The sequence below is a fragment of the Limnohabitans sp. 2KL-3 genome, assembly GCF_001269405.1.
Lineage (GTDB): Bacteria > Pseudomonadota > Gammaproteobacteria > Burkholderiales > Burkholderiaceae_C > Limnohabitans_A.
This window is the reverse complement of record NZ_CXON01000008.1, coordinates 1-57671: the sequence shown is the minus strand read 5'-3', so window position 1 is coordinate 57671 and position 57671 is coordinate 1. Positions and strand designations below refer to the sequence as shown.

General features: G+C 54.8%; 51 protein-coding genes and 1 pseudogene (1 of these 52 running past the window's edge). 39 read left to right on the top strand and 13 right to left on the bottom strand.

What is annotated here, in order from left to right:
* From AMM41_RS11895 to greA, 4 genes are all read left to right on the top strand, one after another.
* On the top strand, positions 1–24 hold the 3' end of the coding sequence (locus AMM41_RS11895; RefSeq protein ID WP_089958227.1) for a TrmH family RNA methyltransferase. Its footprint begins 750 nt before the window's first position; only the last 24 of its 774 coding nucleotides appear in the window; its start codon lies beyond the left edge, outside the window; it ends in the stop codon at positions 22–24.
* A 198-nt stretch (positions 25–222) separates the two neighbouring features.
* Positions 223–1386 (top strand): glutamine-hydrolyzing carbamoyl-phosphate synthase small subunit, encoded by a 1164-nt coding sequence (carA, locus tag AMM41_RS11890; RefSeq protein WP_194944762.1) that lies wholly within the window; start codon positions 223–225, stop codon positions 1384–1386.
* Positions 1386–4646: a carbamoyl-phosphate synthase large subunit gene (gene carB, locus AMM41_RS11885; protein ID WP_089958223.1), complete on the top strand. Its 3261-nt coding sequence runs from the start codon at positions 1386–1388 to the stop codon at positions 4644–4646. Before carA ends, carB begins: the two co-directional genes overlap by 1 nt.
* A 102-nt stretch (positions 4647–4748) precedes the next feature.
* A complete protein-coding gene (gene greA, locus AMM41_RS11880) occupies positions 4749–5225 on the top strand; it encodes a transcription elongation factor GreA (RefSeq protein WP_089958219.1) in 477 nt (158 codons plus the stop codon).
* A gap of 70 nt (positions 5226–5295) precedes the next feature.
* On the opposite strand, the gene AMM41_RS11875 is transcribed toward greA, so the two are convergent.
* The gene (locus AMM41_RS11875; protein ID WP_089958215.1) at positions 5296–5769 is read right to left on the bottom strand and encodes a YhbY family RNA-binding protein; all 474 of its coding nucleotides are present in this window, start codon (positions 5767–5769) and stop codon (positions 5296–5298) included.
* A gap of 31 nt (positions 5770–5800) precedes the next feature.
* On the opposite strand from AMM41_RS11875, the gene AMM41_RS11870 reads away from it, so the two are divergent.
* From AMM41_RS11870 to glmM, 4 genes are all read left to right on the top strand, one after another.
* Positions 5801–6463, top strand: coding sequence for an RlmE family RNA methyltransferase (locus AMM41_RS11870; RefSeq protein ID WP_089958211.1), 663 nt, complete (start codon positions 5801–5803; stop codon positions 6461–6463).
* Positions 6464–6568: 105 nt separating this feature from the next.
* Positions 6569–8485: an ATP-dependent zinc metalloprotease FtsH gene (gene ftsH / locus AMM41_RS11865; RefSeq protein ID WP_089958207.1), complete on the top strand. Its 1917-nt coding sequence runs from the start codon at positions 6569–6571 to the stop codon at positions 8483–8485.
* A 62-nt stretch (positions 8486–8547) separates the two neighbouring features.
* Entirely contained in the window at positions 8548–9435 is an 888-nt protein-coding gene (folP, locus tag AMM41_RS11860) for a dihydropteroate synthase (RefSeq protein WP_089958202.1), read from the top strand.
* Positions 9436–9526: 91 nt separating this feature from the next.
* On the top strand, positions 9527–10855 hold the full coding sequence (glmM, locus tag AMM41_RS11855; protein ID WP_089958197.1) for a phosphoglucosamine mutase: 1329 nt from the start codon (positions 9527–9529) through the stop codon (positions 10853–10855).
* A gap of 69 nt (positions 10856–10924) precedes the next feature.
* On the opposite strand, the gene AMM41_RS11850 is transcribed toward glmM, so the two are convergent.
* Positions 10925–11746, bottom strand: coding sequence for a posphoenolpyruvate synthetase regulatory kinase/phosphorylase PpsR (locus tag AMM41_RS11850; RefSeq protein ID WP_089958193.1), 822 nt, complete (start codon positions 11744–11746; stop codon positions 10925–10927).
* A 146-nt stretch (positions 11747–11892) separates the two neighbouring features.
* Here AMM41_RS11850 and ppsA point away from each other — a divergent pair, with 146 nt between their 5' ends.
* The 7 genes from ppsA to dnaB all read left to right on the top strand — a co-directional run bounded on the left by ppsA (position 11893) and on the right by dnaB (position 19571).
* A complete protein-coding gene (ppsA, locus tag AMM41_RS11845; protein WP_089958188.1) occupies positions 11893–14283 on the top strand; it encodes a phosphoenolpyruvate synthase in 2391 nt (796 codons plus the stop codon).
* 34 nt (positions 14284–14317) lie between these two features.
* Positions 14318–16444 carry a VC_2705 family sodium/solute symporter gene (locus AMM41_RS11840; RefSeq protein ID WP_089958184.1) on the top strand — a complete coding sequence of 709 codons (2127 nt, stop codon included), beginning with the start codon at positions 14318–14320 and terminating at the stop codon, positions 16442–16444.
* Between the two features lie 95 nt (positions 16445–16539).
* A complete protein-coding gene (gene rpsF / locus AMM41_RS11835; protein WP_089958179.1) occupies positions 16540–16905 on the top strand; it encodes a 30S ribosomal protein S6 in 366 nt (121 codons plus the stop codon).
* 17 nt (positions 16906–16922) lie between these two features.
* Positions 16923–17210, top strand: a complete 288-nt coding sequence (gene priB / locus AMM41_RS11830) for a primosomal replication protein N (protein ID WP_089958176.1) — start codon at positions 16923–16925, stop codon at positions 17208–17210.
* Between the two features lie 14 nt (positions 17211–17224).
* A complete protein-coding gene (gene rpsR / locus AMM41_RS11825; RefSeq protein WP_019427495.1) occupies positions 17225–17506 on the top strand; it encodes a 30S ribosomal protein S18 in 282 nt (93 codons plus the stop codon).
* Between the two features lie 11 nt (positions 17507–17517).
* On the top strand, positions 17518–17970 hold the full coding sequence (gene rplI, locus AMM41_RS11820) for a 50S ribosomal protein L9 (RefSeq protein WP_089958172.1): 453 nt from the start codon (positions 17518–17520) through the stop codon (positions 17968–17970).
* Positions 17971–18152: 182 nt separating this feature from the next.
* On the top strand, positions 18153–19571 hold the full coding sequence (gene dnaB / locus AMM41_RS11815; protein ID WP_089958169.1) for a replicative DNA helicase: 1419 nt from the start codon (positions 18153–18155) through the stop codon (positions 19569–19571).
* Positions 19572–19600: 29 nt separating this feature from the next.
* Here dnaB and AMM41_RS11810 read toward each other — a convergent pair whose 3' ends face one another.
* The 3 genes from AMM41_RS11810 to AMM41_RS11800 form a co-directional block, all read right to left on the bottom strand.
* Positions 19601–21343, bottom strand: a complete 1743-nt coding sequence (locus tag AMM41_RS11810; RefSeq protein ID WP_089958582.1) for a PhoH family protein — start codon at positions 21341–21343, stop codon at positions 19601–19603.
* A gap of 149 nt (positions 21344–21492) precedes the next feature.
* Entirely contained in the window at positions 21493–21978 is a 486-nt protein-coding gene (locus AMM41_RS11805; RefSeq protein ID WP_089958165.1) for a peroxiredoxin, read from the bottom strand.
* A gap of 159 nt (positions 21979–22137) precedes the next feature.
* Positions 22138–22515, bottom strand: a complete 378-nt coding sequence (locus AMM41_RS11800; RefSeq protein WP_089958162.1) for an Mth938-like domain-containing protein — start codon at positions 22513–22515, stop codon at positions 22138–22140.
* A 135-nt stretch (positions 22516–22650) separates the two neighbouring features.
* On the opposite strand from AMM41_RS11800, the gene AMM41_RS11795 reads away from it, so the two are divergent.
* Genes AMM41_RS11795 through AMM41_RS11770 form a run of 6 tightly spaced genes read left to right on the top strand, consistent with a single transcriptional unit; the run spans position 22651 to position 28720 of the window.
* Entirely contained in the window at positions 22651–23892 is a 1242-nt protein-coding gene (locus tag AMM41_RS11795) for a pyridoxal phosphate-dependent aminotransferase (protein ID WP_089958158.1), read from the top strand.
* Between the two features lie 51 nt (positions 23893–23943).
* Positions 23944–25266 carry a homoserine dehydrogenase gene (locus tag AMM41_RS11790; protein WP_089958154.1) on the top strand — a complete coding sequence of 441 codons (1323 nt, stop codon included), beginning with the start codon at positions 23944–23946 and terminating at the stop codon, positions 25264–25266.
* Positions 25266–26711, top strand: coding sequence for a threonine synthase (gene thrC, locus AMM41_RS11785; protein ID WP_089958151.1), 1446 nt, complete (start codon positions 25266–25268; stop codon positions 26709–26711). Before AMM41_RS11790 ends, thrC begins: the two co-directional genes overlap by 1 nt.
* Before the next feature lie 5 nt (positions 26712–26716).
* The gene (gene glp / locus AMM41_RS11780; protein WP_089958147.1) at positions 26717–27976 is read left to right on the top strand and encodes a molybdopterin molybdotransferase MoeA; all 1260 of its coding nucleotides are present in this window, start codon (positions 26717–26719) and stop codon (positions 27974–27976) included.
* Positions 27973–28224: a molybdopterin converting factor subunit 1 gene (gene moaD, locus AMM41_RS11775; protein WP_089958143.1), complete on the top strand. Its 252-nt coding sequence runs from the start codon at positions 27973–27975 to the stop codon at positions 28222–28224. The genes glp and moaD overlap by 4 nt, the downstream gene beginning before the upstream one ends.
* Before the next feature lie 4 nt (positions 28225–28228).
* Positions 28229–28720, top strand: coding sequence for a molybdenum cofactor biosynthesis protein MoaE (locus AMM41_RS11770; protein ID WP_089958139.1), 492 nt, complete (start codon positions 28229–28231; stop codon positions 28718–28720).
* Positions 28721–28730: 10 nt separating this feature from the next.
* Here the strand turns inward: AMM41_RS11770 and AMM41_RS11765 are convergent, their stop codons facing one another.
* Complete coding sequence (locus tag AMM41_RS11765) at positions 28731–29279, bottom strand: hypothetical protein (RefSeq protein ID WP_089958135.1); 549 nt, start codon at positions 29277–29279, stop codon at positions 28731–28733.
* 87 nt (positions 29280–29366) lie between these two features.
* On the opposite strand from AMM41_RS11765, the gene clpB reads away from it, so the two are divergent.
* The 3 genes from clpB (at position 29367) to AMM41_RS11750 (ending at position 35114) form a co-directional block, all read left to right on the top strand.
* Positions 29367–31979 (top strand): ATP-dependent chaperone ClpB, encoded by a 2613-nt coding sequence (gene clpB / locus AMM41_RS11760; protein WP_089958130.1) that lies wholly within the window; start codon positions 29367–29369, stop codon positions 31977–31979.
* A 143-nt stretch (positions 31980–32122) separates the two neighbouring features.
* A complete protein-coding gene (locus AMM41_RS11755; RefSeq protein WP_228769250.1) occupies positions 32123–33361 on the top strand; it encodes an MFS transporter in 1239 nt (412 codons plus the stop codon).
* A 52-nt stretch (positions 33362–33413) separates the two neighbouring features.
* On the top strand, positions 33414–35114 hold the full coding sequence (locus AMM41_RS11750; RefSeq protein WP_089958126.1) for a thiamine pyrophosphate-binding protein: 1701 nt from the start codon (positions 33414–33416) through the stop codon (positions 35112–35114).
* A gap of 88 nt (positions 35115–35202) precedes the next feature.
* Here the strand turns inward: AMM41_RS11750 and AMM41_RS11745 are convergent, their stop codons facing one another.
* Positions 35203–35622, bottom strand: a complete 420-nt coding sequence (locus tag AMM41_RS11745) for an SWIB/MDM2 domain-containing protein (protein ID WP_089958121.1) — start codon at positions 35620–35622, stop codon at positions 35203–35205.
* Between the two features lie 520 nt (positions 35623–36142).
* Here AMM41_RS11745 and aceA point away from each other — a divergent pair.
* From aceA to AMM41_RS11730, 3 genes are all read left to right on the top strand, one after another.
* Positions 36143–37474, top strand: coding sequence for an isocitrate lyase (gene aceA, locus AMM41_RS11740; RefSeq protein WP_089958116.1), 1332 nt, complete (start codon positions 36143–36145; stop codon positions 37472–37474).
* Between the two features lie 170 nt (positions 37475–37644).
* Positions 37645–38409: a hypothetical protein gene (locus AMM41_RS11735; RefSeq protein WP_089958113.1), complete on the top strand. Its 765-nt coding sequence runs from the start codon at positions 37645–37647 to the stop codon at positions 38407–38409.
* 3 nt (positions 38410–38412) lie between these two features.
* Positions 38413–38907: a hypothetical protein gene (locus tag AMM41_RS11730; RefSeq protein ID WP_089958104.1), complete on the top strand. Its 495-nt coding sequence runs from the start codon at positions 38413–38415 to the stop codon at positions 38905–38907.
* A gap of 6 nt (positions 38908–38913) precedes the next feature.
* Here AMM41_RS11730 and AMM41_RS11725 read toward each other — a convergent pair whose 3' ends face one another.
* On the bottom strand, positions 38914–39249 hold the full coding sequence (locus AMM41_RS11725) for a helix-turn-helix domain-containing protein (protein ID WP_089958099.1): 336 nt from the start codon (positions 39247–39249) through the stop codon (positions 38914–38916).
* A 110-nt stretch (positions 39250–39359) separates the two neighbouring features.
* On the opposite strand from AMM41_RS11725, the gene AMM41_RS11720 reads away from it, so the two are divergent.
* The 11 genes and pseudogenes from AMM41_RS11720 to AMM41_RS11675 all read left to right on the top strand — a co-directional run bounded on the left by AMM41_RS11720 (position 39360) and on the right by AMM41_RS11675 (position 48696).
* Positions 39360–39830: a hypothetical protein gene (locus tag AMM41_RS11720; RefSeq protein WP_089958096.1), complete on the top strand. Its 471-nt coding sequence runs from the start codon at positions 39360–39362 to the stop codon at positions 39828–39830.
* On the top strand, positions 39821–40276 hold the full coding sequence (locus AMM41_RS11715; RefSeq protein ID WP_089958091.1) for a zinc ribbon domain-containing protein: 456 nt from the start codon (positions 39821–39823) through the stop codon (positions 40274–40276). The genes AMM41_RS11720 and AMM41_RS11715 overlap by 10 nt, the downstream gene beginning before the upstream one ends.
* A gap of 49 nt (positions 40277–40325) precedes the next feature.
* Positions 40326–40889 carry a hypothetical protein gene (locus AMM41_RS11710; RefSeq protein WP_194944761.1) on the top strand — a complete coding sequence of 188 codons (564 nt, stop codon included), beginning with the start codon at positions 40326–40328 and terminating at the stop codon, positions 40887–40889.
* Positions 40890–40966: 77 nt separating this feature from the next.
* Complete coding sequence (locus AMM41_RS11705; protein ID WP_194944760.1) at positions 40967–41416, top strand: hypothetical protein; 450 nt, start codon at positions 40967–40969, stop codon at positions 41414–41416.
* 137 nt (positions 41417–41553) lie between these two features.
* A complete protein-coding gene (locus AMM41_RS21920; RefSeq protein WP_228769249.1) occupies positions 41554–41940 on the top strand; it encodes a hypothetical protein in 387 nt (128 codons plus the stop codon).
* 187 nt (positions 41941–42127) lie between these two features.
* Positions 42128–42280, top strand: coding sequence for a hypothetical protein (locus AMM41_RS21915; protein ID WP_194944758.1), 153 nt, complete (start codon positions 42128–42130; stop codon positions 42278–42280).
* Between the two features lie 237 nt (positions 42281–42517).
* Positions 42518–42943 carry an antirestriction protein gene (locus tag AMM41_RS11695; RefSeq protein ID WP_089958076.1) on the top strand — a complete coding sequence of 142 codons (426 nt, stop codon included), beginning with the start codon at positions 42518–42520 and terminating at the stop codon, positions 42941–42943.
* A 712-nt stretch (positions 42944–43655) separates the two neighbouring features.
* On the top strand, positions 43656–45653 hold the full coding sequence (locus AMM41_RS11690; RefSeq protein ID WP_194944757.1) for a hypothetical protein: 1998 nt from the start codon (positions 43656–43658) through the stop codon (positions 45651–45653).
* A gap of 347 nt (positions 45654–46000) precedes the next feature.
* Positions 46001–47188 (top strand): tyrosine-type recombinase/integrase, encoded by a 1188-nt coding sequence (locus AMM41_RS11685; protein ID WP_089958068.1) that lies wholly within the window; start codon positions 46001–46003, stop codon positions 47186–47188.
* A 230-nt stretch (positions 47189–47418) separates the two neighbouring features.
* Positions 47419–47649 (top strand): annotated as a pseudogene (locus AMM41_RS11680) (isocitrate lyase); the annotation flags it as partial.
* A 93-nt stretch (positions 47650–47742) separates the two neighbouring features.
* On the top strand, positions 47743–48696 hold the full coding sequence (locus AMM41_RS11675) for a delta-class carbonic anhydrase (protein WP_228769248.1): 954 nt from the start codon (positions 47743–47745) through the stop codon (positions 48694–48696).
* Positions 48697–48951: 255 nt separating this feature from the next.
* Here AMM41_RS11675 and AMM41_RS11670 read toward each other — a convergent pair whose 3' ends face one another.
* Positions 48952–49911: a helix-turn-helix domain-containing protein gene (locus AMM41_RS11670; protein ID WP_146186246.1), complete on the bottom strand. Its 960-nt coding sequence runs from the start codon at positions 49909–49911 to the stop codon at positions 48952–48954.
* Positions 49912–50563: 652 nt separating this feature from the next.
* On the opposite strand from AMM41_RS11670, the gene AMM41_RS11665 reads away from it, so the two are divergent.
* The gene (locus AMM41_RS11665) at positions 50564–51163 is read left to right on the top strand and encodes a TetR/AcrR family transcriptional regulator (protein WP_089958059.1); all 600 of its coding nucleotides are present in this window, start codon (positions 50564–50566) and stop codon (positions 51161–51163) included.
* A 225-nt stretch (positions 51164–51388) separates the two neighbouring features.
* On the opposite strand, the gene AMM41_RS11660 is transcribed toward AMM41_RS11665, so the two are convergent.
* From AMM41_RS11660 to AMM41_RS11645, 4 genes are all read right to left on the bottom strand, one after another.
* Entirely contained in the window at positions 51389–53428 is a 2040-nt protein-coding gene (locus AMM41_RS11660) for a M3 family metallopeptidase (RefSeq protein ID WP_089958053.1), read from the bottom strand.
* Between the two features lie 36 nt (positions 53429–53464).
* A complete protein-coding gene (gene folD / locus AMM41_RS11655; RefSeq protein ID WP_089958050.1) occupies positions 53465–54316 on the bottom strand; it encodes a bifunctional methylenetetrahydrofolate dehydrogenase/methenyltetrahydrofolate cyclohydrolase FolD in 852 nt (283 codons plus the stop codon).
* A 90-nt stretch (positions 54317–54406) separates the two neighbouring features.
* Complete coding sequence (locus AMM41_RS11650; protein WP_089958046.1) at positions 54407–55033, bottom strand: response regulator transcription factor; 627 nt, start codon at positions 55031–55033, stop codon at positions 54407–54409.
* A 37-nt stretch (positions 55034–55070) separates the two neighbouring features.
* A complete protein-coding gene (locus AMM41_RS11645; RefSeq protein WP_089958043.1) occupies positions 55071–57560 on the bottom strand; it encodes a PAS domain-containing sensor histidine kinase in 2490 nt (829 codons plus the stop codon).
* Positions 57561–57671 lie beyond the last annotated feature (111 nt).

Below are 57671 nucleotides of genomic sequence, written 5' to 3'. Positions count from 1 at the left end.
GCCAGCGCAAGTGTTGCGCTGTAAGTCGGAGGCCAACAGGAAGACACTTGTGGTGAGTAATTTGTCAGGGTTTACTAGCGGTCCTCAGCTATAATGAGAGGCTTTCCCGCATCAACCTGTACGCCACAGTCCATCCCAGGCCCATTCCTCGAACAAGCAGCCAAAAAGAGATCCCATCTCTGGTGAGTGCTGAGGCGTACCCGAACTATTCCGGAGAACCCAGTGCTTTTGTCTCTTCAGGGAACCTTCCCGCCCGCCATCTTGGCGCTCGCAGACGGCACGGTCTTTATCGGCAACTCGATTGGAGCCACCGGCTCCACAGTCGGCGAAGTGGTGTTCAACACCTCGCTCACCGGCTACCAGGAAATCCTCACTGACCCCAGCTACTGCCAGCAGATCGTCACCTTGACGTACCCGCACATCGGTAACTACGGGGTCAACGAGGAAGACATCGAAGCTGACCAAGTCCATGCTGCTGGCCTGATCATCAAGGACTTGCCTTTGGTGGCGAGCAACTTCCGCTCTAACCAAACCCTTTCCGCTTATCTGATCGATGCGGGTACGGTCGCGATTGCCAACATCGACACCCGCCAACTGACCCGTCTCTTGCGCACCAAGGGTGCCCAAAACGGTGCCATTGTGGGTTTGGCCAATGGCCAAGAAGTCACCCAAGCCCTGATCGACCAAGCCGTGGCTGCGGCCAAGGGCGCGCCCAATATGGCTGGCCTCGATTTGGCTCAAAAAGTGACGGTGTCCAATTCGTATGAATGGACCCAAACCGAGTGGACATTGGGCGAAGGCTACGGCCATTTGACCGCCCCCAAGTTCCATGTGGTGGCGTACGACTTCGGTGTGAAGAAAAACATCTTGCGCATGTTGGCCGAGCGCGGTTGCAAAGTGACCGTCGTGCCTGCGAAGACACCCGCTGCCGAAGTGCTCAAGCACAAGCCGGATGGCATCTTCCTGTCCAACGGCCCTGGTGATCCACAGCCTTGTGACTACGCCATTGCAGCGGCGGCCGAGTTGATTGAAACCGGCATTCCCACATTCGGCATTTGCCTGGGCCACCAGATCATGGCTTTGGCCAGCGGTGCAAAAACTTTCAAGATGAAGTTTGGCCACCACGGCGCGAACCATCCTGTGAAAGACCTCGACTCGGGTCGCGTGTCCATCACCAGCCAAAACCACGGTTTTGCGGTGGATGAAAAATCTTTGCCCGCCAACCTGCGTGCCACGCACGTTTCTTTGTTTGACGGCACCTTGCAGGGCCTTGCCCGCACCGACAAGCCCGCGTTCTGCTTCCAGGGTCACCCCGAAGCCTCGCCCGGCCCACACGACATTGCTTACCTCTTTGACCGCTTCATCAACCTGATGGAGACAAAATAATGCCTAAGCGCACCGACCTCAAAAGTATCCTCATCATTGGCGCGGGCCCGATCATCATTGGTCAGGCCTGTGAGTTCGATTACTCCGGCGTGCAGGCCTGCAAAGCTTTGCGCGAAGAGGGCTACAAAGTCATTCTGATCAACAGCAATCCTGCCACGATCATGACCGACCCGGCCACGGCCGACGTGACCTACATCGAGCCCATCACCTGGCAGACCGTCGAGAAGATCATTGCCAAAGAGCGGCCTGACGCCATCTTGCCCACCATGGGTGGCCAGACTGCCCTCAACTGTGCTTTGGACTTGTGGCACCACGGCGTGCTCGAAAAGTACAAGGTTGAGCTGATTGGCGCAACGCCTGAAGCCATCGATAAAGCCGAAGACCGTCTGAAGTTCAAGGACGCCATGACCAAAATTGGTCTGGGTTCCGCGCGTTCCGGCATCGCCCACAGCATGGAAGAAGCCTGGGACGTGCAAAAGACTCTTGGCTTCCCCACCGTCATTCGCCCCAGCTTCACGCTGGGCGGCACGGGCGGCGGCATTGCTTACAACCCCGAAGAGTTCGAAGTCATTTGCAAGCGTGGCCTTGAGGCTTCGCCTACCACCGAGCTGTTGATTGAAGAGTCCTTGCTCGGCTGGAAAGAGTACGAGATGGAAGTGGTTCGCGACAAGGCGGACAACTGCATCATCGTTTGCTCGATCGAAAACCTGGACCCTATGGGTGTGCACACGGGCGACTCCATCACCGTGGCCCCAGCCCAGACGCTGACCGACAAGGAATACCAGATTTTGCGCAACGCCTCTTTGGCCGTGCTGCGAGAAATCGGTGTGGACACGGGCGGCTCGAACGTGCAGTTCTCGATCAACCCCAAAGACGGCCGCATGGTCGTGATCGAGATGAACCCCCGCGTGTCGCGTTCCTCGGCTTTGGCGTCCAAAGCTACGGGTTTCCCGATTGCGAAAGTCGCAGCCAAGCTCGCAGTGGGTTACACCCTCGACGAGTTGCGCAACGACATCACCGGTGGTGCCACGCCTGCGTCGTTCGAGCCATCAATCGACTACGTGGTCACCAAGATCCCGCGTTTTGCGTTCGAGAAGTTTCCAACGGCCGACAGCCGTTTGACCACCCAAATGAAATCGGTGGGCGAGGTGATGGCCATGGGCCGCACCTTCCAGGAGTCCTTCCAGAAAGCCCTGCGCGGTCTGGAAGTCGGCGTGGACGGCATGAACGAGAAAACCCAAGACCGCGAAGTGCTCGAGAAAGAACTGGGCGAGCCCGGTCCTGAGCGCATTTGGTATGTGGGTGATGCGTTTGCCATGGGCTTGAGCGTGGACGAGGTGTTTGCCTTGACCAAGATCGACCCTTGGTTCTTGGTGCAGATCGAAGAGATCGTCAAGATCGAATTGGAATTGGAAACCACCACGCTCGAAGCTGTCACGGCTGATGAGTTGCGTACGCTCAAGAAGAAGGGCTTCTCCGACCGCCGTTTGGCCAAATTGCTCAAAACCACCGAGCATGTGGTGCGTGCCCGTCGGCACGCGCTGAACATCCGTCCCGTTTACAAGCGCGTGGACACCTGCGCTGCTGAGTTCTCGACTGACACCGCCTACATGTACTCCTGCTACGAAGGCAACGGAGACGGTGAGTGCGAAGCCGAACCCACGACCAACAAGAAAATCATGGTGCTGGGTGGCGGCCCGAACCGCATTGGTCAAGGCATTGAGTTCGACTACTGCTGCGTGCACGCCGCTTTGGCCATGCGCGAAGACGGTTACGAAACCATCATGGTCAACTGCAACCCCGAGACCGTGTCGACCGACTACGACACCTCGGACCGTTTGTACTTTGAGCCCGTCACCTTGGAAGACGTGCTCGAAATCGTGGACAAGGAAAAGCCCACAGGCGTCATCGTGCAATACGGTGGTCAAACACCTTTGAAGTTGGCGTTGGACTTGGAAGCAGCAGGCGTGCCCATCATCGGAACCAGTCCCGACATGATCGACGCGGCCGAGGACCGTGAGCGTTTCCAGAAACTGCTGCAAGACTTGGGACTGCGTCAGCCCCCTAACGCCACAGCGCGCACCGAGCCAGAAGCTTTGGAAAAAGCCGCCGCCCTGGGCTACCCCTTGGTCGTGCGCCCCAGCTATGTGCTCGGTGGCCGTGCCATGGAAATCGTGCACGAGCAGCGTGACTTGGAGCGCTACATGCGCGAAGCGGTCAAGGTGTCGCACGATTCACCCGTGCTGCTGGACCGTTTCCTGAACGATGCGATCGAGTGCGATGTGGACTGCTTGCGCGACCCCGAAGGCAAGACCTTCATCGGCGGCGTGATGGAGCACATCGAACAAGCCGGTGTGCACAGCGGCGACTCGGCATGCTCCTTGCCTCCTTACTCTCTGTCCTCCGCCACAGTAGACGAGCTCAAGCGCCAATCGGCCGCGATGGCCGGTGCCTTGAACGTGGTGGGTTTGATGAACGTTCAGTTTGCCATCCAGCATGTGGACGGCCTAGACGTGATCTACGTACTGGAAGTCAACCCTCGCGCTTCACGCACGGTGCCTTATGTCTCCAAAGCCACGGGCATTCAGTTGGCCAAGGTGGCGGCGCGTTGCATGGCGGGCCAGACCCTGGCATCGCAAGGCATCACGAAAGAAGTCACACCACCTTATTTCAGCGTGAAAGAAGCCGTCTTCCCCTTCGTGAAGTTCCCTGGCGTCGACACCATCCTCGGCCCCGAGATGAAGTCCACCGGCGAAGTCATGGGCGTGGGCAAGACCTTTGGCGAAGCCTTTGTGAAGAGCCAAATGGGCGCAGGCACCAAGTTGCCACGCCCCACCAAGGCCGACGGCACGCCTTCGGGCAAGGTCTTCATCTCGGTGAAAAACAACGATAAGGCGCGTGTCATCGAAGTGGCCCGCCAGTTGTCAGCGCAAGGCTTTTCACTCGTGGCGACCAAGGGCACGGCCAATGCGATCACCGCAGCAGGGGTGTCGTGTGCCATCGTGAACAAGGTCACCGAAGGACGTCCACACATTGTTGACATGATCAAAAACAATGAAATTGTGTTGGTCATCAATACCGTCGAGGAGCGCCGCAATGCGATCGCCGATTCACGCCACATCCGTACTTCCGCTTTGCTCAATCGCGTGACCACATTCACCACCATTGCGGGTGCTGAGGCAGCGGTCGAGGGCATGAAGTACATGGACAAGTTGGACGTTATTTCAGTTCAAGAAATGCACGCACAACTGTTGGCCTGAAACCTTGTGTTGAATGCCGCCCTTGATTGCTCGGGCGGTGCATAATGCAGTCAATGACCGCCGAGTTCCAACACTCGGCGGTTTGCTTTTGGAGAACCCCATATGTCCACCATTCCAATCACAAAACGCGGAGCTGAAAAACTCAAAGAAGAGTTGCACCGCCTCAAAACAGTCGACCGTCCCGGCGTGATTCAAGCCATTGCCGAGGCTCGGGCCCAAGGCGACTTGAGCGAGAACGCTGAATACGACGCGGCCAAAGACCGTCAGGGCTTCATCGAGGGCCGGATTCAGGAAATTGAAGGCAAATTGTCAGCGGCGCAAATCATCGATCCCGCTTCGGTTGATGCTGGTGGCCGTGTGGTGTTTGGCACCACTGTGGAGCTCGAAGATGAAAGCTCAGGCGAAGCGGTCAAATACCAGATCGTGGGTGAGGATGAAGCCGATCTGAAACTGGGTTTGATCAACATCAGCAGCCCGATTGCTCGCGCTTTGATAGGCAAAGAGGAGGGTGATGTGGCCGAAGTACAAGCTCCAGGCGGCGTGCGCCGTTACGAGATTGTGGGTGTTTCCTACATTTGAGCCAAACCAAAGGCCGTTTAAAACGGCCTTTGCAGATGAACGAGCCGGTTTGACTCAGTCTGATCATTCCTCAGTCGTGGCGACCTTTTTTGACTGATTTTTGTTTGGGCTTGGCACGTTTGATTTGGCCCCCGGCGGCCAGTCGCTGATTGCCCAGTACACGGACGGTTTTAACTTCAGGACGTTGACCACCTCGTGAGCTGTATTTCAGAATTTTGAAATCACGAGGACCCGCTTTGCGGTCTTCGTCGGTTTCTTTGATTTTTTCGGGCTGTGGTCGCCAAAGGATCAGCAATTTGCCAATGTGCTGGATGGGCGCGGCGCTGAGTTGATCTGCCAATTGGGCGAACATGGCCTCGCGTGCGGCGCGGTCGTCGCCGAGTACGCGGATTTTGATCAAGCCATGCGCGTTCAGGGCGGCTTCGGTTTCCTTGATGACGGCAGGAGTTAAACCATCACCACCGATCATGACGACCGGATCAAGGTGGTGGGCATCGGCGCGAAAAACTTTGCGCTCGGCAGGTGTGAGTTGTATTTGGGGCATCACCGTATTATCCCCGCAAGGACGCAAAAGAATGAAAGTCAAAACCAAAAGTAAAAAGGTCAACAAGGCATGGTTGAACGACCATGTGAATGACACCTACGTCAAACTGGCCTTGAAAGAGGGTTACCGAGCGCGTGCAGCCTACAAACTCAAAGAAATCGACGAAACCATGGGCCTGATCCGGCCCGGCCATTTGGTGGTGGACCTGGGTTCTGCCCCCGGTGCTTGGAGTCAGTACCTGCGTCGCCGCTTGTCACCCGATGGTGCGGCTGTGGGCGAACTCAATGGCAGCATCATCGCGCTGGACATTCTGCCCATGGACCCGGTTGAGGGGGTGCAGTTCATTCAGGGGGATTTCCGCGAGAATGAGGTGGCCGCTTTGCTGGAGGCGGCATTGCAAGGACGGCAGGCTGACGTGGTAGTGTCCGACATGGCCCCCAACCTGTCCGGCATTGAGTCCTCAGATGCAGCCCGTGTTCAACATTTGATCGAGTTGGCGGTCGAATTTGCCCAGAACCACATGAAGCCGCAAGGAGCCTTGGTGGTCAAAGTGTTTCACGGCAGCGGTTACAGCCAGATTGTCAAGATGTTCAAAGAGACTTTCAAAGTGGTCAAACCCATCAAGCCCAAGTCCTCGCGAGACAAGTCTTCTGAGACTTTTTTGGTGGGCATGGGCTTGATTCATGCCCTTTGAATCATTAATTCCTGCCTTTTCGAGGGCCAAACCCTATTGCAATGCTCTAAGGGGCTGCTGCAGGCCTAAAATGAGATCAGTCTTTTTTTTCGATTGGAGTCACTCTTGAATAACCCTTGGTTTTCCAAAATTGCCGTCTGGATGGTGATTGCCATGGTGCTGTTCACCTTGTTCAAGCAATTTGACAACCGTGGTGTCGCAGGTGCGAACGCCATTGGCTATTCAGATTTCCTCGAAGAGGTTCGCGGTAACCGGATCAAGAGCGCCACCATTTCCGAGAGCCCTGGTGGCACCGAAATTCTGGCCATCACCAACGACGACCGCCGCATCAAAACGACGGCCACTTACCTCGACCGCGGTCTGGTCGGTGACCTGATCAACAGCGGCGTGAAGTTCGACGTCAAGCCCCGCGAGGAGGGCTCCTTGCTCATGACATTGCTGGTCAGCTGGGGGCCGATGCTCCTCTTGATTGGTGTTTGGGTGTATTTCATGCGCCAAATGCAAGGCGGTGGCAAGGGCGGAGCATTCAGCTTCGGCAAGTCCAAGGCCCGTATGCTGGATGAAAACAACAACCAGGTCACCTTCGCGGATGTGGCCGGCTGTGACGAAGCCAAAGAGGAAGTCAAGGAGGTTGTGGACTTCCTGAAAGACCCCCAAAAATTCCAAAAGTTGGGTGGTCGCATTCCCCGTGGTTTGTTGTTGGTCGGCCCCCCTGGTACGGGTAAAACCCTGCTGGCCAAAGGCATCGCTGGAGAAGCCAAGGTGCCGTTCTTCAGCATCTCTGGTTCCGACTTTGTGGAAATGTTTGTCGGTGTGGGTGCGGCTCGTGTCCGCGACATGTTCGAAAACGCCAAAAAGAACGCGCCTTGCATCATTTTCATTGACGAAATTGACGCGGTCGGTCGCCAACGTGGAGCCGGTTTGGGCGGTGGCAACGACGAGCGCGAGCAAACCCTCAACCAGATGCTGGTCGAGATGGACGGTTTTGAAACCAACCTGGGTGTGATCGTCGTGGCGGCCACCAACCGTCCTGATATTTTGGACGCTGCCCTACTGCGCCCCGGTCGTTTTGACCGCCAGGTGTATGTCACATTGCCCGACATCCGCGGTCGCGAGCAAATCTTGAACGTGCACATGCGCAAAGTGCCGATTGGCCAAGACGTCAATGCGGGTGTGATCGCCCGTGGCACGCCTGGCATGAGCGGCGCCGATTTGGCCAACTTGTGCAACGAAGCAGCATTGATGGCTGCACGCCGCAATGCCCGCGTGGTCGAGATGGTCGACTTTGAAAAGGCCAAGGACAAGATCTTGATGGGCCCTGAGCGCAAGAGCATGGTCATGCCCGAGCATGAGCGTCGCAACACCGCTTATCACGAAGCCGGTCACGCCTTGATTGGCAAGTTGCTGCCCAAGTGCGACCCGGTGCACAAGGTCACCATCATTCCCCGTGGCCGTGCCTTGGGTGTGACGATGAGCCTGCCTGAGCAAGACCGCTACAGCTATGACAAGGAATTCATGCTGAATCAGATCAGCATGCTGTTCGGTGGCCGCATTGCCGAAGAAGTGTTCATGCACCAGATGACCACGGGTGCCAGCAATGACTTCGAGCGGGCCACATCCATCGCCCGTGACATGGTCATGCGTTATGGCATGACCGATGCCCTGGGCCCAATGGTTTATGCCGAAAACGAAGGCGAAGTGTTCTTGGGCCGTTCGGTGACCAAGACCACCAACATGAGCGAGTCCACCATGCAAAAAGTGGACATGGAAGTGCGCCGCATCATTGACGAGCAGTACAGCTTGGCCCGTCGTTTGATCGAAGAGCACAGTGCGCAGATGCACGCCATGGCCAAGGCCTTGCTCGAATGGGAAACCATTGACAAGGACCAGATTGACGACATCATGGCCGGTCGTGATCCTTTGCCTCCCAAGGACTGGACCCCTCGCACCCCGCCTTCCGGTGGCAACAGCGGTGGCGGTACACCGGCCGTGCAGCCGGAGCCAGCCACCACGGCGGCTTGATTTTCAAGTCCGGTGTTTAAAAGAACGGGGCCTCAGGCCCCGTTTTTCATGAAAAATTTCTGATGACATTCAAGCCTGTGCCACACGCTTCGATCAACCGCTGGCAAACCTCTCGTTTTGACTTGGACCTGACTCAGCCTTTGGTCATGGGCATTGTCAACGTCACGCCTGATTCATTTTCCGACGGCGGCTTGCATGCCGAAACTTCTCTGGCCCTGCGCCACGCCGAGCAACTTCTGCGCGAGGGGGCGGATATCCTGGACATCGGGGCGGAGTCCACCCGGCCTGGCGCTGTGGTGGTTCCCGTGGAGCAAGAGTTGGCGCGGCTTGAGCCCTTGCTGCGCGAAGCGGTGAGCTGGGGGGTTCCGATTTCTGTGGACACTTACAAACCCGAGGTGATGCAAGCCTGCCTGGACTGGGGCGTTGACATCGTCAATGACATTTGGGCTTTGCGTCAACCGGGTGCTGAGCAGGTGGTGGCCACCCACCCCCGGTGCGGCGTTTGTTTGATGCACATGCACCGCACCCCCCAAACCATGCAAGTTCAACCGATGACGGGGGATGTGTTGACCGAAGTGAACGCCTTTTTGAGCGCCCGCGTGAACGCCTTGCTGGAATTGGGTGTGACAGCATCCCGAGTCGTGTTGGACCCTGGCATTGGTTTTGGTAAAACCGTGGCACAGAACTTTCAGCTTCTGGCCGGGCAATCCCATTTATTGCGCTTGGGTTTTCCTCTGTTGGCCGGGTGGTCGCGCAAATCGGCTCTGGGTGCTGCATTGGCGCAAGATGGACACATGCCAGAACCCGCACAAAGGCAAGTGGCCAGCGTGGCTGCCGCTTTGATGGCTGTGGAACGGGGGGCATCGGTGGTGAGGGTGCATGACGTCAAGGCCACAGTGGATGCACTCAAAATTTGGCATTTCGTGAACCAACAACACGGTGTACTTTGAATCGTCGATTCAGAATGTGTGTCAGTTTTGTTGATCTTTTGACTCGCTAGAATTCATTCATCCATCCATAACAAAAATCAGGAACTCTCGCATGGCACGGCAATACTTTGGCACAGACGGTATTCGAGGCACGGTGGGCCAAAGTCCTATCACGCCAGACTTCATCTTGCGTTTGGCACATGCTGTGGGTCGGGTTTTGAAATCACAAGAGCCTCACCCTACGGTATTGATCGGCAAAGACACACGTATTTCTGGATACATGCTGGAAAGTGCTTTGGAGTCTGGTTTCAACTCTGCGGGCGTGGATGTGGTGTTGTTGGGTCCGGTTCCCACGCCTGCAGTCGCTTATCTGACCCGTGCACAACGCGCCTCACTGGGCGTTGTCATCAGTGCCAGTCACAACCCGTTTGCAGACAACGGCATCAAGTTTTTCAGCGCACAAGGCAAAAAATTGTCGGACGCTTGGGAAGAGGCTGTTGAAGCCACGTTGTTGGAAGACCCTGTTTGGGTCGACTCTGCAGCCCTCGGTAAAACCCGCCGATTGGACGATGCGGCTGGCCGGTACATTGAGTTTTGCAAGAGCACCTTTTCGAACGACTTGACCCTCAAGGGCTTGAGGATCGTGGTGGATGCCGCGCATGGGGCGGCTTACCAAATCGCCCCCAAGGTTTTTCATGAGCTGGGTGCCGAGGTCATCGCCATCGGCTGCTCACCCGATGGCCTGAACATCAACAAAGACGTGGGGGCCACGCATCCGGCTGCATTGGTTCAAGCCGTGAAAGACCACCGAGCCGATTACGGCATTGCTTTGGATGGTGATGCCGACCGCCTGCAGTTTGTGGACGCGGCCGGACGTTTGTTCAATGGCGACGAACTCTTGTACTTGATGGTGGCCGACCGCTTGGCCCGCGACGAGGCGGTGCCCGGTGCTGTGGGCACTTTGATGACCAACTTGGCAGTCGAAGTCGCGCTCAAGCAGCGTGGTGTGCAGTTTGTGCGGGCCAAAGTGGGCGACCGTTATGTGCTGGAGGTCTTGCACGACAAAGGCTGGTTGCTGGGTGGCGAGGGCTCTGGTCATTTGTTGGCGCTGGACAAGCACACCACGGGCGATGGCCTGGTCAGCGCCTTGCAGGTGCTGCAAGCCTGTGTGGGCAGCGGCAAGACCATGTCGCAATTGTTGGAGGGCATCACGTTGTTCCCGCAAACCCTCATCAATGTGCGCTTGACCCCCGGATTTGACTGGCAAGGCCACCAGCCACTGTGGGATGCCACACGTGCGGCCGAGGCAGAACTGGGCGATTCCGGTCGGGTCTTGATCCGCGCCAGTGGCACCGAACCTTTGGTGCGCGTCATGGTTGAAGCACGCGATGCCGTACAAGCGCAGGAATGCGCTGAACGAATTGCAGCGACCTTGCGCTGAAATCTTGGCGCGGCTTGAGCCTGTCGCTCAACGCGTTGAGAGTACTGTGATGAAGTCTGCAGTTCTGTCTCAGTAAATCAGCCGATCAGGCTTGATTTCTTGCAAGATGGTCGTGGCGATTTCCTCGATGGACTTGGTGGTTGTGGACAACCAGCGGATGCCCGAGCGGCGCATCATCGCTTCGGCTTCTGAGACTTCCATGCGGCAGTTTTCAATGCTCGCGTAACGGGAATTGGGTCGGCGTTCTGCACGGATTTCGGCCAAACGGTCAGGGTGAATGCTCAGGCCGAAAATCTTTTTGCGGTGTGGTACCAAGGCTGGCGGCAATTGGCGGCGGTCAAAATCTTCGGGGATCAAGGGGTAGTTGGCGGCTTTGAGTCCATGCTGCATGGCCAGATACAGGCTGGTCGGGGTTTTGCCACTGCGGCTCACGCCCACCAAAATCACCTCTGCGGACTCCAAATCGCGGTTCGATTGACCATCGTCGTGTGCCAATGAAAAATTGATCGCTTCGATCCGGTCGTGGTATTCCTTGCTTTTGCTCACATCCGAAAACCGGCCCACCCGGTGGTGCGATTTGATGCCCAGTTCCGCTTCGAGTGGGTTCACAAAGGTGCCGAACATGTCGAGCAACATGCCTTGGCAGTGCTCTTGCAGGACTTTGAGCACATCCATGTTCACCAAAGTCGTGAACACAATCGGTTTGTTGCCTTCGGTCTCGGCGGTGTGGTTGATTTGCCGAACTGCTTGGTGAGCTTTGTCGATGGTGTCGGTGAAGGGAAGGCGCACATGCCGCGACTTCATGTCGAACTGGGCAAGAATGGCGTTTCCAAAAGTCTCGGCGGTGATGCCGGTGCCGTCAGAGACGAAAAATACAGTGCGTTTTGGCATGCTTGTAATTTATTTCAATGGCTGAGGTCGACATGACCCCTAAAATCGAATGATTATCCACCGCTGTCCGCTTGGGGTTCCATTCAAAGAACAACAAAAACCCTGACCTGCGCCTTGGAGCCCGGTTTTAACTTTGGAGCTTTAGCATGTCTGTTCTTTTCAGTGAGACCGCCCTGGTCGTTCCCTTTGAGTTGTTGCGCATGACCGATGTCGAGTCGGTCGGCGGCAAAAACGCCAGTTTGGGGGAGATGATTTCCCAGTTGCCTTCGGGCGTGCGCGTGCCCACAGGCTTTGCCACCACCGCCCACGCTTTTCGCCAGTTTTTATCGTTTGGCGGCCTGGCCGAGCGCATCAATGCCCGTTTGGATGCTTTGGACACCGAGGACGTGCGTGCCTTGGCCGCCGCTGGTGCTGAAATCCGCGCCATGGTCGAAGACCAGCCTTTCCCGGCCGATCTGGAGCAAGCCATCCGCGAAGAGTTCGTGCGCCTGCAGGGCAGTAACCCGGAGGCCTCGTTTGCGGTGCGTTCTTCGGCCACAGCCGAAGACTTGCCTGACGCTTCTTTCGCAGGCCAACAAGAAACCTTCTTGAACGTGGTCGGCATCGAGGACGTGCTGCACAAGATGAAAGAGGTGTTCGCTTCGCTCTACAACGACCGCGCCATCAGCTACCGCGTGCACAAGGGCTTTGCACACGCCGATGTGGCCTTGTCGGCCGGCGTGCAGCGCATGGTGCGCTCCGATTTGGGCGCGGCGGGCGTCATGTTCACGATCGACACCGAGTCCGGTTTTGAAGACGTGGTGTTCATCACCTCCAGCTACGGCCTAGGCGAAACGGTGGTGCAGGGCGCGGTGAACCCTGACGAGTTTTATGTGCACAAACCCATGCTGGCCGCAGGCAAGCGCAGCGTGATCCGCCGCAACCTGGGCTCCAAACTCATCGAAATGGTGTTCGCCACCCCCGAAGAAAAAGCCGCATCGGGCAAGTTGGTTAAAACCACCGACGTGCCCACTGAACTGCGCAACCGCTACAGCCTGACCGATGACGAGGTCGAGCAATTGGCCCGCTACGCGGTGGTGATCGAGCAGCATTACGGCCGCCCCATGGACATCGAGTGGGGCAAAGACGGCACCGACGGTTTGCTCTACATCCTGCAAGCACGCCCTGAGACCGTGAAAAGCCAGGCCAAAGGCACGCCTGAGCTGCGGTACAAACTCAAAGGCAAAAGCACCATCCTGGCCGAGGGCCGCGCGATTGGTCAAAAGATTGGCACGGGCCCCGTGCGCTTGGTGCACAACATCAGCGAGATGGACAAGGTCCAGCCCGGCGATGTGCTGGTGACCGACATGACGGACCCAAACTGGGAGCCGGTGATGAAGCGTGCGAGCGCCATCGTCACCAACCGGGGCGGGCGCACCTGCCACGCCGCCATCATTGCCCGTGAGCTGGGCATTCCGGCGGTGGTGGGTTGCGGCAACGCCACCGAGCAACTGACCGAAGGCACGCTGGTCACCGTGAGCTGCGCCGAGGGCGATACCGGCCACATTTACGACGGCTTGCTGGAAACCGAGATCAGTGAGATTCAGCGCGGCGTGCTGCCCGAGATCAAAACCAAGATCATGATGAACGTGGGCAACCCCCAGCTGGCCTTTGACTTTGCCCAGCTGCCCAACGCCGGTGTGGGCCTGGCGCGTTTGGAATTCATCATCAACAACAACATTGGCGTGCACCCCAAGGCCATCCTGGATTACCCCGCCATCGACGCCGACCTGAAAAAAGCCGTGGAATCGGTGGCCCGTGGCCACGCATCCCCCCGTGCTTTTTATGTGGACAAAGTCACCGAAGGCGTGGCCAGCATCGCTGCCGCTTTCTGGCCCAAGCCGGTCATCGTGCGTTTGTCGGACTTCAAGAGCAATGAATACCGCAAACTCATTGGCGGCAGCCGTTACGAGCCGGAAGAAGAAAACCCGATGCTCGGCTTCCGAGGCGCTGCGCGTTACATCAGCGCAGACTTTGGCGAAGCCTTTGCCATGGAATGCGAAGCCCTCAAACGGGTGCGCGGCGAAATGGGCTTGACCAACGTGCAGATCATGGTGCCCTTTGTGCGCACCTTGGGGCAAGCCGAAAAGGTCACCCAATTGCTGGCCAGCCAAGGTTTGAGCCGTGGCGAGCAGGGGCTCAAAGTCATCATGATGTGCGAGGTGCCCAGCAACGCCATTCTGGCCGAGCAGTTCCTCGAGTTCTTTGACGGCTTCTCGATTGGCTCGAATGACCTGACACAGCTGACTTTGGGGCTGGACCGCGACTCGGGCATGGAGTTGCTGGCCGCAGACTTTGACGAACGCGATCCGGCGGTCACAGCCTTGATCTCGCAAGCCATCCAAGCCTGTTTGGCGCAGGGCAAGTACATCGGTATTTGTGGCCAAGGCCCATCGGACCATCCTGACTTTGCGCATTGGTTGATGGACCAGGGCATCAGCTCGATCTCGCTCAATCCCGATACCGTCATCGAAACTTGGACCAATCTGGGCAGCTGAAGCTGTCCCTATCCCCGTAAATCAGGACAGCTTGATGCGCAATCCTCTGGAAGTCGCGATGACATCGGCTTACCGCTGGCGGCTCCATCGCAACGTCCTGATTTACATTGTTTTTTTGTTGGTCTTGATTGGTGCTTTGGCGTGGGCCGAGCATTTGGGTTTATCACGAAACCTGATTGGTCCGATTTTCCTTTTCAGCACCGTGATGATTTATGCCTTGATTGGCATTGCTGGCAGAACCACGGATGAGGATGAGTACTACGTCGCTGGTCGGCGCATACCGGCCATGTACAACGGTATGGCCACTGCTGCCGATTGGATGAGTGCGGCCTCCTTCATCAGTCTGGCGGGTGCGCTGTACCTCCAAGGTTTTTCAGGAAGTGGTAACCAGCCCGGGGGCTTGGCTTATGTGATCGGATGGACGGGAGGCTTTTGCTTGGTGGCGCTTTTGATTGCGCCCCATTTGCGGGTCATGCGTTTGTACACCTTGCCGGATTATTTTGACCAACGCTTTGGTGGCCGTTGGCCTCGTGTGATTGCAGCACTGGCATCTGTCTTGTGTTCATTCACTTATGTGGTGGCACAAATTTATGGCATTGGCCTGATTGCTTCACGCCTAACGGGGGTGCAGTTCGAAATAGGTATTTTGCTGGGACTGGGCGGTGTTCTGTTGTGTTCTTTTTTGGGGGGCATGCGTGCCATCACTTGGACTCAAGTGGCGCAATACATCATGCTGCTGCTGGCCTTTTTGATTCCAGTGTCGTGGTTGGCCTACAAGCAATTGGGTAACCCTGCAGCCCCTTTTGTGTATGGCTCCCAGTTATCTGCCATCGCCAGCATTGAGCAGCGCTTGATGGACGACCCGGCAGAGCACGAGGTCAGACGCGAATACGCCCAGCGTGCCAAGATGTTTGCAGTTCGCTTGCAGGATGTGGATGCTGCCATGCAAGATTTGCGTCTGGAGTTGGAAGAAAAAATTCAGATCCTCAAAGCGCAAGGGGCTGATTTTTCGACCATTGCTCAAGTGCGTCGTGAGCTTTTGGCGGTGCCTCGTGATGCGTCTACCGCTCGCGAACAATGGACACGCGCCATGCATGACAATTTAGAAAGGGCGCGACCCTTGGGAGGCATGCCGCCACATGCCAAAGCTTACACCGGGGATCCTGATGGTGGACTCGCTCAGGAACGCTTGTTCAGTGAGTCAAGACTGAATTTTTTGGCATTGATTTTTTGCCTCATGATTGGTACGGCCGGTTTGCCGCATCTTTTGACCCGGTTTTACACCTTGCCATCGGTCGCTGAAACACGAACCTCAGTGGCTTGGTCCTTGTTTTTCATCGCATTGATTTATTTGTGCGTGCCTGCTTTGGCTGTCTTGGTCAAATTCGAGGTGCTCAACAATTTGGTTGGCCAAAGTTTTTCTGATTTACCCAGTTGGATGGCCCAATGGGCACGACTCGACCCTGCCTTGGTTTCTTTCTCGGATGTCAATGGTGATGGCGTGTTGCAGTTGGGTGAACTCAAGTTGGGGGCGGACATGATCATGTTGGCCACCCCCGAATTAGGGGGTATGCCATTTGTGGTGTCTGGCTTGGTTGCTGCAGGGGGCTTGGCCGCTGCACTGTCAACCGCTGATGGTTTGCTTTTGACCATCAGCAATGCGGTGGTCCGTGACATGCGTCCGAGTGGTCTTAAGGGCCCCAAGTCATCTGAGGGTCGGGTCATTTTGTCCAAATTCGCGTTGCTTGCCGTAGCCATGGTGGCCGCTGTGGTGGCAGCCTTCAAGCCAGCCGAAATATTGGCCTTGGTCTCTGCTTCGTTCTCTTTGGCAGCCTCTGCTTTTTTCCCCAGTATGGTGTTGGGCATGACCTGGCCGCGAGTACATCGCGTGGCGGTCATCCTGGGCATGTTGTCTGGCTTAGGCTTGACCATGTTTTACATGGTGTTGAATGCGCCAGGATTCAGGCACTTTTTCCAAATGGATCCGTTCTCGGGGCTATGGTGGGGAATTCAGCCCATGTCTGCAGGCGTATTTGGTGTTCCACTGGGTTTTGTGGTGATCGCATTAGGAACTTGGATGATTCCAAAGCGGTGGGTTGAACCGGCTGCGCAGATTCAAGTGTTGGCCACAGAGGCCAGGGATGCCTATCCGGGTTTGTGATTTCAGGCTATAATCTTAGGCTTTCCCTTGCCGCACCCCGACCAGACGCTGGGGGCGGCTTTTCCAACCTTTTGGGTTAACCGCAAGGAGTCTCAATGCGTCATTACGAAATCATTTTGCTGATCCATCCCGATCAGTCCGAACAAGTTCCAGCCATGCTGGAGCGTTACAAAGGCATGATCGTTGCCGGTGGTGGTGCGATCCACCGCGTTGAAGACTGGGGTCGCCGTCAATTGGCGTACCAGATCAACAAGCTGGGCAAAGCACATTACCTTTGCGTGAACATTGAAGCCGACCAAGCTGTGATGGCTGAACTCGAACACGCCTTTAAGTTCAACGATGCCGTGCTGCGTCACCTGACCGTTCTGAAGAAAAAAGCCGATACCGGTCCTTCATCCATGATGAAGACCGTCGAGCGCGAAGAAGCCCGCAAGTCACAACAAGCCGAATTCGCTGCTTGACACGTGCTTGTTGAGGAGTGAACCGTACCGAACTGACCGCCTGTATTGCCGAGCAAGCCGCTTTGCGATACACCCCCGCCGGATTGCCTGCTTTGGACTTGATTCTGGAGCATGCCTCTGAAATTCAAGAGGCAGGGCAAATGCGCAAAATCCAGTTAAAACTTCGTGCCTTGGCCTTCGGGTCACTCGCTGAAAGACTGGTCAAGCAATCGGTAGGCAGTGTTTGGTCGTTTAAAGGCTTTTTGGCCACCCCTCGACAAGGCAAAAGTGTCGTGTTGCACATTCAAGAGTTTCAGCAAGATTAATTTCAGGAGGCCCCATGGCCACGTTCAAAAAATTCAACAAAGACAAGCGCCCCAAGCGCAACACCCAGTCACTGCTGTTCAAGCGCAAGCGCTTTTGCCGCTTCACAGTGACCGGTGTCGAAGAAATCGACTACAAAGATGTGGACACTTTGCGTGACTTCATCGCCGAAAACGGCAAGATCATTCCCGCACGTTTGACTGGCACCCGTGCCATTTTCCAGCGTCAACTCAACACAGCCATCAAGCGTGCACGCTTCTTGGCCATGTTGCCCTACACCGACCAGCACAAAGTCTAAGGAGTCCAACCATGCAAATCATTCTGCTCGAAAAGGTTGTGAACCTGGGTAATCTGGGCGATATCGTCAAAGTCAAAGACGGCTACGCTCGCAACTTTCTGATCCCTCAGGGTCGTGCTCGTCGTGCCACCGAAGCCAACAAGGCCGAGTTCGAAGCACGCCGTGTTGAACTTGAAAAAGCCGCAGCTGCCAAATTGGCCGATGCACAAGCCCAAGGCGAAAAACTCGCTGGCTTGGTCATCAAGTTGTCTCAAAAAGCGGGTGTGGATGGCCGTTTGTTTGGTTCCGTGACCAACAACGACATCGCCGATGCGCTGAACAAGCAAGGCTACAAACTGCTCAAGTCGCAGATTCGTATGCCCATGGGCCCGATCAAAACCGTCAGCGAATCTTCTGTTGCTGTGGCTTTGCACACCGATGTGGTGGTTGATGTGACAGTGTCCGTGCTCGGCGAAACTGCCTGATCACTGCAACGTTCTGAGAAAGCCGCCTGGCCTTGTGCTTGGCGGCTTTTTTGTTGGAGTTTGATGCCGCCCGGATTGACTTTTATTGTGTGGGTCACCGAATAATCAAAGTCTAGCTGTCGCTTTATTTCGATCAATTTCCTACTTTCACCTCTACCATGGCCTTTTAAAGCCATTCATCCATGTCCGCTGCATTTTCCCCACCTCTGAACACTTTCCCTGCTGATCTGTCCACGGACAGCCAAGTGGCCAAGTTGCGTGTGCCGCCTCATTCCATTGAGGCCGAGTCAAGTGTTTTGGGTGGACTTTTGCTGGACAACAGTGCTTGGGATCGAGTGGGTGATTTGCTGGTTGACAATGACTTTTACCGCCACGAGCACAAATTGATTTACGCAGCGATTGGTGCATTGATCAATGCATCTAAACCTGCAGACGTGATCACCGTCAACGAACAGTTGCAAAATTTGGGCAAGGCCGAGGAAATGGGGGGCTTGGGCTACCTCAACTCACTTGCCCAATACGTGCCCAGCGCCAGCAACATTCGCCGTTATGCGGAGATTGTTCGGGAACGTTCCATCTTGCGAAAACTGGTGACGGCCAGTGACGAAATTGCCACCAACGCGTTCAACCCGCAAGGCAAAGCGATTGATCGCATACTCGACGAAGCCGAGCAAAAAATCTTCAACATCGGTGAAGAAGGCTCTCGCATGAAGCAGGGCTTCCAGTCGATGGACACGCTGGTGGTGGAGTTGCTCGACCGGGTGCAGGAGATGGCCAACAACCCGAATGAAGTCACGGGTGTCCCCACTGGGTTTTACGATTTAGACCGCATGACTTCGGGTTTGCAGGCAGGAGACATGGTGGTTTTGGCCGCACGTCCATCCATGGGTAAAACGGCTTTTGCCATCAACATCGCTGAACATGTGGCCTTGAACGAAGGTTTGCCCGTGGCGGTTTTCTCAATGGAAATGGGGGCGTCTCAATTGGCCGTGCGTGTGGTGGGCTCGATTGGGCGCATTGACCAAGGCCATTTGCGCACAGGCAAGCTGACCGACGATGAATGGCCTCGTTTGACTGAAGCCATCGAAAAATTGCGCACTGTGTCTTTGCACATTGACGAAACACCCGGTTTGACGCCTTCTGAGTTGCGTGCCAATGCCCGTCGTCTGTCGCGTCAATGCGGCAAGCTCGGATTGATCGTGGTGGACTACTTGCAACTCATGAGCGGTTCAGGTGGTTCGGGCGGCGACAACCGCGCCACAGAATTGGGCGAAATTTCTCGGGGCCTGAAAATGTTGGCCAAGGAATTGCAATGCCCAGTGATTGCGTTGTCACAGCTCAACCGAAGCGTGGAACAGCGCACCGACAAACGACCCATGATGAGCGATTTGCGTGAGTCAGGCGCCATCGAGCAGGATGCCGACATCATCATGTTCATCTACCGTGACGATTATTACAACAAAGACTCCAAAGACCCTGGGGTGGCTGAAATCATCATTGGCAAGCAGCGAAATGGCCCCACAGGCACGGTCCGATTGACCTTCCTGAAGAACCTGACACGCTTTGAAAGCCTGGCCTCGGGTCTGAGTGACGATTACTGAGACCCGAGCAAGTCCATGCCCGAGAGTGCTTAAAGCGCGTCACTGGCAAAGTCGGCCAAGCGAGAACGTTCGCCTCGTGCCAAGGTGATGTGTCCCCCATGGGCCCAACCCTTGAAGCGGTCGACCGCATAGGTTAAGCCCGAGGAGCCTTCCGTCAAATAAGGTGTGTCGATTTGGGCCAAGTTGCCCATGCAAATGATTTTGGTTCCAGGGCCAGCACGGGTGATCAGGGTTTTCATTTGCTTGGGTGTGAGGTTTTGAGCCTCATCAATGATCACGTACTTGTTCATGAAAGTGCGTCCGCGCATGAAGTTCATGCTTTTGATCTTGATGCGGCTTTTGATGAGCTCGTTGGTGGCCGCACGTCCCCATTCGCCTGAATTGCCACCATCACCTTTGGCCAAAAACTCCAAGTTGTCGTCAAGTGCACCCATCCACGGCCCCATTTTTTCTTCCTCAGTGCCTGGCAAAAATCCAATGTCTTCACCCACACTCACAGTGGCTCGGGTCATGATGATTTCGGTGTATCGGCGGTCATCTAACACTTGGGTCAGGCCAGCGGCCAGTGCCATCAATGTTTTGCCCGTTCCAGCCGTGCCCGCCAGGGTCACAAAATCAATGTCCGGATCGGTGAGCAAGTTGACAGCGAAATTTTGTTCGCGGTTGCGAGCGGTCACGCCCCAAATGGCATTTTTTTGATGACCAAAGTCTTTTAATGTACGCAAAACCGCAGTTTTGCCCCGTATTTCTGAAACCCGAGCATAGAGGCTGGGCTCACCGGGCGCTTCGAAATAGACGAATTGGTTGATGAACAGGTTGGGCACAATAGGCCCTGTAATTCGGTAATAGGTGTGTGTGCCTTGTTGCCAGCTTTCCACTGTTTTGCCATTTTTAACCCAAAAATCAGCTGGTAAAGCCAGCGAACCCGGGTAAAGCAAATCGCCGTCTTCCAAAGTCTTGTCGTTTTGGTAGTCCTCGGCTTGCAGGCCCAAGGCTCGCGCTTTCACGCGCATGTTGATGTCTTTGGACACCAACACGACTTCACGCGGTGCATGGAGTTGCCCCAGCGCTTTGACCACGCCCAAAATTTGGTTATCGGCCTTGCCTTGGGGTAAGGCCAGAGGCAGGCTCAAGTCGAGGGCTTGGGTTTGGAAAAACAACTGACCCGTGGCATCTGTGTGGCCCGTGGCATTCAAGGCCGAGCCTTTGCTCAAGTCTTCTCCTTGACCTGATGCCAAGGCATCCAGCGAGCGGCTGGCTTGCCGCGCATTGCGAGCGACTTCGGTCATGCCTTTTTTGTGCCCATCCAGCTCTTCCAGCACGATCATGGGCAGGAAAACATCGTGTTCTTCAAAACGGAACAGACTCATGGGGTCATGCATCAGCACGTTGGTGTCCAGCACAAACAATTTGCTTGGACCTGACTTGCGTTTAGCGCGGGGTGCAGCCGCCTGAGCAGGCGGTGTCTTGGCCGTGGGTGCAGCTGCCGTGGCGAGCTGAGGCGCTGGATCCGACGGGGCGGCCACCGCACTGGACTTGCGAGCGCGGGTGCTTCGTTTTGTCTCAGTGACCAAAGGGGCGCTGGCCGCAATCTTTTTGGTTGCTGCAGGTGCCGGGATACTTGAAGCAACTTCTGGCATAGCAGCCAATGGCGCTTGGGTCTCGATTTGAATCAAGGCTGTGCCTGGGCTGTCATCGTCGGAGGCGACCGAAGTGAAGGCGGCATGGGTCAAGCGGCTGGCGCGTTGTTTGGGGGCGGGTGGCAGTGGCATGTGCATTGACCTCGTCGGGAAAAGAACAGACAACAAAATAAAAAGCCGCCAGGAAATCCGGGCGGCTTTTCAATCGGGTCACAAGGGGCTGAATTCCAGCGTCATGAATTCATTATGCACGAGCCTTGTGTCACTCAATCAAGAAGGGTTCAAGCGACCACAGCGGCTTTTTTCAAGTCTTTGACCGCTTGCAAAACTTCTTCAACATGGCCCGGGACTTTGAGGCCGCGCCACTCTTGTTTCAAGGTGCCATCTGGCCCGATCAAGAAGGTGCTTCGCTCAATGCCTTTGACTTTTTTGCCGTACATGATTTTGTTTTTGACAACACCAAACATGTGGCACATTTTTTCTTCGGTGTCTGCGATCAACTCAAACGGCAATTCCAGCTTGGATTTGAAGTCGTCATGCGACTTCATGTTGTCTCGGGAAACACCCAAAACCAAGGCACCCGCTTTGACAAAATCCTTGTATTTGTCGCGAAATTGCATGGCTTCTGTGGTGCATCCTGGGGTATTGTCTTTGGGGTAGAAAAACAAAACAACGGTTTGACCGATGTGAGAGATGTTCGAAACTTTCAAGCCGGAGGTGGCGTTGGCTTCAAATTCGGGGAGGAGTTTGTTCAGAACGATCGCCATAAAACTTTGATCTCGCTTGACTGGTTGAGCGATGTGCACCTGGGTTGGTGTCAGCTTCGCTAAAGGCCTGTGGCCTCGACAACCCGCTATTTTACTCTGAACGCTTATCCATCTTGGCCAGTCCACCCGGGGATCAGTGGGCTATTGGAAATGGATGCTTTAGCGCTCCAATAAAAGAAGCGCCACCACTTTTCGACCTTCACTGGCCAAGATGTTGTAGGTGCGGCAAGCCGCTGCTGTGTCCATGGTCTCTAGGCCAATGCCTTGTTTCATGAGGGATGCCAGCCATGCAGGTTGCGGGAAGCGCAGGCGATGACCACTGCCAAAGATCACCAATTCGGCACCGCTTTGGGTCAGCCATTCAAAATTCTGCGCCTTGAGGTCCTCGAAGCGTGCGACCGGCCAAGCTTCAGGGCTTGCGCCCGGAAGACTGCTGACCTGAAGAGAATGGGTGAATTTTTGACTATTGACCTCCAACCACCCGGGACCGTAGGCGTTGATGGTGAGGCTGTTGGATTTGTCCGGTTGAAGTTTCATGCGGTTGTTGGTGAGGTGCAGAGCCAGTTGCCTCGAACAATGGAGATGCTGCTCAGGACGTTTTGGGTCGAAGTGGTCTTGAAATGTGGTCAAATTATAGGTTTTCTCCCTATTGCAAGTCCTTTTGGAGGCACTTTGAAGCCCATTCAGAAATCAGCCAAGCTCGCCAACGTTTGTTATGACATTCGCGGTCCCATCATGGACCGAGCCCGTCAAATGGAAGAAGACGGCCACAAGATCATCAAACTGAACATCGGCAACCTGGCGGTTTTTGGTTTTGATGCGCCCGAAGAGATTCAGCAGGACATGATCCGCAACTTGCCCAACTCGGCAGGTTACTCGGACAGCAAAGGCATTTTTGCGGCTCGCAAGGCCGTGATGCACGAGACCCAAAAGCAAGGCATTTTGGGCGTCACGCTGGACGACATTTACTTGGGCAACGGGGCCAGCGAATTGATCGTGATGGCCACCAACGGCTTGCTCGACGATGGCGACGAGTTGCTCTTGCCCTCACCCGATTACCCTTTGTGGACGGCCGCGGCCAGTTTGTCGGGCGGCACGCCCGTGCATTACCGCTGCGATGAAGCCAATGGCTGGATGCCCGATTTGGCCGACATCCGTGCCAAGGTCACACCGCGGACCAAGGGCATTGTGGTCATCAACCCCAACAACCCCACGGGGGCTTTGTATGCCGACGAATTGCTGTTGGGCATTGTGGCCATCGCCCGTGAATACGGCCTGGTGATTTTTGCTGACGAGGTGTACGACAAGGTTTTGTACGATTGCGTCAAGCACACGCCTTTGGGCAGTTTGTCGCAAGACGTTCTGACCCTGACCTTCAACTCCTTGTCCAAAAGTTACCGCTCGTGCGGTTACCGGGCGGGCTGGATGGTGATTTCGGGTGACAAGAAAAGAGCCCGTGATTACATCGAGGGCCTGAACATGCTCTCCAACATGCGTTTGTGCGCCAACGTACCGGGCCAGTGGGCCATCCAGACAGCCTTGGGTGGACATCAGAGCATCAATGAACTGGTAGGCGAGGGCGGTCGTCTGCGCAAGCAACGTGACCTGGCGCACCAACTGATCACCGCCATACCTGGCGTCAGCTGTGTCAAGCCCCGTGCGGCTTTGTACATGTTCCCCAAACTCGATCCGAAAATCTATCCGGTGCAGGACGACCAGGACTTTTTCTTGCAACTGCTGGAAGAAACCAAGGTCATGCTGGTTCAGGGCACGGGCTTCAACTGGCCCGATGCCGACCATTTCCGGATCGTATTTTTGCCGCATGAAGACGACCTGCGCGAAGCCATTGGCCGCGTGGCGCGGTTCCTCGAAAGCGCTCGCAAGCGTTTTGGCACCGACAAATTGGTGGCCTGATTTTTTCAAGAAATGCCTGGCTTGGCTGGGCGCAACGTTAAAGAGAAGTGAATGAAACCGATCAAAGTGGGCCTGTTGGGCATTGGGACTGTTGGCAGTGGCACCTTCAACGTGCTCCAGCGCAACCAGCAAGAAATTCAGCGCCGTGCCGGCCGTGGCATTGAAATCGCCATGGTGGCCGATCTGGATGTGGCGCGTGCTCAGGCCCTGGTGGGTGAGGGCGTTCAGGTGGTGGCCGATGCCCGTGCCGTGATTGCCAACCCCGAGATCGACATCGTGATCGAGCTGATTGGCGGCTACGGCATTGCCAAAGCCCTGGTCATGGAAGCCATTGCCGCAGGCAAACATGTGGTCACGGCCAACAAGGCCTTGCTGGCCGTGCACGGCACCGAGATTTTTGCGGCGGCCCAGGCCAAAGGCGTGATGGTGGCGTTTGAAGCCGCCGTGGCAGGCGGCATCCCGATCATCAAAGCGCTGCGCGAGGGCTTGACCGCCAACAGCATCCAGTGGGTGGCCGGCATCATCAACGGCACGACCAACTTCATCCTCTCCGAGATGCGCGACAAGGGCTTGGACTTTGGCGTGGTGCTCAAGGAAGCCCAGCGCCTGGGTTATGCCGAAGCTGATCCGACCTTTGACATCGAGGGCGTGGACGCCGCGCACAAAGTGACTCTGATGAGTGCGATCGCGTTTGGCATTCCGGTGCAGTTTGACAAAGCCTATGTCGAAGGCATCACCAAGCTGGGCGCGGCCGACATCAAATACGCCGAGCAATTGGGCTACCGAATCAAGCTCTTGGGCATCACCAAACGCACCGCGCAAGGCATTGAGTTGCGCGTGCACCCCAGCCTGGTGCCTACACAACGGCTGATCGCCAATGTTGAAGGTGCTATGAACGCCGTCATGGTGCAGGGTGACGCCGTGGGCACCACCTTGTATTACGGCAAAGGCGCAGGCTCCGAGCCCACCGCCAGCGCGGTGATTGCCGACTTGGTGGACATCACCCGTTTGCACACCGCCGACCCCCTCAACCGCGTGCCGCACCTGGCTTTCCAGCCGGGGGCGATGAGCGATTTGAGTGTTTTGCCCATGTCCGAAGTCGTGACCAGTTATTACCTGCGTTTGCGCGTGGCCGACCAAGCGGGCGTGCTGGCCAAGCTGACCGGTTTGCTGGCCGAAGCGGGTATCAGCATCGACGCCGTCTTGCAGCGCGAGGCCGATCAGGTCAGCCAAGCAGGTGAAAACCAGACCGACGTGATCATCCTGACCCACGACACCCGCGAAGGCACCTTGAATGATGTGCTGGCCCAAATGCAGGCCTTGCCCACCGTCATGGCGCCCATCGTGCGCATTCGCAAGGAAGAGTTGAACTGATGCGTTACCTGTCGACCCGCGGCCACGCCGACCGCAAACAATTTTGTGAAATCCTGCTCGAAGGGCTGGCACCGGACGGCGGCTTGTACCTGCCTGAAAGCTACCCCCAGCTGGATGCCGACAAGCTCCAGGCGTTGCGTCAGGTCTGGCAAAGCCGTGGCTATGCAGCTCTGGCGTTTGAAGTGCTGTCGCTCTACATCGACGACATTCCTGCCGCCGACCTGAAAGCGCTGTGCGAGAAAACCTACACCGAAGCGGTGTTTGGCACCCCGCAGATCGTTCCGCTCAAGCCCTTGCAGGCCGCAGGTTCGCCCCAGCCAGAGTTGTATTTGGAAGCCTTGTCCAATGGCCCCACCTTGGCCTTCAAGGACATGGCCATGCAGTTGCTGGGCAACTTGTTCGAGTACGAACTGGCCCGTCGGGGCGAAGAGCTGAATATTTTGGGCGCGACATCCGGCGACACCGGCAGCGCGGCCGAATACGCCATGCGTGGCAAGGCCGGTGTGCGTGTGTTCATGACCAGCCCCAATGGCCGCATGAGTCCGTTCCAGCAAGCGCAGATGTTCAGCCTGCTCGACGAGAACATCCACAACATCGCCATCGACGGCGTGTTCGACGACTGCCAGGACATCGTCAAAGCCGTCTCCAACGATCTGGATTTCAAGCGCCAATACAAAATCGGTACCGTCAACTCCATCAATTGGGCACGCTTGCTGGCCCAAGTGGTGTATTACTTTGCCGGTTACTTCCAGGCCACCCAAAGCAATGACCAGAAGGTCAGCTTCACGGTGCCCAGCGGTAATTTTGGCAACGTCTGCGCCGGTCATGTAGCCCGCATGATGGGCTTGCCGATTGACCGCTTGGTCGTGGCCACCAACGAAAATGATGTGCTCGACGAGTTTTTCCGCACCGGCATTTACCGCGTGCGTGGCACGGCCGACACGCATGAAACCTCCAGCCCCTCCATGGACATTTCCAAGGCTAGCAACTTCGAACGCTTTGTGTTCGATTTGTTGGAGCGCGATGGTGCCCAAACCAAAGCCATTTTTGGCGAAGGTTTGTCCCGCCATGGTTTCTTTGATTTGTCGGGCGACCCACGCTTTGCCCAAGCCGCCGCCACCTACGGTTTTGACAGCGGACGCAGCACCCATGGCGACCGCTTGAAGACCATTCAACAGGTGTTTGCCACCTATGGCGTGATGATCGACACCCACACCGCCGACGGCGTGAAAGTGGCCAAGGAGCATCTGGATTCGCAGGTGCCCATGATCGTGCTGGAAACCGCCTTGCCCATCAAGTTTGCCGCCACCATCGTCGAAGCCTTGGGCCGCCAGCCTGAGCGCCCAGCGCAGTTTGAAGGCATCGAAGCCTTGCCCAAACGTGTTCAGGTCATGGCGGCGGATGTCGACTTGATCAAGGCTTACATCACACAACACTGCGACTGACTTTCATGAGCACTGCCCCACGCGCCCCGTTGATGTCGCTTGACGACGCCTTGCAAGCCTTGTTGGCGCACATCCAACCCTTGACCACAGTGGAGTCTGTGGCCACGCTGGACGCCGACGGACGCATCCTGGCCCAAGACCTTGTGTCCGCCTTGCAAGTGCCCGCTTTTGACAATTCATCCATGGACGGTTATGCCGTGCGCAGTGCGGATGTGCAGCACCTGGGCAGCGAGTTGACTGTGACGCAGCGCATTGCCGCAGGCCACTTTGGTGAGGCCTTGCTGCCGGGTCAAGCCGCGCGTATTTTCACAGGCGCACCTGTGCCACCTGGGGCGGATGCGATTGTGATGCAAGAGCAAACCGAAGCCGTGCCGGGACAAGACGCCACACGGGTGCGTTTTTTGACCACCGCCGAGGCGGGGCAATGGGTGCGCCGCAGTGGCGAAGATGTTCGTGCAGGCGAGACTGTGCTGCAGCGTGGCCAAAAACTGGGGCCCGCGCAATTGGGATTGGCCGCCAGTTTGGGCCTGTCCCATCTGCAGGTTGTTGCCCGGCCCAAAGTGGCTTTGTTTTCGACCGGTGACGAGTTGGTCATGCCCGGTGATGTGGCCCCTGCCGACATGCCGCCCGGGTCCATCTACAACTCGAACCGTTTTTTCCTGCGGGCTTTGTTGCACCGATTGGGCTGCGAGGTGAGCGATTTGGGCATCGTCCCGGATCGCCGCGAGGCCACTGTCGCCGCACTGAAAACAGCCGCTGACCACCACGACTTGATTGTCACCAGCGGTGGCGTATCGGTGGGTGAGGAAGACCACGTCAAACCGGCGGTTCAATCACTCGGCGAGTTGGCGCTTTGGCAAATTGCCATGAAGCCGGGCAAGCCTTTTGCCTACGGCCATGTTCGGCGTGAGACGGCCTCGGGTGCGGCACATTTTGTAGGCTTGCCTGGCAACCCGGTGTCAAGCTTCATCACCTTTTTGCTCTTGGTGAAACCCTTGATTTTGGCGCTGCAAGGATCGGCGTCAGCGCCGCCCGTGCCGTACCGCTTGCCGGCCCACTTTGATTTGCCCAAGGCTGACAAGCGGCGTGAATTTTTGCGCGTTCGCCGCAATGCACAAGGTGGACTCGATTTGTTTCCGAACCAAAGCTCCGGCGTTTTGACCTCGGTTGTCTGGGGCGATGGCGTGGTCGATAACCCGGCGGGTCACACCATTGCCCATGGTGACTTGCTCAATTTTTGGTCCTTTTCAGAATGGCTGTCATGAAAATTCAGCTGCGTTATTTCGCCTCACTGCGTGAAACCATCGGTGTGGGCAGCGAAACCCTAGAGACTTCGGCTGCCGATGTGGCGAGCTTGCGCCAAACGCTCATTGAAAGGGGTGGCGTGTATGCTCAATGCTTGGCCCTGGGTTTGCCGGTGCGGGTGGCCGTCAACCAAATCATGGCCAGTGACGCTACACCACTGACGGCTGATTGCGAAGTGGCGTTTTTTCCACCCGTGACGGGGGGCTGATCACATGCTGACGTCCCAAGTGACCATTCAGACCGAAGACTTCGATCTGTCGCAAGAAATCATCACCCTACGTGCACAAGACTTGCGTGTAGGCGCTGTGTGCAGTTTTGTGGGCACCGTGCGCGACACCCGTGCACTCACCGGGCAGCCCGCCGACGAGGTGCAGGCCATGGAACTTGAGCATTACCCCGGCATGACCGAAAAATCGATCGAGGCCATGATCGAGCAAGCCCACCAGCGCTTTGATTTTTACGCCGCCCGCATCGTGCACCGCGTGGGTCGTTTGTTGCCCGCAGACCAAATTGTGTTGGTGGCCGTGACCTCGGCGCACCGTGGTGAGAGTTTCAAGGCCTGTGAGTTTTTGATGGATTACCTCAAAACCCAAGCGCCATTCTGGAAAAAAGAGCAAACACCTCAGGGCGCACAGTGGGTCGATGCCCGGGTGTCAGACGATGCGGCTTTGGCCCGCTGGGGCATCGCCGCAAGCAATGCCTGAGGGTCGGCGCTCAATGGCTGTAGCGAGGTGGTGAGGGTGCCAGCAATGGCGCTGCCTCAGTGGGTTTGACCACGGCCGTCAACCCCCATTGGGCTTTGTCGGCCGCCTGCTGAATCAGGTGAACCATGCCGTGCACCAAGCTCACCTGAAGGCGTAACTGACACGAACGCACTTGCTGCGGGTCGGTTTTGTCTTCGAAGCTGATTTCCATTCCACCTTTGGCCAAAATGCTCAAGTGCGCGTCGGTGATCAGCATGGGCTCACTGCCCAAAGGCAATTGTGTGGCCTGGGTCTCAAACGGGGTTGAAAAATCGGCTTTTTGTAAAAAAGCATCCCGCTTGAGTTCGCTCAAAAGTTGTTGTGATGCGCTGTCAGGCGCGGCGACACCCGGCTGCGCTGCCTCGAGTCGAGCGGCGGATTGTTCAATCGCAGGCATGAACCTTTGGGTCATGCGGCGGGTCAGCCAAAACCTGAATTCCTGACTGTCCTGGGTGTTCAGTCGCAACAACAGACGGTCTTGTCGCTCGTCGTGGAGAACGGAAAGTTGATGAATGTTCATACTTTTGATTCTAGACAAAGTGCGGTGCCCAGTCGGTCTTGAAAATGTAACTTTCAGCACAAGCTGAATGGCATTGGAGAACCACACATGCGAACTGACAAACTCACGACCAAATTTCAAGAGGCCCTGTCCGACGCCCAGTCGCTGGCCTTGGGAAAAGACCATGCCTACATCGAAGCGGTGCACGTCTTGTCCACCATGCTCAAACAAGAAGACGGCCCCAAAGCCATTTTGTTGCGAGCAGGCGTTCAGGTGCCCGCTTTGCTGCAGTCGGTGGATGCGGCCATTGCACGCCTGCCTCAGGTGACGGGGCAAGACCAAGTGCAGGTTGGCCCCGATCTGGTCAAACTTCTGCAAGCGGCAGAAAAAGAATCCATCAAGCGCGGTGATGCGTTCATTGCGGGTGAGCTGTTTTTGTTGGCTTTGACAGAAAGCAAATCTGAGGCCGGTCGCTTGGCCAAAGAGCACGGGCTCAACCGTAAAAATCTGGAAAGCGCTATCGCGGCTGTTCGTGGTGGGCAAACCGTGGGCAGTGCCGACGCCGAAGGCCAGCGCGAGGCCCTCAAAAAATACTGCATCGACCTGACTGAGCGTGCTCGCATGGGCAAGCTCGATCCGGTGATCGGCCGTGACGATGAAATCCGCCGTGCCATTCAGGTCCTGCAGCGGCGAACCAAAAATAACCCGGTTTTGATTGGTGAACCCGGCGTTGGCAAAACGGCCATTGTGGAAGGTTTGGCCCAGCGCATTGTGGCTGGGGAAGTGCCTGACTCGCTCAAGGGCAAACGCGTGCTGTCGCTGGACATGGCTGCTTTGCTTGCCGGTGCCAAGTTTCGAGGCGAGTTTGAGGAGCGCCTGAAAACCGTGCTCAGCGAACTGGCCAAAGACGAAGGACAAACCATCGTGTTCATCGACGAGTTGCACACCATGGTGGGCGCAGGCAAAGCCGAAGGCGCGATGGACGCGGGCAACATGCTCAAGCCCGCACTGGCCCGGGGTGAACTCCATTGTGTGGGCGCAACCACCTTGGACGAATACCGCAAATACATCGAAAAAGATGCGGCCCTGGAGCGTCGTTTTCAGAAAATTCTGGTCAACGAACCCACGGTGGAGGCCACCATTGCCATCTTGCGTGGTTTGCAAGAGAAGTACGAAATTCACCACGGTGTGGACATCACTGACCCGGCCATTGTGGCGGCGGCCGAGCTGAGCCACCGCTACATCACCGACCGCTTTTTGCCCGACAAGGCCATCGACTTGATCGACGAGGCAGCAGCCAAAATCAAGATCGAGATCGACTCCAAACCCGAAGTCATGGACAAGCTCGACCGCCGTTTGATCCAGTTGCAAATTGAGCGGGAGGCCGTGCGCCGGGAAAACGATGAGGCTTCGCAAAAACGCTTTGCCCTGATTGAAGAAGAAATTGTCAAACTGAAAAAGGAATCGGCCGATTTGGAAGAAATCTGGCGTGCTGAAAAATCGCAGGCCCAAGGTGGGCAGCAGGTGCGTGAAGAAATCGACCACATCAAGCAGCAAATTGAAGAGTTGACCCGTCAAGGTGATTTCAACAAAGTGGCCGAGTTGCAATATGGCAAGTTGCCTGCTCTGGAAAAAACCCTGAAAGAAGTGCAAGCCAAAGAAGCTGCCCCCGGCGAAAAACCCAGCCACCGTCTGTTGCGCACGCAAGTGGGGGCTGAAGAAATCGCCGAAGTTGTCTCCCGTGCCACGGGCATTCCGGTGTCCAAAATGATGCAAGGTGAACGAGAAAAACTGCTTCAGATGGAAGACAAACTGCACCAACGTGTGGTCGGTCAAGACGAAGCCATTGCCGCTGTGGCCAACGCCATTCGGCGCTCTCGCTCGGGTTTGTCCGATCCCAATCGTCCGACTGGCTCCTTTCTTTTCCTGGGCCCGACGGGCGTGGGCAAAACAGAGTTGTGCAAAGCATTGGCCGGCTTTTTGTTTGACAGCGAAGACCACCTGATTCGCATGGACATGAGCGAATTCATGGAAAAGCACTCGGTCGCCCGGTTGATCGGTGCGCCTCCAGGTTATGTGGGTTACGAGGAGGGCGGATACCTGACCGAGACCGTGCGTCGCAAGCCTTACAGCGTGCTGCTGCTCGACGAGGTCGAAAAAGCCCACCCGGATGTGTTCAACGTCTTGCTGCAGGTGCTCGACGATGGTCGCCTGACCGATGGCCAAGGCCGCACGGTGGACTTCAAAAACACCGTGATTGTGATGACCTCCAACTTGGGTTCACACCTCATTCAGTCCATGGTGGGCCAGCCGGTCGAAGACATCAAGGACGCGGTGTGGGACGAACTCAAAGCCCATTTCAGACCCGAGTTTCTCAACCGCATCGACGAAACTGTGGTCTTTCATGGTCTGGATGCCCAACACATCGCTGCCATCGCCCAGATTCAGTTGCAAGTCTTGCAAACTCGCCTGGCCCGCATGGATCTGACCTTGAAGGTCAGTGCAGCCGCGCTGTCTGAACTGGCCAAGGTCGGTTTTGACCCGGTCTTTGGGGCACGACCTTTGAAAAGGGCCATTCAGCAGCGCTTGGAAAATCCACTCTCCAAATTGCTGCTTGAGGGGCGTTTCCCGCCCAAGTGCACGATCGAGGTCTCGGTGGACCCGGTGCGGCATCCTGGATTGTTCGATTTCAAAGTGCTTGAGTGGTCTACCGAAGCCTGATGGCCTGACTTGGGGCGCTGTCATGCGGCCCCAAGTTTCACGGACGCGAAGACCGTTCAAACGATTCGTTAAACTGCCCACACGCAGCGAGCGCACTTCAGGGTGTCCTGATCTTTGCGCTCGTTGCACCTGGATGGCCCTTTATGCAATCGGTTGTGCTCCGTGATGAGTCTCAGCGCCCCTGGCGTGAGGATGCCCGTGTGATGGGCTTGGTGGGTGTGGCCCATGCCAGCTCTCATTTTTCCCACCTGCTTTTGCCGTTGATGTTTCCTGTTTTTGTGCAGGAATTCGGCTGGCGCTATGCCGAGCTGGGCATGCTGAGCTCTTTGTTTTTTGTCATATCGGGCCTGGGTCAGGCTGGGGCCGGTTTTGTGGTCGACCGGTGGGGCGCAAGACCGGTGTTGTTGACCTCCATGGCCCTTTACATCTTGGCTTGCTTGCAGGCTTATGCGGCGCAAAGCTACGCCGGGCTCATGGTGGTGGCCGTCTTGGCCGGTTTGGGCAATGCACCGTTTCATCCGGTCAATTTCACCATCTTGAACCAACGGGTATCCACACCCCGATTGGGTTATGCCTTCAGTGTGCATGGTGTATCGGGCAATTTGGGCTGGGCCTTGGCACCTGTGTTTTTCAGTGTGTGTGCAGCATGGTGGGGGTGGCGACACGCCTTTTTGGCCGCGTCAGTGTTGTATGCCTTGATCTTGGTTCTGCTGCTCATCCATCGCCAACATCTGGTCACCATCCCTGCACCGGCCGCATCCAGCCCGTCCATGAGAGGGCGTGGATCTGGCCAGGGGAGTGCCTTGGGCATTTTGCGCATGCCCGTGGTTTGGTGGTGTTTTTTGTTTTTCCTGCTGTCCACAGTGACCTTGGCCGTGGTGCAAAACTTTGCGGTTCCTATCCTCAATGCCTTGCACGGCATCAGTTTGGAGCAGGCCTCCATGACCTTGACGGCCTACATGTTGTTGGGGGCCGTGGGCATTTTGATCGGTGGCTTTCTGGCCGCACGATTTGCGCAGGTCACCGACCGCGTGGTGGCCCTGTGCATGGTCGCAGCGGCTTTGCTGATGGCCCTTTGTGCCAGTGGATGGCTGGGGCCGCAAGCCACCTTGTGGTTGTTGGCCTTGACCGGTTTTGCCGTGGGCATCGGCGGGCCTAGCCGGGACTTGATGATCAAAAAAGGCACGCCCAAGGAGGCCACGGGCCGTGTTTATGGTTTGGTCTATTCCGGTCTCGATGTGGGCTTTGCGTTGTCCCCGCTGGTTTTTGGACTCTTCATGGACCAAGGCTGGTACACCGCCACCTTGTTGGGGGCTGCTTTGGTCTTGTTCATCAGCGCAGGGGTGGCACTGGGTGTGGGTCAGCGATCTGTGCCGCATTGAACGATTACAGGTGTGACACCGTGTCATCTGGGCATTGGGCACAATGACCCCCATGAAAACCAAAATTGCTGGCCACCTGCTTGTTGAATGCCTTCTGGCCCAAGGCGTTACCCATGCATTCGGTGTTCCGGGTGAAAGTTACCTCGCCGTGCTGGACGGCTTTCACCTGCACCGAGAGCAGATCAAATTTGTCATTTGCCGCCAAGAAGGCGGAGCCGCCTTCATGGCCGAAGCCCAAGGCAAGCTCACCGGACGCCCTGGCATCTGTTTTGTCACCCGGGGGCCAGGTGCGACCAATGCCTCGATCGGGGTGCACACAGCGTTTCAAGACTCCACACCCATGGTGCTCTTTGTGGGGGATGTGGCCAGCGACACGCGTGACCGCGAAGCGTTCCAGGAAATGGACTACACCCACTTTTTCGGCCCCTCCACCAAAGGCATGGCCAAGCGGGTAGAGCGGGTCGATGACCCCGAGCGTTTGCCCGAATACGTGGCCCGTGCATTTGCCACCGCCATGAACGGCCGCCCAGGCCCCGTTGTGCTGGTGTTGCCCGAAGACATGTTGACCCAAGCCGTCAAGTCCGAAGCCCTGGGGCGTGTTGAACCCGTGCAATCGTGGTGCGATCCAGGCGCTTTGCGCACACTGCGCGACATGTTGCTGGCTTCGAGTCGGCCCTTGGTCATTGCGGGTGGCGGAGGGTGGACACCTCAAGCCGCGCAAGCCCTGCAACGCTTTACTGAAAACTGGCAACTGCCCGTCACCAACGCCTTTCGATTCCAAGATACCTTTGACAACCACCACGCGCAATACGCGGGTGACGTGGGCATTGGCATTGCCCCCGCACTGGCCGCCCGGGTGCGCGACGCCGATTTGATCATCGCGATTGGGCCGCGCCTGGGTGAAATGACCACTGGGGGCTACACCTTGCTCAAAGCCCCCAAAACACATCAAAAACTGGTGCACATCCACGCCAGCGCCGAAGAGCTTAACCGCGTCTACCAAGCCGATTTGGCGATTCACTCCACCATGAACGCTGCCGCCCGTGGCTTGGAAGTTTTGACCGCACCCAACGATGTGGCTTGGTCTGAGTGGACCCGTTTGGCCCACGATGGTTACCTGGACAACTTGCAACCCCAAACTTTGCCGGGCGACATTGACATGCCCGCCATTGTGGCCACGCTGCAAAAACACCTGCCTGCCGATGCGGTGCTGACCAATGGCGCTGGCAATTTCGCCAGTTGGATGCATCGTTTTTACAAGCACCATGGACTCGTCAAAGGGCACAAAACGCAACTGGCACCCACAGTCGGGGCCATGGGCTATGGCGTGCCAGCAGGCATCGCGGCCAATTTGTTGACCGGACGTTTGGCATTCACCATCGCGGGAGATGGTGACTTTCTCATGAACGGCCAGGAATTGGCCACGGCCGTGCAGCATGGTGGCAAAAGCATCATCGTTTTGTTGAACAACGGCATGTACGGCACCATTCGCATGCACCAAGAGCGCGAATACCCCGAGCACGTCACCGGCTCACAACTGCACAACCCCGACTTTGCTGCTTTGGCCCAGGCCTATGGCTATGTGGGCGTGCGCATCCACCAGACCGACGAGTTCGAGCCCGCTTTCTTGGCCGCCATGAGTTGCCCCCAAGGGACGCTGATTGAAATCATTCTCGACCCCGAGGTGATTACCACCCGTGGCACCTTGAGTGCCATCACACAAACGGCGCTGGCCAAACAGCAGCCAGCCTAAGCTGCCTCTGTGGGTCTGCCAAGGGCAGTCCCGTGTTTCAAAGCCAAAAAAAACCCGCCTGGGCGGGTTTTTTTGTGCTGCCCTTGAATTACTTCAAGTGCTTGCCAATCAAGCCTGCCATTTCGAACATGGTGACTTGGGCCTTGCCAAAGACGGCCTTGAGCTTGTCGTCTGCGTTGATGGCGCGGCGGTTGGTTGCATCTTGCAGGTTGTGCTTTTTGATGTAGACCCACATTTTGCTGACCACTTCGGTGCGTGGCAGAGGGGTTGATCCCACCACAGCTGCCAAAGCAGCACTCGGGGTCAAAGCCTTCATGAAGGCGGCGTTGGGCGTGCGCTTTGCAGCAGGTGCAGCCTTGGTGGCAGGTGCGGTTTTAGCAGCAGGGGCCTTGGCCGCTGCTTTTTTAGCAGGTGCAGCAGCTTTTGCAGCGGGTGCAGCTTTGGGGGCCGGTGCTGCTTTTTTTGCGGGTGCAGCTTTTGTGGCCGGGGTTTTTTTTGCAGTTGCCATGATGAAGTTCCTTTGATCGGAAATAAGTTCGCCGCTGAGAAACGATTTGTTTACAGCTTCCCGGATGCTACTGGAGAAAGACATGGTTTCCAATGGTAAAAATCAATTTTTCTATAGGGGTTGTTGCTGATTTCACCTGAAGTTGGGCTTTTCTTGATCTTGACAACTTGACGCAAGCTCGAACAGCCCAAAACACTCAGCAAGACTCACTTTCGAATCGGCTTTTGGGGGCATTGACCCCTTGCGCGTTCATACATTATTTTCACAATCCGATTGTTAAATTTCTTATTGTGAAATTTTATCCATCGGATTGAAGCAAAAATTTTTTGTATTGTTAAAATATTTTTTGCATAGAGAAATAAGTGATGTAAGTTGTTGAAATATAACAAATAAAAATATGTCTTCTATAAGACATAAGATGCTTCAAAGGTCTTCTATAAGAGTTAAGATTCAGGCAACGACGAAGCAGAATTCGCTGCCCACATCGCCCGATTTCAACTTGACTTCAGGAGTCCTTTCCATGCCAGCCAACCTCACCGAACAATTGAGCCGTGAACAGCAAATCGCCGCCCTCGAAAAAGACTGGGCGACCAACCCCCGTTGGAAGGGCGTCAAGCGCGGTTATTCCGCTGCCGACGTCGTGCGTCTGCGCGGCAGCATGCCCATCGAGCACACCCTGGCCAAGCGCGGTGCTGAAAAGCTGTGGGAAAAAGTCAACGGCGGCGCCAAAAAAGGCTACGTCAACGCTTTCGGTGCCATCAGCGCTGGTCAAGCCATGCAACAAGCCAAAGCAGGCCTCGAAGCCGTGTACCTGTCGGGCTGGCAAGTCGCCGCTGACGGCAACACCTCTGAAACCATGTACCCCGACCAGTCGTTGTATGCCTACGACTCGGTGCCCACCATGGTTCGCCGCATCAACAACACCTTCAAGCGCGCCGACGAAATCCAGTGGGGCCGTGGCATCAACCCCGGCGACAAAGAATTCATCGACTACTTCTTGCCCATCGTGGCCGACGCTGAAGCCGGTTTCGGCGGTGTGTTGAACGCCTTCGAACTGATGAAGAACATGATCGCCTCCGGCGCGGCTGGTGTGCACTTCGAAGACCAATTGGCTGCCGTCAAGAAATGCGGTCACATGGGCGGCAAAGTGTTGGTCCCCACACAAGAAGCTTGCGAAAAATTGATCTCTGCACGTTTCGCTGCTGACGTCATGGGCACCTCCACCATCGTGTTGGCCCGTACCGATGCTGAAGCGGCTAACTTGATCACGTCTGACCACGACGCCAACGACAAGCCCTTCTTGACCGGCGAGCGCACACAAGAAGGTTTCTACCGCGTCAAAAACGGTCTGGAGCAAGCCATCAGCCGCGGCGTGGCTTACGCACCTTATGCTGACTTGGTGTGGTGCGAAACTGGCGTGCCAGACATTGGCTTTGCCCGTGAATTCGCCCAAGCTGTGCACGCTGCTTGCCCAGGCAAGTTGTTGTCGTACAACTGCTCACCTTCTTTCAACTGGAAGAAGAACCTCAACGACAGCCAGATCGCTTCTTTCCAGGAAGACCTGTCGGCACTGGGCTACAAGTACCAGTTCATCACCTTGGCTGGTATCCACATCAACTGGTACAACACATTCCAGTTCGCCAATGCGTACGCCAACGGCGAAGGCATGAAGCACTACGTCAACATGGTGCAAGAGCCTGAGTTCGCAGCACGCGACAAGGGTTACACCTTCGTGTCGCACCAGCAAGAAGTCGGCGCAGGCTACTTCGACGACGTGACCACCGTGATCCAGGGCGGTTCGTCTTCTGTGAAAGCCTTGACAGGCTCGACCGAAGAAGAGCAGTTCCACTGATCAGCTCCTGCCATTAACCTTGGGTGCCCTTCAATGGGTGCCTGGTGGGGTTGTAAAGCCATCTGAGGTGAGAGCCTTGGGTGGCTTTTTTGCGTGGGAAGGTGTTGGGTTTGTGGGCGATCTATACATGCCACAATCGTTTTAGCCTTTCAGGCAAGACAGGAGAGCAGATGCACCGCGAAACCACTACACCTCAAAAGCCCAGCCTATGGCACCGATTCTTGGCCTTCAAGACGCTGTTGGTGTCCTTCTCTCTGGTTGGCTTGCTGGCGAGCAATGTGGCCAGTCTGGTGAGCGCCAGTGCCCATGACTGGATGCACAACGCTTTGTGGCGTGTGATGTCCATTGGTGGCCAGGCCGTGGCTGATCGTGCCTTGGCCAACAGTCCCAAGGCGAAACTGGAAGACACCGTCAAAAAGCGCACGGCTGAACTGGCTGCGAAGAACAGGCTTCAGGCCAAGGAGCTAGAAGATGTTCAAGTCAAGAATCTAAAACTGGCGCAGCAGGTGGATGTGAACGGCAAACAGGCCAAAGCCACAGCAGCCGCTGTGCATCAAAGGCTTGCCAAAGGTGTTTCCAGGAATGTGGCGGCCTTGCCAAGCGAATCCATTCCATACCTTGGGCTGGGCGTGACTTTGGCTGTAACGTCATTGGACATCTACGATGCCTGTCAGACCATGAAGGATTTCAATGCCTTGCTGCGGATGATGGGGCAGGGCGAAGAAAAGCCAGACCTGTGCGGGCAGAAGGTACCGACCGTGGATCAGGTGCTGGCTTCCGCCAAGGCTGAGTGGCGGAGTAGTGTTCAGCGTGTCACGGATGACGCGAAGGCTTTTAAAGTGGCCGTGCCCAATGTTCGCTTGCCAACTCGCGATGAAATGGCAAAGGCGTCATGTGCTGCGGTTGCGGTGCCTTACCTTTGCCCGGAGAAGTGACACATGAAGACCGGATTGCCCAGTAAATGGGTCATGCTGATGCTGAGCATGGCTTTGGTGGCATGCGGTGAATCCCCTCCACCGAACACCCCATCCGAACCAGTTTCGACCGTACAAGCGTTGAAAGACACGCCCGTGATACCCGTTGCCTTGCAAGAGGTTGTGGACACCTACGTGCTGGGAGGCAAAAGCACAGACCTGCAACGTGATGTCATGACAGACAAACTGACAGGTGCCACTGTGTCTTGGCGGTTCAAGGTGTACGACGTTATCAAAGAAGATGGACGCTACCGGGTCATGTCTGAATTGATGGTCGGTTCAGAGTCTGAAGCCTTCGGGAAATTTACCGTGGTGGCTTTTGTAACCGCACGGGATCAACAGGATGACGAAGCACTGTTGAAGCTGCAAACCGGCAGTGAGGTCGAGATTCGTGGTCGAGTGGATGGTTTGATGGTCCGGACTGCCTTGATACTCAGTCCGGCAGAGCTGGTTCGTTGACCAGACTCAGGTATCGACCAATTGGGTAATCAACGCGCCGACTTTTTGTCTTCGTGCCTTGCTTGGGATTTTGTGTAAGGCCAGCAATAGGTCGGCAATGTCCTGTTCTTCGCAGTACATGTAGGGCGGAGGCACATCCAGAACATTGGCCAGCAGCTTAACAGTGGCAAATGGTGGTTCGTGCACGCCAAGTTCATATCGACTGATCCGAGCCCTTGCACTGGACTCGTCAAGGCCGATGGCCACCCCCACCTTTTCTTGAGCAAGACCCAAAGCATCACGACGTTCGCGCAAACGGCGACCGACGATCGTACTTTGTTGGTGCTTTTGCTCATTTTGCATGTCACGAGTTTCGTGACGGGTGCTAAACTTGTCGTCACGTAATTCGTGACAAAAAATTGTTTGCTATCTATGGAATTCAATTTCGAAATTTAACCTCAAAGGAGAAAGCAATGGGCTGGATCATTTTTATAGTGGTTGTATTGATGATTATTGGTGCTGCAGGTAAATCAACCGAAGCAAAGAAAAAGCAAGAAGCTGTAGATGAGGCAGCGCGTAGGCAAAAGGAAGCAGAAGATTACATTTTGAAAAGTGGCGATCAAGAGGCCATAAAAATGATGATGCTAGCCCGTGCAAATCCATCGCACTACGCACAAGTGATGGCGGGTGGTGCCGGTAAAGGAAATAGCACTCTAAAAACTGCTATGGGAGTAATGGCTGGTGTGGCTGTGGGAAATCTCGTGGCAAATGCAGCAACTGCAGCAGTTGTTTCCGAGGCTCTATCAAATGTTCCGGAGGAACTGACGAGTTCAGCTGCAAATGCAGTTGACTCAACTGTTGATTTGAGTGAAATCAGTGAAGGGATTTCGAGTTCAGCAATCGAAACTGCGAGTTCTGGTTTTGATATTAGCGAATGGCTTTAACATATTTTAAACAGGAGATAAGATTTATGCATTGCAGAAATTGTGGAAAATCAATCGATGGCAAAGCTGCTGTCTGCATATATTGTGGTGTACCCCCGCGTTTGGAGAAAAATTTTTGCCATAACTGCGGTTCATCAACGGCAGTTAATCAGTCCATATGTGTAAATTGTGGCGTATCACTCGGGATTAGTTCTGGGCAAAAGTCAAAGTCAACTGCTACTTTGCTTAGTCTGTTGCTGGGCACTGTTGGTGGTCAAAAATTTTATATGGGATCATGGGGTTGGGGAATCGTATACATAGTGTTATGCATGACGGTCTTTCTGATGTGGATTCCTATTATTGCGGCTTTTGTTGAGACCATTAGATTAATTCTGATGACAGATGAAGAGTTTTCAAACAAGGCCGAAGCATTTAAAGATAAAGGACCATTCGGCTTTTTTTGGTGATTTAACTTTGATACTTATTTCATCAATCATGATTTTGAAGGTGTCAATAATGAAGAGATTTTTGTTTCTTGCTTCTTGGGTAGTTGCTTTTAACTCTTGGGCACAACCAGCAACAATTGCCGGAATTTTTCCGGGGAAAACAACCATTGAAGAATTACGCGAATTGGTGGTTGATCCAATAAAGATAGATAACAATAACTATCATATTGTTAAATTAAAAGAGCTTAATAATGAAATGGCAACTGTATTCAATAAAGAAGGAGTTGTTTACAAAGTTGAAATTGACCTGATGTCGAATCTTGAAATGGCTGTGGCATTAACGTCTAAGTACGGCAAGCCCACAAAGAAGGTTGGAGAAATTAAAAAAGTCACCTGCCAAAACAAGTTAGGGGGAAAGTTTGAACGCGTTGAAGGCAAGATGGTCGAATATTGGAGACCAAAAGGGGGTGTTCAAGCTGCTTTGGTCCATACCGCTTACCAATGTGGCACGAGGATTTACAGTTTGTACACCATATATCATGAAAAAACACAAACACAGATTGATTACTTGAATAGACAAGAAGAATTTAAAAACTTTAGTGACAAAATTGATAAAATAAATAAAGGAATTTGAGTTTAATAGAAATTAAATTTCACCCACCCTGGAGCAATCCTCGGTGGGTTTTTCTTTGTCCAAACGAAAGGAGATTAATGCACGTTTTGCGTCATCCCACTGAGGTATTGGCATTTTTTGATGATTGTCCAAATCCATGCATCACAGCGTTGATCCGGCAACGCATGACAGAACTGATTGATGAAGAAACCAGCATGGATGAGTTGGTGGTGTTTGTGATCCTTGAAGCAGGTGATGGTGTTGAGCAACTGCAAAACCAAATGGGCTTTCAAATCATGACCGATCATGGATGCCCCTTGTGGGAAGTGATCGAGCAACACGCCACTTGTTATGAGCTGGTGTTCGTGTTGTCCTCGTCAGGGCAAGGAGCCTTGGTGTTCGCCCCAAAACACGAATGTGCACCGGACATTCTGACCCTGTGTCAGCAGCATGCCGAGCGAAGTCCCCCGCTCAATACACCCGACGATCCCGGCACAATCGACGCCGCAAACACCGCCCCCCGAGGCGGTTTTTTTACGCCCATTTGAACCCAAAGGAGTAAAACTAAACGCGCTTATGTGAGCACCTTATATGGTATTCAAAAAAATGAAAGGAAAACCATGTCAGTTGAAAACGAAACCACAGAAGAAAGCCTGTCTCCCATCGAAACCATCCACACAGGTGAATGTTTTCCCTGTCAGGTCAATCCAGTTTGACCTATGCCATTGGACGGAATCCCGAAGACCAGTCATTGCATTTACGCATCGTTGCCAACACAGGCGGCGGGATGTTTTGCGATGAATTCGCCAGTGGAGACGCAATTGATGCCATTGTGCAAACCCATCCTGTTTTGATCTCCCGCTCGATGTGCGAACTGCACGCTGGACGCAGTATCAACACCGGGGGCTTTGTCCTGTCCGTCCTGAAGCATTTGGGGTTGGTCCGTGTCAATGCCGAGAACAGTCGCCATCACGAGCTGGTCCCAGGTACCACCTTTGAAGAGGTGGCCCTTAGTGCCATGGATCAAGGCGATAAACGAAAGACCATCAAACCAAAGAAGGGCGATATCTGAAAACAGAGTCCATTAATGCTGCTTTGATCGCCGCTGCATTTTTAGGTATTTGGTTTACATCCACAAGATTGATGTCCATTGCCGCATTTGCAGCCTTGTGCTTTTTGTATCCACCGCTTGTGGTTCTCGTCATTCTTGGCGTGGCCTTAGCTTTTTATTATTTTAAGTTCCAACAGAGGAAAAAACCATGACATATCTCGATAGCATTTCAACAGTAATGCAACGCGCCCTCGACTGGGACGATTTGCCCGAAGACCTGTTACCACTGGTGATTATTTCCGAGGTGGCACACCTGAAGGGACTCGACAGCGAAGCCATGGGCGGCTCGACCTGGCACTGAGCAGGGGAGCCAGACCCAGCCCCGACCCGGCCCGCATGCGGCCAACCTGCCCACCCCTCGGGCAACCCCCGGCCCCCAGCGGCCACCGCCACCGGCACCACCCGGCCCCGGCTTGAATCCCCTCCCTCAGTCTGACACCAAAAGCACACAACAGTATCTGCAACTGCAGAGGTCTTGGTGCGTCTGGCGTTGATTGGGGGAGGGGTTCTTTATCACCCTATTTTTTTGGATTGAATCATGACAACAAACATCATCACAAACATCATCACAAACACCATCGTCCCCGAAGCTGAGCGCATGGCTATCGTAGATCGTCTTTTCGGCATTTCCTACTTGCTCAAGCTGGAGCCCGCAGTGTTCAGCATTGCCGAGGCTTTGTCGGAAGAATACACAGGAGGGTTTTGGGAGTTCCATGACCTGGGAAGCGGAGGCTTTTATCTGGCACCGCGCTTTGACACAGAGTTCACCCTGAGCTGCGAGAACGGCTTTGACGGCAAGTTGTCCCCAGATGCTTTCGGGATCACTGTTTGTCTCTACGCCTACAGCGAGCTGTCCTTTGCAGTTGATCGATTGGCACAGGTCTTTGCAGAGCACTACCACCTGCTGCGTGAATATGCATCCCTACATCCCGAGGCCAAGCTGATCCATCGGGCCATCGACTGATCTTTCGCTTGGGCATGAGATGCGGCCCTGTCGTTGACATCTCTTTTGGATTGTCGATGCCGAAAAATCTGATGCTCCAAATCTGCTGACGGTGCTGTCGGTGGTGACGCAAAAGTTGGCGGCGGTCATGGGCGGTGGCACGGGTCGTCGGCAGCGACAGCAGCGTCGCCAGTTTTGAGTCCGCCAATTTTTCTGCGCTCGGGATGGATTGGCGTTAACGGTTCATTGGGCGAGGCAACATCTCGATGCGCCCCCATGATGATCGTCTTGAAATTTGTCGATGAGGTTCATCCTTGGGGGCACCCTCTCTCCCAGAGAAATGGCCTAAAGCTATTTCTGCTGCCGTTTCAAAGGGCTTGATTGCAATGATCCTAGAGACACATCCATGTGATCAAAAAATGTGCAATGCATCAGATCAAAATAAGTGTAAGATTGAGACGTGCCGTTCAGTTTGCACTCAGCTACTTACTTAGTCATTTCTTTTTAGACACGATTTAATCGTGTCCCTACACCCCAAGGTCATGGATGGGGTTTTCATCAAGAAAATTTTGATCACATCAACGTGATGGCTATCGTGTCACGTCAGTTGCGGTCATTGCTGTTCTTCACCAATTGGTTTTCCCGAGCGGGATCGATAGTGCTTGTGCGCGTCCCGATCATTTTCGTCACAAGTATGGTCAACAAAGATGATTTTTTCTAAAAAGAAATCTCAATGCAAACCATTGATACCCCACAGCCTCCTATTGAGGATGTTATACCTAACGTTAACCCTGCGGAGTCCTCTGAAGCAGCAGACCTTGAAGTCAATACCGTTAAAACAACAGAACCAATTCCGGTTGAATCGAATGATGCACTACAAACTGAAGAACCGGAATCTGAGTTAGAAAAGTTTGTCGAATCTGCCGACGGTGCTGACGGTGCTGACGTTTCAGATGCTGTCAACGAGCCTCTAGATGCTGACGATCCTGTTGCAGTGCAGGATGGCGAAAATATTCCACATCATATTGCTCCTCCAGTCGCTCCGCCAGTCACACCACTCACCTTGAATCTGCCACCAAGTGCTTCGCATGTTCCCTTGGCAAATGGTCAAAGTGCGGTCAGGCCAGTGATTGTTCAGTCAAGTGAAGAACCTTCAAGACTGGGTCCATTGGCAGATGCGCCCCTGCAATTTTTGAAGAGCAAAAAATCTGGGCGTAACTTCGTTGCCTGGAACACCAAAGGTGTGCCAAACCTCACTGCGATCGGTTCTGCTGAATTCAATTCAAAGGTCAGGGCTCTTTATCGCCAAAAGAACCGAATCCTCAAACAGCGTGAATTTAATGAAATTGTCGAGGAACTCAATTCAGTTGCCGATGAAGATGGTCGCGAAGTTGACCTGTATGTTCGGGTGGCTCCGGCACAGGGCAAAGGCATCAACATTGACCTGTGCGATGAATCAGGAAGGTGCGTTCATATTGACGAGACTGGACCGTCGATTTGTGAGCCCATGTCGGATGTGTTGTTCTTGCGGCCAGCACCTTCGCGTCCATTGCCCACACCTGATTTCAAGGGAAGCTATGTAAGCCTTGCGCAATTCGTGAACTTGCCATCAACCGATTTCCACCTGTTGTGCGGTTTGATCAGTTACACCATTGCTCACCCAAAAGTTGAGTCAACAAACTATGTCTTTACCGTGTTGAAAGGTACTCAAGGCAGTGGCAAAACTCAAGCATCCAAGACCATCCAGAAGTTAATTGATCCATCAACGACTGGTGCGCAGACGCTGCCAAGTTCAGATCGTGAATTGGCCATCTTGTCTCAAAACTGTCACCTCATGGTGTTCGACAACATGCGCGATTTAAGCAGCAAAATGAGCGATGCTTTGTGCATTGCCGCCACCGGAGGTGCGGTGAGTGGGCGTCAACTCTACACCGATGATGGTCAAAAAAATGTGTATCTGCACGGCGCTATCTTGCTCAATGGAATTCACCCGTTCATGGGGCAATCAGATTTCGCAGACAGGTGTTGCGTGTTTGAGCTGCAGCAGTTCAGGCCAGGCCAGCGCAAAGACCCCGCCGAAATGCAGGCTGAATTTGACCGTTTGTACCCAGAGATTCTGGGTGGCTTTTACCAGTTGATCGCAGACATCTTTCGGGTGTTGCCTACTTCTGCGCCTACGAATCCTGGACGCATGATCGGGTTTTGCAAATGGCTCGCCGCAATGGAGCAGGTCATAAATCTGGAGCCGGGTGAGCTTCAAAATGCATATCGTTCCGGTCAGCAAGACATGCAGTTGGAGTCCTTGCTTGATAACCCGCTTGCTGCTGCAATTTTGCACTTCGCGGAGCGTATGCAGGAAGACTCGTTGACATTGAGTCCATCAGATCTTTACAACAGCCTCAGTCTTGTTGCGCAGTATTCAAACAATCGCTCTGTGGCATGGCCAAGCTCTGCTGCATCGATGTCAAAGCGGCTTCATGGATTGCAGGCACCGTTGCTGTCGCAGGGCATCTTGATCGAATGGACTCGTGGCAAAGATCGTGCTATCACCTTGCGCAAAGTTGGCGACCCAGTTCAGGCTCTCGCCCATGGGACTGAAAAAAATGCTCAGACCGAGCGTCCCGTCGGTGCTGACGATGCCGTCGCCAGTGGTGACCTCGTCGGTTGCGACAACACCGTCGGCAGCGTTGGCAAAGCAGACATTCAGGCAACTTCCACCACCTCGTTTTGAGGGGGTAATTTCAGGGTTGTAACGCCCGAATCCGGGCACCCACCTGATCCGTCAGGTGGCCCCTTGTTGACGTCAGCAAGTCGATGATTTGCATGGAAATCTGACTCACTTGTCGAATTCGGGGTGTGTTTTCGGGTCCAGTGCACACAAGGCTTGACCTGGTTGCGGATGACTCTTTGACATGAAGGATTTGTCCTCGCCAATTTCCATGCGGTATTACCTTCCGTGATCAATTTTCGCTATGACACGTCTGCCATCAGTCGTGCCAATTTTTTTCCATCACCAATCGTTGTGCCATCACTTTTGATGTTCATATCACTTAACAATTTTTTAAAAGGAAATTACAAATGCCAGTCGTCCAAATGACAAGCTCGTTTTGCCAAGCTGCTGTTTGCAACCCAGGCCGTGCAAAAACGGATTACTACGATGTTGCCGTTTCTGGCTTCATCCTCACCGTGTCTGCTTCTGGCTCCAAGGTGTTTTCACTTCGCTACCGCGACAGGTATGGCAAGCAACGCCAGCACAAGATTGGCAATGCCAAGGTCGTTACATTTGAAAAAGCCCGCCAGGCCGCAAAACAACTTGCCTCAAAGGTGTCTCTTGGTGACAGTCCCGTTGATGAAAAACAGGCCTTGAAAAAAGTGCCCACCTTGGCTGAATTTATTGCCGATACATATCTGCCACACATCCATCAAACCCGGAGGAATTTCCAATCGACCATCAGCTTTTTGAATCATCACATCTTGCCCAGTTTCGGCTCCAAGCATCTCGACGAAATCACGTCGGACATGATCGAGGAAGCACATCTGAATTTGAAAGCAAAGGGGTATGCCTTGGCCATGGCCAACAAGCTGCCTGTTTTGTTCAAGATCATGTTCAACTTGGCCAAGAAGAAGGGTGTTCATGGTGCCAGCACCAACCCAGCTCTCGGTGTTCAATTGTTCGTCACCAACAATGCCAAGGAGCGGTATCTCACTCAATCGGAAACAGAGCGGCTTCTTATGGCTATGGAGCAGAGTGATAACAAGCAATTGAAATACATTGTTCCGTTGATGCTCATGTTTGGGTGCCGCAAAAGGGAGCTGCTGGATGCACAGTGGAATGACTTTGATTTGGTTCGTCGCAATTGGCACATCCCCATGTCCAAAAATGGCAAGCCACGAAACATTCCGATATCCTTGAAGGCGCTGGAGTTGCTTGAAAAGTTGCCACGTTGGCCTGGGTGTACCTATGTGGTCCCCAATCCTTCAACAAAGAAGCCATTTGCCAATTTGTTTCACAGTTGGAACAAGGCTCGGCAGAGGGCCGGATTGGGCAATGTTCGCGTGCACGACCTGCGCCACACCTTCGCCAGCAATCTGGTCAATTCCGGGCAGTCAATCTATGTGGTCAGTAAGTTGCTTGGTCATTCGCAAATCAAGACCACCACAAGGTACAGTCATCTTTCCGATGCAACACTGTTGAGTGCTGTGGATTCAGCGGCCAACGCCGTGGACTTCAATTCACAGGGCAGTCAGCAAGGTGCTGGGCATTGAAAATCTGACTTCAACCAAGTGCAGCCACACCGCCCATCCGATGCCGTTTTTCGGTGTGGGTGGGTGGTGGGAGAAAAATGGGCATCCCGTTGTTGCCAAAGCACTTTCGGATTGGCAATGTCGAAGTGCCATTTTTCCACGAGGTGGGCATTCGGTGGGAAGGGCAAAAAGTTGGTGGAAAAAAGAGAAAAAACCCTTTAAAAACATCGGCTTGCAAAACTTTGTGCCTGTTCAACACATTCCAGTTCGCCAACGCCTATGCCAACGGCGAAGGCATGAAGCACTACGTCAACATGGTGCAAGAGCCTGAGTTCGCTGCACGCGACAAGGGTTACACCTTCGTGTCGCACCAGCAAGAAGTGGGCGCAGGCTACTTCGACGACGTGACCACCGTGATCCAAGGCGGTTCGTCATCTGTGAAAGCCCTGACCGGTTCGACCGAAGAAGAGCAGTTCCACTGATCAGCTCCTGCCATTAACCTTGGGTGCCCTTCAATGGGTGCCTGGTGGGGTTGTAAAGCCATCTGAGGTGAGAGCCTTGGGTGGCTTTTTTTCATGAAGATTTGGTGGATTACATTTTTGCGATGTTCTGTGGAGTGGGATAATTATGAAATCATCAAAAAGCGTAAATTCATGAAAAACTACTTGCTTTCCAGCCTTGCCCTCACTCTGAGCTTGGCCGGTGTATCGAATGCCGCCGACGTTGCGGGTAAAAGCACTGAAGGTGTTCACAAAGCCGATGCTGCAACGATCGATGCACAGAATGCGGCTTTAAGCAACAACACCAATGGCAAAGGCTATGGTCCTCAGTCCCCTCGTGACTTGGCACAGGTCAAAGGTCAGAATACGGGCGTCTTCTTGCCAGCCCCGGCTTTCAGTCAGATGAACCTTTGCAATATCCATTTCCATGAAAATGCTGAACACAAGGGCGGAGAGTTCACAAAGTTTGCAGGTCATGGTGATGGTCATGGCTACGGCACGGGATACCGTTATTCAGGAAAGTTGAACGCTCGGGAAGCCAAGCCGCTGGAAGAGGAAGTCTGCGTTGGCAAACACGGCGGATTGCAAAGCGGCGATACGATCGAGTTGCACTATGTGTTCAGCACGGCACAGGTGAAGCCTGGCGCGACTTTAGGGGCTTGTTTGAACGAGGCTGTGGCGAACCCGCAACTTCGCGTTGAGGCGCAGGTTTTTGTCTTGGTGAACGACCAAAAAGCGGCTGATTTTCAACGTCTAACCGAGGTGGGGCAGGTCAATGGCTATCACCAACCATTGCATATGCCCAGCAAGACGGGCGTGCCTATCCGCTATGCGGGTTCAACCACGGGTCCCGCTTACAACGAAAAAGGCTCACCTTTGCAAGTCTCTTGGAGCGTCAGACCCAAAGTGCTGAAAGTCAATGTTGCTTCTGTCGGACAGTGGTGTAAAGCCAATGCTTTTGCCGAAGACCATGCTCACGGTGTACGGAATCTGGTGATTGATCCAAAGTTGCTTTCTCGCGTGAAATAAAGATCATGGGCCATCACATTGCTGTTGGCCTTGGTACTGCTTCTTTGACCGCTCATGGCCAGTTCAAACTCCCCCACTGTCGCGATAGTTGTCCGGTCTCTTGAAGAGACCAATGCAATCGACTGATATTTGACGCAATAGCTCCCTTCAGGGGGTTGAAAAAAAGCCACCCCTGCGAGAGCTGAGGGTGGCTTTTTACTTGGCAAAAGTTACAAATTCATGTGTTAAGCCCACAAGCGGGTGGCCATGGCCAATTCAAAAAGTACCGGCTGTTTCTTTCAGAATGACAAAAGCATCTTTGACCTCTGGCCAGTGGAATTTTCGGCCCTGAAAAAATAACTGGATCTTTGCCGGATCACTTGCGTGCACCGACCAAGGTGGGGTGCCGCGAAATGTTTTGTTTTCGTTGGCTTTGAGGCTTGCTGCGTGTTGAACGCCTGCACTGTCTTCCACACACAAGCTCACTTCTTCCAATGCCTCGATGTACACACTGAGGCCCGCTTTTTGGGGCTGATCAGTCGATAAAGTGATGGCGGGTTTTTGCGCATCACAACCACCAAAACCAAGGGCCTGCACCCTTGCAGTCACCGGTTGATCGGGCTCTGGCATGGCTTTGATTGGCGCAGGTGACGTGGTGGACGGCTCAGACATTGGTGCCTGTTCAAGCTGCGCTGGTGGCACCTGTGGTTCTGTTTTGCTCGTGGCCAGCGATAGGAGGTCGTTGGCCAATGCCTTGATTGAAAAATCAGTTTGTGTATAAAAAATTGCAAAGCAGCTTGACAAAACAAATGCTGAACCGATCGCAGGGATCAGGATATTTTTGCCATTTTTTTGAACAGGCAAACGAGGTCTTGCTGCAACAGAAGTTGATTTTCTGACGGAGTTTTCATGGTTTGTGCGGGATTCCACACTTTCTTGAACAGGCGATTCCAGCGATTGGGCCGTGTCCATGTTCATTTGAACAATGGGCGTGTTGGTCCACAGCGCCTGCGGGTCGGCGCCAAGAGCTTTGGCCACTTTGATGGCTGCAATTTCCTCAATGGCAGGGGAGTAAAACATGGACCGCTTGCCCGGCAGCACATCACCATATTCGAGCTGCAAGACTTGGGCTGTTGACAAATGAACATGTTGCGCCAAGTTAGAAACAGTGATGCCCTGAGATTCGCGCAATTGGCGAAGTTGTTCGCCCCGAATATGATTGGTGGTAGAAGTCATGGTCATGTTTTTAAAATAAAACAGCTGATCCGATCATCAGGAACCCGCAATATGATCAGATTTACGTTCATTCTTTGTCAAGTCGATTATTTTTCAGTGCCGAACGGGTGAAAGCAAATTTTCTTGACTGATCCCCGGTCGTTGCTAGAAGGGACTGTTACGGCGCTGTCAACCTCATTGAGTGGCTTGTTTTCTTCCGATTGCAAAGAACACTGGACGTCCATGGTCACTGGTGCGCGCTCACATGGTTGCATTGAAATTGAGTTTAAAAGTATCGAATGAAATTCTGATACTATTTTAATAGAACTATTTAATGTTCTGCTTTCTTGTATCATCATATGTCTCATTCTAATTTTAAATGTTAACATGATGACATAAAAAAAGGTGACTGGTAGACACTTTTCACGGAAATTGATTTCAATATTTACATGTTTATTTGATAAACTGGATTGTTTATTATATTTACAGATACTTATTAACTAAATAATATTGGACTTTTTTTGTATTATAGTAAACTATATTTTACTTTATTTAATAATATATGGCTATATTGAGATTTCATCAATTACAAGGTATGATCTAAAGTAGGTTTTGATCAGAGGGCTTGCATTCCAAAGTTTTATTTTTTTAGTTGAAAATATGAGTATTTTCTATGTATAAAAAACCACTTCAACCACGAGCCATCGCGACAGAAAAACGCTTTCTTGACGCTTTGAATGATCTGCTCAAAGAGAAATCATTGGGTCAGTTGAGTATTGATGAAATTGCAGACCATGCGCAATTGACGCGTGGGGCTTTCTTAAAACGTTTTGGTTCAAAAAAGCAAGCCCTCTTTGTGTTGTGGGCTTCTTATTGCAATCTGGCATCTGAGCAAATGGTGGCCATCGCGGCTTGCATGCCCAAATTTGCATGCATTGAAGACGCCTGCATGCACATGTCCAAGACCTTGGAGAATATTCAGACGCTTGAATTTTCTGTCAACCGTGCAATGCACGAGGATTTCCAGGAAAACCTGCGAATTGACCCTCAGACTAAAAAAATATTTCTCGATTGTGTGGATCTGATGCGGCAAGCACAAAAACAATTCAATTTGGCCGGTGCTGCATCAGATGCAGGCGCTTTTGCTGCCGCCCAACTCTTGGTCACCATCAACTACAACTATGTCCTCAAAGCCATGCCAGCCTTGCCAGCGAACTCGCAAGCGCGTCACAAATTGATTGGTGACGTGGTGGCTTTGGCACTCAGGGCCTGAAATCCGAATGTCGAACCATTGGGACCGCGCTTGAGTATTCGTGTTTTTGAATGGGGATTCATCCCGTTGACGCGTGGAGTTTGTTCGTGACAGGGGCAAGCTTGGGACGATCAAATCTTCAGTTCACCGCCCATCGCCCAAGGGAACTTGCGAAAAAAAACAAGCCCCAGTCAAAAAAATCCTGACCAGGGCCTGCCAAATTCCATCAGCCGTGATTTGGCTTGTTCAAGCGCTGACCATGCCTTGGTGACGCAGCAAAGCGTCCAGGCTGGGTTCGCGACCCCGGAAGGCCTTGAACGATTCCAGCGCTGGGCGGCTGCCGCCCGCTTCCAAAATGGCTTGGCGGTACAAGCGGCCGGTTTCCACGCTGGGTGTTCCGTCATCGGCAGCGGTTTCTTCGAAGGCGGCGTAGGCGTCTGCGCTCAGCACCTCGGCCCATTTGTAGCTGTAATAACCTGCCGCATAACCGCCTGCAAAGATGTGGCTGAAGGTGTGGGCCATGCGGTTGAAGGCGGGCGGGCGCATCACGGCCACTTCGTCGCGCACTTGTGCGAGAAGCGGCATGAAGTCTTGCGCTGGGTCGTGTTCGGAGTGCACCAGCATGTCGAACAATGAAAACTCGATTTGCCGCAGGGTTTGCAGGCCGCTTTGGAAGTTTTTGGCGGCCAACATCTTGTCGAACAGCGCACGCGGCAGGGGCTCGCCCGTTTCCACATGGGCGGTCATGTGGCGCAGCACCGACCATTCCCAGCAGAAGTTTTCCATGAACTGGCTGGGCAGCTCAACAGCGTCCCACTCCACACCGCTGATGCCCGAGACATCGCGCTCGTTCACTTGCGTCAGCATGTGGTGCAAGCCGTGGCCAAACTCGTGGAAGAGGGTGATCACGTCGTCGTGTGTGAGCAAAGCCGGTTGGCCGTTCACACCTTCGGCGAAGTTGCACACCAGGTGCGCCACAGGCGTTTGCAACACGCCGGTGTCGGGGCGCTGCCAGCGGCCGCGCACGTCGTCCATCCACGCGCCGCCGCGCTTGCCCGCGCGGGCTGGGGGGTCCAGGTAGAACTGACCGACCAATTGGCCTTCGCGCTCGATGCGGTAAAAGCCGACGGCCGGGTGCCAGACGGGCGCTTGGTCGACACGGATGCTGACTTCGAACAGCGTCTCGATGATCTTGAACAGCCCGGCCAACACTTTGGGCGCGGTGAAGTACTGCTTGACCTCTTGTTCGCTGAAGCTGTAGCGGGCTTCTTTGAGCTTTTCGCTCAGGTAGGGCACGTCCCATGCGTTGAGTGGGCCGGTGATGCCCAGGGCGCTGGCGGCAAATTCACGCAGGTCGGCCAGGTCTTTTTCGGCAAAGGGGCGGGCTTTGGCCGCCAGGTCGCGCAAGAAGGTGGTGACTTTTTCGGGGGACTCGGCCATCTTGGGCACGACCGACACTTGGGCGTAGTTGTCAAAACCCAAGAGGCGGGCTTCTTCCTGGCGCAGTGCCAAGATTTCCTGCATCAAGGGGGTGTTGTCGAAGTGCTTGGCGTCGTCGGGGGCTTGGTCCGAAGCGCGGGTGACATAGGCTTTGTAGAGCTGCTCGCGCAGTGCGCCGCTGTCGGCGAACTGCATCACCGGCAAATACACCGGCATTTTCAGGCTCAGGCGGTGGCCTTCTTGGCCGTCCTTTTGTGCAGCATCACGGGTGGCTTGCACCACATCGGCAGGCACACCTTTGAGCTGGTCTTCGCTCACGTACAGGGCAAATTTGTCGGTCGCATCCAGCGTGTTTTCGCTGAACTTTTGCGTGATTTCGGCCAGCCGTTCCTGGATGGCGGCGTAGCGTTCTTTGGCCGAGCCTTGCAACTCGGCGCCGCCCAAGACAAAACCGCGCAGGGCGTTTTGGCGGGCTTGGGTTTGCTCGGTGTTGAGGTTGGCCGCGTCAATGGCTTTGTATTTGGCGTACAGGCGCTCGTCGCTGCCCAGGCGCGTCCAGAACTCTGTCACGCGGGGCAGGGCGGCGTTGTAGGCGGCACGCAGTTCGGGCGTGTCGGCCACGCTGTTGAGGTGACTGACCGCACCCCAGGCCATGCCCAGCCGCTCGGTGCTCACGTCCAGGGTCTGAGCGATGGCTTTCCAGTCGGAGGGAAAGTCGGCGGCGGTGACGGTGTCCAAGGCTTTTTCGGCGGCGGCCAGCAATTCGTCCAGCGCCGGGGCCACATGCTCGGGAGCAATGCGGTCAAACAAGGGCAGGCCAGAGGTGTCGAGCAAGGGGTTGGTCATGGGGCTTCCAAATAGCAGTTCAGTGGGTACTTTGTATCACTTGGAGGCGCGTTCGGCCGCTTCAAGGGTATTGACCAGCAGCATGGTGATGGTCATGGGGCCGACGCCCCCGGGCACGGGGGTGATGTGGCTGGCGACTTGTTTCACGCCTTCAAAGTCCACATCGCCGCACAGCTTGCCTTCGTCGTTGCGGTTCATGCCCACGTCCAGAACCACCGCGCCAGTCTTGACCATGTCGGCCGTGAGCACATTGCGCTTGCCCACGGCGGCCACGATCACGTCGGCTTGCAGGGTCAGGGCTTTGAGGTTTTGGGTGCGCGAGTGCGCCACCGTCACCGTGGCATCTTTTTGCAAAAGCATCAGCGCCATGGGCTTGCCCACAATGTTGCTGCGGCCAATGACCACGGCATGTTTGCCGCGCAGGTCGTAGCCAATGCTCTCGAGCATCTTCATGCAGCCGTAGGGTGTGCAGGGCCAAAAACCGGGCATGCCGGTCATCAAGGCCCCGGCGCTGGCGATGTGAAAGCCATCGACATCTTTGGCGGGGCTGATGGCTTCAATCACTTTTTGTGCGTCGATGTGCGGGGGCAGGGGCAGCTGCACCAAGATGCCGTGGATGGACGGGTCCTTGTTGAGCGCTTCCACGCGGGCCAGCAAATCGGCCTCGGTCAAAGTGGCTTCGTATTTTTCGAGCACCGAGTGCAAGCCACTGTCTTCGCAGGCTTTGACCTTGTTGCGCACATAAACCTGGCTGGCCGGGTTGTCACCCACCAGCACCACGGCCAAGCCGGGTGTCACACCTTGGGCTTTGAGGGCTTGGGCGCGGGCAGCGACTTCGGTGCGCAGTTGTTTGGACAGGGCGTTGCCGTCGATGAGGTGGGCGGTCATGTTTGAAAGTTCAAAAAAGTCAGAGAAAAAATGCAAAACGCCCGGCGGGTGCGGGCGTTGCTTGCGGGCGTAGATTGGCGGGCAGGGCGATCAGGCCTTGGGTGCGTTTTGCCCCAGCGCGATCTTGAGCAGGTCGGCCACGGTGTTGGCATTGAGCTTTTCCATGATGTTGGCGCGGTGGGCCTCCACCGTTTTGATGCTGATGCCCAGGTCGTCGGCGATCTGTTTGTTCAGGCGACCGGCCACGATGCGTTCAAGCACCTGCGCTTCGCGGCCTGTCAGCTTAGACAGGAGCGCGTCGCGGCTGGCCGCTTGCTGGTAATCGGCAAAAGAGTCACGGGCTTCGTCGAGCATGCGCTCAACCAGGCTCAGCAGCTCCTCTTCCTTGAAGGGTTTTTGGATGAAATCCATGGCCCCTTTTTTCATGGTGTTCACCGCCATGGGCACGTCGCCATGGCCTGTGATGAACACGATGGGCAGGGGCGAGCGGCGCTCAATCAAACGGTCTTGCAGTTCCAGGCCTGTCATGCCGCCCATGCGGATGTCGGCGATCAAGCAAGCCACTTCTCGGGGGTCGTATCGGCTGATGAAAGATTCTGCGCTGTCAAAACAACGCACCCGGTAGTCCTTGCCTTCGAGCAACCATTGCAAGGAATCGCGCACCGCTTCGTCATCGTCCACGACGTAAACAGTGCCTTTTTTTGGTATCAAACTCATTCATTTACCCCGGTGGGTTGTAGTGTGGTCAATGGGTTCAGACCGGTATCCAAAAGGAGAATCGACATCCTGTGACCTCGCCCGAATTGTAGAGGTTCTCAGAAGTGATCCGGCCCTGGTGGGATTCGATGATGCTTCGGCACAAATTCAGGCCAATGCCCATGCCTTCGACCTTGGTGGAGAAAAACGCCTCGTAGACCCGTTCGGTGTCCTCGGCGGGCAAGCCTTGCCCGGTGTCGGTGACCGAGAACTCCACGACAGACAGGTTGTCGACCTGTTTGGGCACGATGCGCAATTCCACATGACGCTGTCCGGCAGGACGGTTGGCGTTGTCAATCGATTCGGCCGCATTTTTCATGAGGTTGATCAGCACCTGCTCAATCAAAATAGGGTCTACCAAAAGTTGTGGCAACCGTGCAGCCACATAGTGCGACAGGCGAACGTGGCGTCTGCGCAGTTCGATTTCAGCCAATTCCAGCGACTCGTTGACCATGGCCGAGACATCCGAGAGGACGCGGTTGGGCTCGCTGCGTTTGACGAAACTGCGGATGCGCAAAATGATTTGTCCGGCACGCTGGGCCTGGTGGGCTGTTTTCTCCAGCGCCCACACCATGTCTTCCTCTTTGACTTGCTTGTTTTTGATGCGCGAAATCATGCCGCTGCAATAGTTGCTGATGGCGGTCAGGGGTTGGTTGAGCTCGTGGGCCACGCTCGACGCCATCTCGCCCATGGTGATCAGGCGGCTGGCGGTTTGGGCGCGTTCTGCTTGTTGTGCTGCTTGCTCTTCGGCTTGGCGGCGCGGCGTGATGTCGCTGGCAATCACCATTTGGGCCAGTCGTCCGTCGGCCCAGTTGATGTAGCGAGAGCGCACTTCCAGCCATTTGCCCAGTTCAGAGACAAAAATTTCGGCGTTTTCTGATTTGGCAATCGTCAAACTCTCCGTGGGCAGCCCGGCCATTTCATCCACATCGTCAGCGCGATCGACCTCCTCGCTGGAGCCGGCCTGCTGGACCAGCCGCAAATGGCCATCGGTGTTTTGGCCAAACCACAAACGGTAAAGTTTGTTGGCAAAGAGCAGTTCGGAACTGCCCAGCGGGGCCACAGAGACCGATGCGTCCAGCGCTTCCAGCACGATGGTGAAGCGTTCGTGCGAGCTGGCCAGCTGTTCCCGAATGCGGTTGGGCTCGGTGATGTCGGTCATCGAGGTCATCCAGCCGGTTTGCTTGCCACTGGCATCAATCAGGGGCGAGACATACATGCGAGCATCAAACAAGTGCCCATCTTTGCGTTTGACGCGCACCTGAAAACCGCCCGCAGAATGCTGGCCGCTGATCTCTTCTTCCAGGCGTTTGGTCAGCAACTCCCTGTCTTGTTCGGGCCAGTAAGGGAAGGGCGCGACGGCCCCCACCAAGTCCGAATCGCTCCATCCCGTCATTTGGCAGAACGCGGGGTTGACATAGGTGATGCGGCCGCGCAAGTCGAGGGCACGCATGCCGGTGAGCATGGAGTTTTCCATGGCGCGGCGGAAATTGGTTTCAGCAACCAGGGCTTTTTGGGCCTGCAAACGGCGTCGGGTGTGTCGCCAGTTGCCGATCAACATCCAGGCGGTCATCACGCTGAGCACACTGACCAACCAAAACAGGCCACTGCCCACCAGGCCTTGTGATGTGCGCCAGGCCTGAGCCCGCAAAATCAAGTCGTTGCCCACGGGCGAGACCGGCACTTCATAGTCGTTGTTGGGTTTTTCACTGCCCGGCAAGGCACTCCACAAAGCGATGCGCCCCGGTATGGTTTGACCGGCCAGCAAGCGGCCTTTGCCGTCTTGCAGGGCCACGGCATATTTGGCCAGCACCTCGGTGGGAATGCCGTAACGCAGCAAGCCCTCCATGGTGTATTCGGCCAGGATCACCCCGTTGAATCGCCCTTGGTCGTTGCTCAATGGGGTGTGCAACTGCAATACCGGAATCTGGGCGTCTTTGTCGGTTTCGGTGTCCAGCTGTCCGTAAATGGGCTGCATCAAATCGCGTGCCAAGCTGAAATGGCTTTCAGTTTCACCAATTTTGAGCACCGTTCCGGCCCGCATGTGTTGACTGGGTGCGATGCTGGAGACACTTTGGTTGGCCATGATGCGCCTGCGGTCATCGATCCAAGTCAGCGACAAAAACTCTGGGTATTGCAACACCAGTGCTTCGGCCCGAGACAAAAATTGGTCGGTGCGTATTTCCTTGTTCGAGACGTCACGCGCCAAACGCATGACCTGCTCTTGCCGCTCCAGCAGGCGCAAGCGCAGCCGCTGCTGGGCGTACTCCACATCGCGTTTGATGGCCTCTTGCTCTCGCTCAATCTCTTCCACACGCAAGTACCAAAACGCACTGGCGATGGCGGCCAAAAACAACACCACCGCCGCTACGGGTGCCAAGTTGGCAAATCGGTCTTGCCGGTTGGGTGATTGGCTTTTCCACCATGATCGCCACCAGGCCCAAGGCCCTACTTTCGTGACCACCAACGCTGCTTTGTTCAATTCCATGCTGTGGAGTTTAGGGGACAGGGGCCGGACTTTGGCTTTGAAAGGATTTCAAAATTGACCAGGCATTTCCATTTAATTTCACTATACAAAATCAATGTGCACTATTTGAAA

Excerpts from the sequence above, each read along its gene's own strand:
- carB (WP_089958223.1), top strand. The coding sequence starts at position 1,386 with ATGCCTAAGCGCACCGACCTCAAAAGTATCCTCATCATTGGCGCGGGC.
- greA (WP_089958219.1), top strand. The coding sequence starts at position 4,749 with ATGTCCACCATTCCAATCACAAAACGCGGAGCTGAAAAACTCAAAGAA.
- AMM41_RS11875 (WP_089958215.1), bottom strand. The coding sequence starts at position 5,769 with ATGCCCCAAATACAACTCACACCTGCCGAGCGCAAAGTTTTTCGCGCC.
- AMM41_RS11870 (WP_089958211.1), top strand. The coding sequence starts at position 5,801 with ATGAAAGTCAAAACCAAAAGTAAAAAGGTCAACAAGGCATGGTTGAAC.
- folP (WP_089958202.1), top strand. The coding sequence starts at position 8,548 with ATGACATTCAAGCCTGTGCCACACGCTTCGATCAACCGCTGGCAAACC.
- glmM (WP_089958197.1), top strand. The coding sequence starts at position 9,527 with ATGGCACGGCAATACTTTGGCACAGACGGTATTCGAGGCACGGTGGGC.
- AMM41_RS11850 (WP_089958193.1), bottom strand. The coding sequence starts at position 11,746 with ATGCCAAAACGCACTGTATTTTTCGTCTCTGACGGCACCGGCATCACC.
- ppsA (WP_089958188.1), top strand. The coding sequence starts at position 11,893 with ATGTCTGTTCTTTTCAGTGAGACCGCCCTGGTCGTTCCCTTTGAGTTG.
- AMM41_RS11840 (WP_089958184.1), top strand. The coding sequence starts at position 14,318 with ATGCGCAATCCTCTGGAAGTCGCGATGACATCGGCTTACCGCTGGCGG.
- rpsF (WP_089958179.1), top strand. The coding sequence starts at position 16,540 with ATGCGTCATTACGAAATCATTTTGCTGATCCATCCCGATCAGTCCGAA.
- rpsR (WP_019427495.1), top strand. The coding sequence starts at position 17,225 with ATGGCCACGTTCAAAAAATTCAACAAAGACAAGCGCCCCAAGCGCAAC.
- rplI (WP_089958172.1), top strand. The coding sequence starts at position 17,518 with ATGCAAATCATTCTGCTCGAAAAGGTTGTGAACCTGGGTAATCTGGGC.
- dnaB (WP_089958169.1), top strand. The coding sequence starts at position 18,153 with ATGTCCGCTGCATTTTCCCCACCTCTGAACACTTTCCCTGCTGATCTG.
- AMM41_RS11810 (WP_089958582.1), bottom strand. The coding sequence starts at position 21,343 with ATGCCACTGCCACCCGCCCCCAAACAACGCGCCAGCCGCTTGACCCAT.
- AMM41_RS11805 (WP_089958165.1), bottom strand. The coding sequence starts at position 21,978 with ATGGCGATCGTTCTGAACAAACTCCTCCCCGAATTTGAAGCCAACGCC.
- AMM41_RS11800 (WP_089958162.1), bottom strand. The coding sequence starts at position 22,515 with ATGAAACTTCAACCGGACAAATCCAACAGCCTCACCATCAACGCCTAC.
- AMM41_RS11790 (WP_089958154.1), top strand. The coding sequence starts at position 23,944 with ATGAAACCGATCAAAGTGGGCCTGTTGGGCATTGGGACTGTTGGCAGT.
- thrC (WP_089958151.1), top strand. The coding sequence starts at position 25,266 with ATGCGTTACCTGTCGACCCGCGGCCACGCCGACCGCAAACAATTTTGT.
- glp (WP_089958147.1), top strand. The coding sequence starts at position 26,717 with ATGAGCACTGCCCCACGCGCCCCGTTGATGTCGCTTGACGACGCCTTG.
- moaD (WP_089958143.1), top strand. The coding sequence starts at position 27,973 with ATGAAAATTCAGCTGCGTTATTTCGCCTCACTGCGTGAAACCATCGGT.
- AMM41_RS11770 (WP_089958139.1), top strand. The coding sequence starts at position 28,229 with ATGCTGACGTCCCAAGTGACCATTCAGACCGAAGACTTCGATCTGTCG.
- AMM41_RS11765 (WP_089958135.1), bottom strand. The coding sequence starts at position 29,279 with ATGAACATTCATCAACTTTCCGTTCTCCACGACGAGCGACAAGACCGT.
- clpB (WP_089958130.1), top strand. The coding sequence starts at position 29,367 with ATGCGAACTGACAAACTCACGACCAAATTTCAAGAGGCCCTGTCCGAC.
- AMM41_RS11755 (WP_228769250.1), top strand. The coding sequence starts at position 32,123 with ATGCAATCGGTTGTGCTCCGTGATGAGTCTCAGCGCCCCTGGCGTGAG.
- AMM41_RS11750 (WP_089958126.1), top strand. The coding sequence starts at position 33,414 with ATGAAAACCAAAATTGCTGGCCACCTGCTTGTTGAATGCCTTCTGGCC.
- AMM41_RS11745 (WP_089958121.1), bottom strand. The coding sequence starts at position 35,622 with ATGGCAACTGCAAAAAAAACCCCGGCCACAAAAGCTGCACCCGCAAAA.
- aceA (WP_089958116.1), top strand. The coding sequence starts at position 36,143 with ATGCCAGCCAACCTCACCGAACAATTGAGCCGTGAACAGCAAATCGCC.
- AMM41_RS11735 (WP_089958113.1), top strand. The coding sequence starts at position 37,645 with ATGCACCGCGAAACCACTACACCTCAAAAGCCCAGCCTATGGCACCGA.
- AMM41_RS11730 (WP_089958104.1), top strand. The coding sequence starts at position 38,413 with ATGAAGACCGGATTGCCCAGTAAATGGGTCATGCTGATGCTGAGCATG.
- AMM41_RS11725 (WP_089958099.1), bottom strand. The coding sequence starts at position 39,249 with ATGCAAAATGAGCAAAAGCACCAACAAAGTACGATCGTCGGTCGCCGT.
- AMM41_RS11720 (WP_089958096.1), top strand. The coding sequence starts at position 39,360 with ATGGGCTGGATCATTTTTATAGTGGTTGTATTGATGATTATTGGTGCT.
- AMM41_RS11715 (WP_089958091.1), top strand. The coding sequence starts at position 39,821 with ATGGCTTTAACATATTTTAAACAGGAGATAAGATTTATGCATTGCAGA.
- AMM41_RS11710 (WP_194944761.1), top strand. The coding sequence starts at position 40,326 with ATGAAGAGATTTTTGTTTCTTGCTTCTTGGGTAGTTGCTTTTAACTCT.
- AMM41_RS11705 (WP_194944760.1), top strand. The coding sequence starts at position 40,967 with ATGCACGTTTTGCGTCATCCCACTGAGGTATTGGCATTTTTTGATGAT.
- AMM41_RS21920 (WP_228769249.1), top strand. The coding sequence starts at position 41,554 with ATGTTTTCCCTGTCAGGTCAATCCAGTTTGACCTATGCCATTGGACGG.
- AMM41_RS21915 (WP_194944758.1), top strand. The coding sequence starts at position 42,128 with ATGACATATCTCGATAGCATTTCAACAGTAATGCAACGCGCCCTCGAC.
- AMM41_RS11695 (WP_089958076.1), top strand. The coding sequence starts at position 42,518 with ATGACAACAAACATCATCACAAACATCATCACAAACACCATCGTCCCC.
- AMM41_RS11690 (WP_194944757.1), top strand. The coding sequence starts at position 43,656 with ATGCAAACCATTGATACCCCACAGCCTCCTATTGAGGATGTTATACCT.
- AMM41_RS11685 (WP_089958068.1), top strand. The coding sequence starts at position 46,001 with ATGCCAGTCGTCCAAATGACAAGCTCGTTTTGCCAAGCTGCTGTTTGC.
- AMM41_RS11675 (WP_228769248.1), top strand. The coding sequence starts at position 47,743 with ATGAAGATTTGGTGGATTACATTTTTGCGATGTTCTGTGGAGTGGGAT.
- AMM41_RS11670 (WP_146186246.1), bottom strand. The coding sequence starts at position 49,911 with ATGACTTCTACCACCAATCATATTCGGGGCGAACAACTTCGCCAATTG.
- AMM41_RS11665 (WP_089958059.1), top strand. The coding sequence starts at position 50,564 with ATGTATAAAAAACCACTTCAACCACGAGCCATCGCGACAGAAAAACGC.
- AMM41_RS11660 (WP_089958053.1), bottom strand. The coding sequence starts at position 53,428 with ATGACCAACCCCTTGCTCGACACCTCTGGCCTGCCCTTGTTTGACCGC.
- folD (WP_089958050.1), bottom strand. The coding sequence starts at position 54,316 with ATGACCGCCCACCTCATCGACGGCAACGCCCTGTCCAAACAACTGCGC.
- AMM41_RS11650 (WP_089958046.1), bottom strand. The coding sequence starts at position 55,033 with ATGAGTTTGATACCAAAAAAAGGCACTGTTTACGTCGTGGACGATGAC.
- AMM41_RS11645 (WP_089958043.1), bottom strand. The coding sequence starts at position 57,560 with ATGGAATTGAACAAAGCAGCGTTGGTGGTCACGAAAGTAGGGCCTTGG.